Source organism: Streptomyces sp. NPDC043685, assembly GCF_056436585.1.
The window spans coordinates 55,246-103,122 of sequence record NZ_JBWKCH010000016.1 but is presented as its reverse complement, the minus strand read 5'-3'; the positions used below and the strand labels follow the sequence as shown (position 1 = coordinate 103,122).

The following is a 47,877-nucleotide window of genomic DNA, read 5'->3' as shown; positions in this document are numbered from 1 at the left end:
AGCGACCACAGTTCGTCCGAGACGATCCACGGACGCGACTCCCTCTCTCCCACGAGGAGTCCAACGAGCAGCCAAACCGACAGTCACATGATCAACGGCTTCTGTTAGGACCTCTTAGAGAGCATCTGATCAGTGTTCACGCCGATACGAGTGGGATGTCCGTTTCGATTCGCCAGGTTGGTACGGATTCTCCTGTCAGCTCGCGGGACATTTTGTTAGCCATCGCCCAGTGGATCATCGTGCGGGATCTCTGCGGGAGGGCTTCGTAGTCCCGCGCCAGGCGACGGTGCTGCATCAGCCAGCCGAAGGTCCGCTCGACCACCCACCGCTTCGGCAGCGGCTCGAACCCCTTAGCCCGTGGCCGTTGCACTACCTCGACATCGATGCCAAGCCGGGCGCCGTGGTTGAAGATGCTGTTCTGGTAACCGCCGTCGGCCCAGACCTTGGTCACGCTGGGATGTGCCGCGGCCAGGTCGTCGAGCAGAAGTTTGCCGCCGGTGGTGTCGTGCACGTTCGCGGCGGTGACCAGGACGGCCAGCACCAGACCGAGCGAGTCCGTGATCAGGTGCCGCTTGCGTCCTTTGATCTTTTTGCCGGCGTCGATGCCCTGGCTGGCCTCGGCGACGTTTGCCGAGGTCTTCACGCTCTGCGCGTCCACCACGGCCGCGGTGGGCTCCTTGCTGCGGCCGTGAGCCCGCCGGGCCTTGTCGCGTAACAGGTCGTGGACCTGCTGCGTGGTGCCGTCGGCTTCCCACTTCGCATAGTAGTCGTAGACGGTCTTGTACGGCTGGAAGTCGTGCGGCGGGTACTCCCATGGGATGCCGGTGCGGTTGACGTAGAGGATCGCGTTGACGATCTCCCGCAGGTCGTGCACCCGAGCTGCCGTGCCGGGTCCGGTCCGTCTCGCCCGCCAGGCGGCGAAGACCGGTTCGATCAAGGCCCAGCGGGCGTCGGACACGTCACTTCGGTACGGGCGACGAACACTCACGCCTCATGCAACGACGACCAACGACGCCAGTCACAAAAACGTCCCAGAACGCCAACTACCCAGATCAGATGCCCTCTTACGCTGGCAGAGCACCAGTCACGGACGGGTGAGCCGCCACAGTTGAGTTTCAGCCCGCGCTTCCTCCGCCGGCATCTCGCGCACCAGGTGATAGAGGTTCTCGAAGTACTCCTGCCACCGGTTCGGATCGGGCAGGTCGTTCCTCGCGCGCTTGGCGCGCTCTGCCTGCACCAGCGGCTCCATACGCAGCGCCGGCCTTTGGGCCAGTGTCACTCGCCCACCCCAAGAACCCACCGTGTCCGGCCTGCAGGTCTGCCCTGAGGTCGGTGTGCTCGTCCTTCGTGCAGCGGATCAGGACCCGTCGCATTGGGGGGCGTCCTGCGCCGACATGTTCCACGCCTCCGAGCTCACCAGGGTGGGCTGCCCAGACGGTGCCCATGCGTCCATGCGCGCGAGGGCCCCGCCGCTGTTACGGATCCAGGCCTTGCTCATCGGGTCCATGAACTCCAGCCGGAGTTGCCCCAGGTCCCCTTCCGTCAGATGCATCGACGGCTCTTCTACGGCCATGGAGTCGAGCAGCGCCTTGTTCGGGACGGCTATCTGCTTGCAGGGCTGGAGGAGGTCCAGGTCCCATGTCACCTTGCTCGCCGGGAGCGTGAGCCGCATCGCCATGACGCGGGAGCTTCCGTTCACCACGATCACCTCCGAGCCCATTCGGTAGAAGTCGACAAGGTTCGCGTACGCCTTCTCCCGGTCCTCCTTGGACCGGCTCTCCTCCGCGGCCGCCCGCTGCTCCGCCTTCTCGGCGCGCTGATCCTCCCTACCGGCGTACAGCTCGGCCCGAATGCCGAGAATCAGTCCCGCCAGTGCCGCCATCACCGTGACGGCGCCGACCACGAACCGTCCGAGATCCAACATCGTGACCCGGTACGGGCCGGTACTAGATTCCTCGGACGCGTCCGCGTCAACGGCTGGCGCGGACTCCCCCTGTGGGGCCGAAGTCTGTGCTGCGATAGGTCTTGGACCAGGTGGAGACACGGTCTGCGGTGTGCTGCTGCCGTCATCAGTCCCGGAAGCCTGCGCGAAAGCAGCGGGCGGACCGGCAGAGGATCTGGCTCCTGCCTGGGACTCCGACGAACTCGCCGCATCTTCGTTTCGGGCCATGCTGCAAGAATGCCCAGACTCCCCGACTTTGAGGGCCTGTTGTGACATATGGTCCAGATCCGGCGCAGTTTGATCGCCTGGGTTTCGGCCGGCCAGAACGTCCGTCAAGCCGGGCGGGCAACCATCCCAGCGCGGCCCTGTCGGCGGCCGACAAGCCGACGTCCGGGGGCGGCTTGCCCGGCTTTCCCTTGGGGCTGCCCCGGCCACTTCCGGCTCAGCCAGCCACGGGCATCGGTTACAGCGGGCGGTCGAGCCCCGTGCCCTGGATGGCGTGCGTAAAGTCCGGGTACGCGCTGGGCTTCGGGGCCAGCCGCTGCCAGGTTCCGGTGGTGAGGATCGCGGTGGCGAACTGCTCGCGAACACGGGGGCGAGGCCACCGGCGATGGCGGGTTCGTCGTAGATGAGGTGGATGTGGGCCGCCCATGCCGGGTGAGGTGTCCGCATCAAGCAGCGCCTGTGAGGCGGCGAGCCCGCCGACTCGGTGCTGTGTGCTGGCCCGCGCCACGCGCTGCGGGCACAGCCTGCCCGCGTGATCCCTGTCCCAACCCGCCCGGGCCTAGGGCGTGTGTCGGAAGTGCTCTAGGTTGGCTGACGTGAGTACGCAGGGGCGGAGTTACCGATACGTCGGACCGGTCGAGCTGAAGGCTGCGGTCCGGCCTGACAGCGGCGGGTGCCCGATCGGCTCGGCGGCTGACTTCGACAGCTGGATCGCTGAGCTATCGGCAGCAGAACTGGCCGAACCGTTCACCTTCGTGGTCGGCGTGGACGGTGTGCTTCGGCTGGCGCCGCGACGGAGCGAGCACGTGGCCTGTGCCGGCGGAGCCATGGTCTTGAGTGCCGGCGAGATTGGTTTCGTGCGCGAGCGGGACCGGTGGGCTGTGAGCACGGTCAGCAACCAGTCCACCGGATACTGCCCCGACATCGGCTCCTGGTCGGCAGTCGCTCGTGCTCTGGACGACGTAGGAATCGAACGGCCCTCCAGCTTCACCCACGAGGTGGTGTTCCGCCGGTGTCCTGATTGCCAGAAGCACAACATCGTGCGCGAGGACGACTTCGTCTGCGTGTTCTGCGGCAGCGATCTGCCGGAGACGTGGAACGTGGATTCCATCGTGTGATGGCCGAGGGTTATAGCCACTCGTTGATGGCCGCGACGAGGACGGTCGCCTCGTAGCGGACCGCGAGTTTGTCGTATCGCGTGGCGACAGCCCGGTGAATCTTGAGGCGGTTGATCCCGCACTCCACCGCGTGACGCTCGCGGTAGTCGACCGGATCGAAGTGCGGTGGCCGGCCACCGCGGGAACCGAGCTTCCGGCGGTGGCGGGCCTGGCCGTCCTCGTCACGCCGGGCAACGTCAACGACTCCACCGCCTTCGACGCGGTCCTGGACGCGGTGAGAGTGCCCCGGACCGGCGTCGGCCGGCCGCGCCGCAGGCCCGACGCGGTCATCGCCGACAAAGCGTATTCGTCACGGGCGATCCGCCAGACGCTGCGGCGCCGCGGCATCCGGTCGGTGATCCCGGAGAGAGCGGACCAGAAGGCCAACCGGATACGGCGCGGCCCGGCCTTCGACCGCGATCTCTACAAGGCCCGCAACGTCGTCGAACGCTGCTTCAACCGGCTCAAGCAGTTCCACGCCATCGCGACCCGCTTCGACAAACTCGCCGCCCGCTACCGGACCGGACTCCACCTCGCGGCACTCATCCTCTGGCTCCGCGAACCCCAACAAGATCATTTGTCAGCCAGGTCCTAGTAGATGTGATCGTCGGCGCGTTCATCCTCGGGCGTCCGTCGAAGACGCCACACGCCGAAGCCGGCCCCGAGGGCCCCGCCCATGAGAGCTGCCGCTCCTGACCACACGCCGCTGGGCGAGAGCGCCGCAGCGAGCAAGCCGACCAACAGGGCGCCAACCAGCAGGTACATGACGACGATGAAGCACGCAGCGAGGTATCGATTCCTCAGCGGCGTCATGCCACCTTGCATGAGGTCCTCCTGTCCCCTTCGGCTGGTCCCCTTCTCGCCTTTCCCCGAACGTTCACGGCAATCCGGCTCACGGGGCACGCCCTGACGGGTCAGCGCGAGGCCGTGCGGGGCCGGGGCGGTGGAAACGCCTCGCAGAAGTTGAGCCAGAGCCCGTTCTGATGAACAGAGCCACACACCCTGACTGTTTTGGGCACAGGCGCTTCACCTACGGAAGAAGGGGCGCCGACCACTGGTCTTCTGCGCGCTACCTGTGCCATCCAGCTTCTCGCACTCGCGCTCGCCGTGGCGCGCGAACGTCCGACCATGCGGCGCTTGCAGGGGGCCTATGCACTGGAGCGCCAGCCAAATTTGGCGTTGATCCTTCCTTTGGGAGTGGGCAGTGCAGCGGTCGCACCCCTCACCAGCCTGCTGGCACCAGGTGACGCTCGCCGGTGACCTGGTGGCTGCCTGGTGGAAACAGCGAGGCCCGGCGCCGTGGGCCAGCTATAGTCCTGGTGTGGCCGTCGTAGCGATCTCTCGCCGATTTACCGGCCCCCTGGCCCCCGAAGGGCGCCGCAGGGGTCGGACTTCGCCACGTCTCCAGAGCTGAGTCGGCTGATTCCACCGTGCGGCCAGGCCCAGGGGCTGGGGGGTTACGAATCCCCGTCACAGCTCTTGACCAGGAGGCCGACATGCCTGCCCACCTTTCCCCTGAACAGCTCGCCCGTGACCTGTCCATCCGGGACCTCACCGACCCTGCCGCCGGACAGCACGCCCTCCAGTTCGTCCTCAACCACGCCGTCGAGGCGTTGGCGACTCGCTGGGGCTGCGAGGTCCGCTGGTGCCGCGGCGAGCGCACTGTCACCGTCGAGGACAACTACGACAACCTCGGCTACCGCCCCGACGACATTACCCGCGACGCCCGCTACACCCGCTACGTCGACGACCAGCGCATGCTGCGCAGCCACTCCAGCGCGCTGATCCCGGCCGCGCTGCGTGCCTTGGCCGCGGATCCGGTCGACGACGTGCTCCTGGTCTGCCCCGGACTGGTCTACCGCCGCGACAGCATCGACCGCCTGCACACCGGCACGCCCCACCAGCTCGATCTGTGGCGCATCACCCGCCGTCCGGCCCCCATGACCACGGATGACTTGGACGCAATGGTCACGACCCTCGTCGAAGGACTACTCCCCGGGGCGAAGCACCGCCGCGAAGACCGTGTCCACCCTTACACCCTCTCCGGCCGCCAGGTGGACGTGGATCGCGACGGCGAGTGGATCGAGGTGGCGGAGTGCGGCCTGGCGCACCCGAAGGTGCTTGAGCGGGCCGGCCTCGACGCCTCCTGGAGCGGCCTGGCGCTCGGCATGGGGCTCGACCGGATGCTGATGCTGCTCAAAGGCATCCCGGACATCCGCATCTTGCGCTCGGCCGAAGCGTCCGTGGCCGCACAGATGACCGACCTGACCCCTTACCGGGCCGTGTCCGCGATGCCCGCCATCCGCCGGGACCTGTCCGTCGCCGTCGAACGCGACGACCTGGGCGAAGACCTCGGCGACCGGGTCCGTGACGCCCTCGGCCCCGACGCCGACTGCGTGGAAACCGTCGAGATCCTCAGCGAGACGCCATGCGCCGAACTCCCGCCGCAGGCCCTGGAGCGGCTCGGAGCCCATCCGGACCAGAAGAACGTCCTCCTCAAGGTGGTCCTGCGGCACCTGGACCGCACCCTCACCGACCACGATGCCAACCTGTTGCGTGATCGCATCTACGCCGCCGTCCACCAGGGCAGCGCCCACCAGTGGGCGGCGATCAGCTGATATGAGTCGAGGGTCGGCGCCTTCCGGCCTGTGGGGAGGTGTGTGTGGGTTACACCGCCTGCTTGCGCAGCGTCTTCGCGGTGACCGCGAGTCCGGCGAGGACGGCCACCACGAGGGTGCCGAGGACGGCGGTGGTGAGGGTGCCGGTGCTCAGGTGCAGGCTCACGTCGGACGAGGTGGCCTGGGAGAGGCCGGAGGCCATGCCCGCCAGCGGGGGCAGCGTCACCAGGATGCCGAGGGCGGCGCCGATGACGATGACCAGGGACGTCTCACCGACCGAGACCAGGAGCAGCTGGCCGACGGTGCCGCCGGCGGACTTCATGACCCCGAAGTCGCGGCGCCGGCCGTGGGCGGCCATGGCCATGCTGTTGGCGACGGCGATCACGCTGTAGCCGACGGCGATGACGATCAGCATCATGGCGAGGCTGTCGGTGAGCTTGGCGTCGGTCTGGTAGTCGGCCAGGGCGTACTCGGCGGCGTCGTGCAGGGCGGTGCCGGGGACGGCGCCGGAGGCCTTGGCGTTGCCGGGGACGAAGATGTCGTCGGTGAGCGCCGCCGGGTCGTGGGCGCGGACCAGGTCGCGGGGGACCACGAAGTCACCGCGGGCCGGGTCGTCCGGCAGGACCGAGCCGACGCGCAGGGTGACGGCGGTGCCGTCGGCGAACCGGACCGGGACGTCCTCGCCCTTGGCCAGGCCCAGCTTCTTGGCGGTGCGCTCGCCGAGGACGGCCTCGCCCGGCTTGCTCCAGCGCGGGTCCCGGCTGCCCAGGACGTCGAGGACGGTGGCGTTCCCGGCCTGCTCGGTGCCCTTGGCGGCCGACGCGTCCTTGAGGACGAAAGCGCGGGTCGGCAAAGCGGCCTTGCCCACCGGGTTGGCGGCGACGACCTCGTCGGTGTTGCCGGGGGTGCCGTCCGGGGTGACGATCGTCTGTCCCGACACCTTCAGCGCCTCGCCCGCCGGGTACGCCACCCGCATGGTCTCCACCATGCCGCTGAGCAGCACCGCGAAGCCGACGGCGGCGATCACAGGGGCCACCAGGGAGGCGGCACGGCGCGGGTTGGCGATCAGCTCCGCCCGGATCAGGACCGGGCCGGCGGAGCCGCCGCGCTGGGAGGGGGCGGTCAGGAACCGGCCGACGGGCCCGATGAACGCGGGGGTCAACAGGGCGGCCGCGACGATCAGCGTCATGGTGGCGAAGATCGCCATGTTGATGCGGTTGTCGGCGCTGGAGGTGGCGGTGCCGATGGCCAGGAGCACACCGGCCCCGAGGACGGCGAGGCCGGCGATCCAACGGCTGCGCCCCATGCCCTGGTTGGCGGAGCGGCTGTCCAGGAGAGCCTCAATCGGGGCGACCCGGGCCGCCTTGCGGCCGGCGGTCCAGGCACCGACTACGCTGACACCGACACCGATCAAGGAGGCCGTGAGCAGCGGCCAGGCGGCGACCGTGACCTCCATGCCGGGCGGCGCCACGTCGAGGTTGTCGAGGATGGTGCGCAGCACCGGGGCGGCGACCACGCCGGCCACGCAGCCGGCGATCGAGCCGAGCAGGCCGACCACCGCGGCCTCGCCGATGATCATGCGCTTGACCTGCTGGGAGGCGGCGCCGATGGTGCGGAGCAGGCCGATCTCGCGGCGCCGCATCCCGGTCGCCAGGACCAGCATGGAGGCGACCGCGAACACCGTGGTGAACAGGCCGAGGATGGCCATGGCACTGATGAGCTGGACGCCCAGGAAACGCTTGTGCTCGATGTACTGCGGCTGCAGTTCGGACCGGCCGTCGCCGGAGACGACGTCGCCCTTCTCGCCGAGGACCTTCTTCGCGGCGGTGACGATCGCGCCGGTGTCGGCTCCCTTGTCGGCGACCAGCGCGATGGCGCCGACCCCGGGCTGGTGCTGCGCGGCGAACGCCTCGCTGAAGTAGTAGCCGGGGCCGTCCACGGTACCGACGACGGTGAACTGCCTGCGGCCCTCGGTGAGGTTGACGGTCAGTCCGCTGCCCACGGGCGCGCCCAGGGCGCGGTCCACCACGACCTCGTCGGCGGCGCTCGGGGCGCGGCCGGAGACCAGCTTGTTGGGCGCCATCCGGGCGCTGGACCAGCCGTGCCCGGACTCCAGGGCGCCCTCGTCGGTGACGGGCTTGCCGCCCTGGATCGCCTGCGCGTAGAAGGAGCGGTCCACCACGGCGTCGGCCACACCCGGAACCTTGTCGAGTCCGGCCACCAGCGGCTCGGCCTCGGCCTTGCTCCACGGCATCCGGTCCTCGGGGCTGCCGTCGGCGTCGGCGGCCTTGTGGGGCAGGGCCAGGGCGGTGGTGCCGTCGTAGCGGGGCTGGACCCTGGGCCGGGCGGAGTCGTAGATGACCAGGGTGGTCGAGATCAGGGCGACGCCGACCAGGACGGCGACGAAGGCTCCGAGGAAGCCGGACCAGCGTTCGCGTACGTTCGCGAGGATCAGCATCACGCCTCCAACCGGGCCATGTGGGTGGCGATCGCGGCGGCGTTGTTGCCGTCCGAAGGACAGTCGAGCGAGATGCGGTCGGCGATCTGCCCGTCCTTGAGGAAGACGACGACATCGGCCACGGACGCGGCGACCGGGTCGTGCGTGACCATCAGGGTGGTCTGGCCCTCCTGGTCGACCAGCATCCGCATCATCCGGAGCACCTCGCGCGAGGTGGTGGTGTCCAGGGCGCCGGTGGGCTCGTCCGCGAAGAGGACGTCGGGGCGGGTGACAAGCGCCCGGGCGAGGGCGACGCGCTGCTGCTGACCGCCGGAGAGCTCACTGGGGCGGTGCCCGGCGCGCTCGGCGAGACCGACCGCGGCGAGCGCGTTCGCGACCTGCTCGCGGCTGACCCTGCGGCCGGCGAACCGGGACGGCAGCTCGACGTTCTGCGCCGCCGTCAGGGACTCCACCAGGTTGAAGGCCTGGAAGACGAATCCGATGTGGTCACGGCGGAGCTGGGTGCGCTGCTTCTCGTTCTGTTGCCCGATGTCCACGCCGGCGAGGACGATCCGCCCGTCGGTCGGTTGCTCAAGGCCGGCCGCGCACTGCAGCAAGGTCGACTTCCCGGAACCGGAAGGGCCCATGATGGCGGTGAAGGTGCCGCGCGGGAATCCGATGGAGACCCCGTCCAGCGCGGTCACCTGACGACCGCCGGCGCCGTGGACCTTGCGTACACCGTGAAGTTCGACCGTGTCCTGTACCGGGGTTTGCCTCGTTGTCGTCATGCGTCGATTCCACTGCACGGGGGATGGCCGGGGCACTGATCCACCCTCTACTCCTGAGGTAGAGGCAGCTCTACCCCCAAATCCCTTTCCACGCAGTTACGTTGATCGCATGCAACCCACAACAGCCTGGCAGGCCATGGCTCAGCGTCCCCTGAGCTTCCTGACCTCGAGCTGGCCCTGGCGGTCGCTGGCCTATCTGAGCGGAGGCGTCGTGGTCGGCGCCGCCGCGGTGCTGGTCTTGACCCTGGGCCTGGCCGCGGGGCTCGCCCTGCTGGTCGTGCTGATCGGCGTCGCGCCGCTGGTCGGCATGGTGCTGGTGTCCACGCTGGTGGCCCGGGTGGAGCGCCGCCGACTGCGCCTGGTGGACCTGGACCACCTGTCCGACCCGCACCGGGCCCCCGACGGCCCCGGCCTGCGCGCCTGGACGGCCACCCGGCTCAAGGAGCAGGTGACATGGCGGGAGCTGATGTTCACGCTGCTGTCGGCGGCGGCCCTGTGGTGGATGGACCTGATGGTCCTCGCGTTCTCCTTCGGCATCCCCGCCACCACCTTCGCCTCGACCGGCCGCGAGACCTGGCCGTGGACGGTGTTCGGCGCGGTCGTGCTGCTCGCCTCGCCGTACACGGTGACGTCCTGGGCCGGGGCGCGGGCCGCCATGGCCCGCACCTTCCTCGCGCCCCGCGACAAGGAGCTCGGTGAGGAACTGCGCGCGGTGCGCGCCTCGCAGTCGCGGCTGCTCGACGCCTTCGACGCCGAGCGGGTGCGCATCGAGCGCGACCTGCACGACGGGGCGCAGCAGCGGCTCGTCTCGCTCGGGATGACCCTCGGGCTGATGCGCCTGGAGGTCCCGGAGGGCTCCGCGCAGGCAGAGCTGCTGACCCAAGCCGAGGTCCAGCTGTCCACCGCCCACCAGGAGTTGCGGGCTCTGATCCGGGGACTCAACCCGCCCGTTCTCGCCGACCACGGGCTGGTCGCGGCGATCGAGGACTACGCCGGCCGGTTCCCGATCCCGGTGAACGTGGATCTGCGACTGCCCGAACGGCTGCCCAGAAAGCTGGAAACGACGATGTACTACCTGATCAACGAGGCCATGACGAACATCGCCAAACACAGTGGAGCCACCAGCGCCCAGGTACGCGGGCGCTACCATTCCGATCTGTTGATCCTCGATATCACGGACGACGGTCACGGTGGGGTCGATCCCGAAGCGGGCAGCGGCGTGACCGGGCTCGCGGACCGGGTCACGGCGCTCGACGGCCGGATGCGGGTGTCGAGTCCGGCCGGGGGTCCCACCCTGCTGCATGTGGAGGTTCCGTGTCGCTTCGCCTGATCGTGGCCGAGGACGCCGTCCTATTGCGCGAAGGGCTGGTCGGGCTGCTGCAACGGGTTGGCCACGAGGTGGTGGCGGCCGTCGGGGACGCCGACGCCCTGGTGGCGGCGGTGCGGGTCGACCGGCCGGACCTGATCGTCACCGACGTCCGCATGCCGCCGTCGCTCAGCGACGACGGGATGCGCTCGGCGGTCGCGCTGCGCGAGGAGTTCCCGGGCCTGCCCGTGCTCGTCCTCAGCCAGTACGTCGAGCGCTCCTACGCGCTGCGCCTGCTCGACTCGGGCGGCGGGGCCGGGGTGGGTTATCTACTCAAGGAACGGGTGAGCGCGGTCGTGGACTTCGTGTCCGCGATCGAGCGGGTGGCAGCCGGCGGCACCGTGGTGGACCCGGAGGTGATCACCCAGCTGGTGCGGCTGCGCCAGGATCCGCTGGAGCGGCTGAGCCCGCGGGAGCGCGAGGTGCTCGCGCTGATCGCGGAGGGCCGCACCAACGCCAGTCTCGCCAAGCATCTGTTCATCAGCGAGGCCGCCGTGAACAAGCACATCGGCAACATCTTCAACAAGCTGGACCTGCCGGTGGACACAGAGGGCCACCGCCGGGTCCTCGCGGTCCTCGCCTTCCTGCGGGCATGACGGCGCGGCTTCGTCCTCCCGGGTCAGGGGAGGACGCGGCCGCGGTCCGCGACGCGGGAGACGGTCAGTCGGACATGGCGACCAGGATGCGGCGGGTGCCCTCGAAGGGGCGGGGGTCGGTGCACCCGCCACAGCAGCGAAAGCCAGCCGCTGCCCGCCGGGCATGACGCGTTGCCCCGTACCGTCGACTTCAGTGACGCCCAGCCCCGCTCTGCGCCGCAGCGCGGAGACCGCGGCACCGATCACAGCTCCTGGGGCAAGCGCCCACATCACGGCGGCCCAGCCAGCCGACCAGTAGAGCCTTCCCTCGGCTATCGCGCGGGAAAAAGAGGTGGCACCCCCTTGGACGGCGGGCCCACGGGTGCTGGCCTGCGGGAACGGGCGGTGTCCGGTTTGGGGGGCTCCCACCTCCGGTCACACCTTCGGTCCTCCGCTGGAGGCAACCGTCCAGCCAACGGTTCAGCCACCCGTCGGTGCAACCCCCTCCATGCCCTGCGCCGGGCGCGGCAGCCGAGGGACGGCCCAGTCCAGGACGTCCACGAGGCGGCGTCGGCGAAAGGGCCGGAGCGCTCGGCGAGCATCGCGAGGACCTGGTCGCGTGCGGCGTCCACGGCCTAGTGTTCGGTGTCGGTGACGATGCCGAGCCGCCGCACGTGTGCGTACTCGTCTTGGTCCTTCCACTCCCAGCGGGTGAGGTCGGGGTCGACGACCAGGTCCACGGTGCGGTCGAAGGTGTCGAAGCCGTTTGTCATACGGCGGGTGGGGGGCTCGAAGTTCACGTACCAGTTCCGCAGCCCCGCGTTCGTGTAGAAGGCGTTGACGCTGAACCAGGCCGTCGGCGGCTTCCACAGCAGCAGCTCGGTCTCCTGCCACACTGCGTCCGCGAGCTCCCACACGCCGGTCGCCATTACGTCGAACGCCTCCGTGCGCACCGATCGGTCGCCGTCGGTTCGGGCCTTGACGTACAGGGCTGGCCAGCGGGTCTCGGCTCCCGGCGAGCAGGCGGCTACCAGTGCCTCGCTCGTGTCGGCGACGACGCGCAGCGCGTGCTCGCTCCACACCCGGCCCGTACGGTGCACGTCGCGCCGTACGACCGTCTGTCCCGCCTTGAAGCTGTCCACCGGCTCCTCCTTCGCCGCGGCCGGGTCTCAGCGCGCGGTCTCCAGCCCAGCGCCGAGTTGGCGGCCTGGGCAAGCCCTCGTTGGGGGGAGGCTTACCCAGGGTCGCCTACGGCTTGCCCGGGTCAGGTCCGCCGGCGGAACATGCCGCGGCGGGGCTTGCCCGGCTCCTGGCCGTCGGCCTCCGGCTCCGGCGCAGCGGCCTGGCGCCGGGCGGCTTCCTCGGTATCGCTGGTGCCGAAAACACGGCTGCTGTGCTGAAGGACCGCGGCTTCCACCTGGCCGGGTGAGTTGAGGGTGGACCAGGAGTTCGCGCGGAAGGGTGCCCAGGTGATCCACATGAAGTGGTCGCTGAGGTGGTGCTGGGTCTAACGCATAGCTGGAGTTTCTCAACATCAGTGCGCGGCCGTGCGGAGGCCGGGCTTCTCCTGTACTTGGGGTCAGTGGGGAATCCCCAGTGGCGCCTCGTTGGGTGGGGAGGTGACTGGCCTCCATCGTCCCACCGTCGGGTGGTGCGGATCGGGGACACCGTCTGTAGGCCCGCCCAGCCCTGGACGCCCACCGTCCACGCGTTGCTGCGGCACCTGGAGAATGTGGGGTTTGCCTATGCGCCCCGACCGCTGGGAATCGACGAGGAGGGTCGCGAGGTCCTTACCTACATCCACGGTGACTCCGGAGCGTCGGGCTGGGCCAAGGTCGTGGACGACCCCGGCCTGAGCAATTTCGCCCGACTTCTGCGCGACTACCACGATGCCTGCGAGAGCTCTGCGCAGCGCGAACGCCCTGGACTTCTCCCGGGCGGCCGTCGACGGCTCCCACATCCGGGCGCTAAAAGGGGATCCAAGACCGGACGAAGCCCCGTTGACCGGGGCAGGACGGGCGGCAAGCATCATCTGATCACCGACGCCACCGGCATCCCGCTGGCCGCCACCTTGACCGGCGGCAACCGCAACGACGTCACCCAGCTGATTCCACTCCTCCAAGCCGTGCCGCCCGTGCGCGGCAAACGCGGCCGGCCTCGGCGCCGCCCGGACGTGGTGCTGGCCGACTGCGGCTACGATCACGACAAGTACCGGCGCTTGGTCTGGGATCTCGGCGTGAAGCCTCTGATCGCCCGCCGAGGTACCGAGCACGGCTCTGGGCTGGGCATCCAACGCTGGGTCGTCGAGCGCGCCTTTGCCCGTCTGCACTGGTTCCGCCGCCTGCGGATCCGTTGGGAGATCCGCAGGCGGCATCCACGAAGACCTCCTCACCCTCGGGTGCGCACTCATCTGCTGGAGACGTCTGCGCTCACTCTGAGGGGGACTCGGTGGCGGTGCATTCGGCTTCCTGGGCAGCCATGACCTCGTCGCCATGCTCGAAGGCCCATGCTCCGACAGCGTCGATGGGTGCCAGGAAACTCCGCCCCAGGGCAGTGAGTCGGTACTCAACGCGTGGTGGGGCTCCGGGGTGTGCCTGCCGGTCCACCAGTCCGTTGGACTGCAAGCGCCGCAGCGTCTCGGTGAGGACCTTGGAGCTGATCCCCCCGATCTGCTCGCGTAATTCGACCGGGCGTCTGGGGCCGTCGCGCAGCGCCCAGAGCACGACGGCGTTCCAGGTGTTGGACAGGAGGTCGAAAGCCAGGCGGGCACGGCAGTCGGCGAGGAAGGCGTGGGTCGTCACGTACCAAATGGTGCCTGACAGGCCCTCTAGCGTCGCTGGGAACGGTCCAAGCAGGTCGTGGGAGGAAATGCGTGATGAGAATCGGCGTACTGGGCACGGGGAACATGGCGGACGCGCTCGCCGCCCACTGGGTCCGGGCCGGGCACAATGTGGCCATCGGAGGACGGGACATGCACAAGGCGGAGCGGCTCGCGAAGCGTCTCGGGGGCAGCGCGAAGGCGGCCAGTCTGCGTGCGGCGGCCGAGTTCGGTCAGGTGGTACTGGCCGCGCTGCCCTTCGGCGCGGGGGCGAGCGTGGCGCGGGATCTCCGGGCGGTCCTGGACGGCAAGGTACTGATCGACTGCTCGAACCCGGTCGGTCCGGGCTTCCTGCTACTGACACAGGGCGGCCTCTCGGCTGCACAGCAACTGGCCGCGGCGGCACCGAGAACTCATGTAGTCAAGGCGTTCAATCTCTGCCATGAGGACGTGTGGCGCATGTCGCCGCCCGTCTTCGACGGGCGACCACTGGCCGTTCCGGTCTGCGGAGACGACGAAACGGCTCTCGCTTTTGTGCACCAGTTGGTGCGGCATGTCGGCTGCGAGCCTGTGGCCGGCGGCGGTCTCGAACGAGCGGGACTCCTGGAAGCTACCGCCGCGCTCTTCATCGGGCTATGGGTCGGCGAGGGAGCCGATGCCCAAGCCATCGCACCCCCGTTGGCCTATGCCGCCGGACCGAGACACGAGGAACCAGAAGACGCCGAAAAGGCTTTTCGTTAGGAATTCTAAGTGGATCACCCGGGCAGCTTCCTGCACGAGGAACGCCCGCGGGTGCGGCGCACCGGGCGCGCGCGAGAGTGCCAAACATCGTCGGGTGGTGCGCCGCGGGATGCGGTGGCGGACATCGCGGTGCGCACCACGTGGCGTGCATCGTCATCCGGCGCACCGGAGTGGAGTCCACCCGAGTCGTGCGATGGCCCGGAGTTCAGCGGAACTGAACAGCATCAGGCTGAACTTCGGTCGCCTCTGGGGCTGAGCAGGTGGTGAAGGCGGGAGTTCCCACGAGGGCGCTGCGCGGTTCACAGCTCGGGGACAGTCGAAGGGAGCCCGTACTCGGCTCGTGAGCGTCAGAGAAGGGGAGTTGAGATCGTGCAATATGCGCCTTTCTTGAGGATGTCTGGTCAGCGGGGTTGTCTCTGGTGGCTGTGTACGCAAGAACGGGCTCTGGCCGACTTCACGTGCCGGGTACGCAGCGCGACTGTTGATCTTTGTGTGAGTGTGTGAGGCCGCTTGAAAACCGTCCCAAGCCGTGTGGTGTGGGTCTCTTGCAAGGGGGCCGGGACGTGACCCAGCCTGCATACGCACACGGCGATGGGTCCTGATCCCATCTGGCACAGTGCCCGGTCCGTAGGGGTGCGGTTTTCCGCAGGGTGAGTAGTGCGGAAAACACCACCGGACCGGACGGCAATCCGCATACCGCCGCTGAGCTGCGATTTCTAGCTTGGAGGGCAGTCGGGGTGCCTGCCCCTGCCGACCCGCCAGCTGGGAGACTCGCATGCACTTCATGTCCTTGGCTCTGCCGAATGAACCCGCCGACGGCATCGCGGGCTGGGCCGCCAATCTCGTCGACACCCTGGGCGGTCCCGGAGCCGGCCTGGCCATCGCGCTGGAAAACCTCTTCCCACCGCTGCCGAGCGAGGTGATCCTGCCGCTAACCGGGTTCGCCGCCGGGCAGGGAGTTCTCACCCTGGCTTCAGCGCTGTTCTGGACCACGCTCGGCTCGGTGGCAGGAGCCGTGGTCCTCTACTGGATCGGCATGCTCTTCGGCCGTGAACGCATGCACGCGATCTGGGCGAAGCTGCCACTGGTGAAGGCTTCCGACCTGGAGCGCACGGAGCAGTGGTTCGTGGAGCACGGAACCAAGGCGGTCTTCCTCGGCCGCATGGTGCCGATCTTCCGCAGCCTCATCTCCGTCCCCGCCGGGGTGGAGCGCATGCCCCTGCCCGTGTTCGTCATGCTGACCACGCTCGGCAGCCTGATCTGGAACTCCGTCCTGGTGATGGCCGGTTACTGGCTGGGCGAGCAGTGGGAGGTGGTGGAGACCTACGTCGGGATCCTCTCCAAGGCGGTGCTGGTCCTGGTGGTCGTCGCCTTTGCGGGCTACGTGGCCGTACGGCTGCGCGGCCGCAACCAGGCCCAGCACCGCCGCACTTCCTGACCTACCGCAGGCAGGCTCGCACAGTGGCCCCGCCCAGCGCACAGCCGGAGCGATCTTGCTCCGGCTGTGCAGCCCCACTAGGCTCTCCCCTCGTGCAGGGGGATTCCGCAGGCGGCACCGCCGATCACCTGCCGCGCTTATCGGTCCAGGACGACTCCGGCGAGGGCAACGATGCAGCGGTCCTGCCAGCATCCTGGTCGCGTCGGAGCGTCGGTACGTTCCTCGGCTGCGTCACGGCCTTGCTCGGCTTCCTCTACTTCCTCGTCGTAGGCACCGCCCTCGGCCCCTTCCTGCTGTGGCCACTCACCCGGGCCAGTGCCCTCGGCATCCTCATGACCGGAGCCCGTCGGCTGACGACCCTGGAGCGGATCCGCCGGGCCGTCTTCTTCGGCGACCGCTTCCTCGAGCATTACAAGGCATCCGACCAGAAGATGCTTCGCTATCTCGCGGTCCGCAGCTACACGGGACTGCTGGGCGGCGTCGTGCTAGGGCTGCTGGGCTTCGGCTTCGTCCTGGCGGGGCTGCTCGTGAGGGGAATAGCCCAGGGAACCGTCCTTTGGGACGAGTTGTTGATGCAGGTGCTCCTCGGCAGTGTGCTGCTCTTCCTCGACGTCCAGGGGCTTCACTCACTTGCAACCCTGGACGCGCGCATCGCCCGAGAGTGTTTCGGCCCCTCCGAACGGGAACTGCTGGAGCGGCGAATCCATGAACTGGCCGCCAGCCGGGCAGCGGTCGTGCAGGCGGTAGATGCCGAACGCCGCCGCATCGAGCGGGACCTCCACGACGGAATCCAGCAGCGGCTGGTGGCGCTGGGCATGCTGCTCGGCCGGGCACGCAGGGGACGCAGTCCTGAGCAAGCAGACGCCCTGCTGCGCCAGGCGCACGAGGAGTCCCGGGACATCCTCGCGGAACTGCGCCAAGTGACCTGGCGGGTCTATCCCTCGGCGTTGGACAGTTTGGGGCTCAAGGAAGCGCTGGGCGGAGTGTCCGATCGGTGCAGCATCCCCGTCCGTACGGAGTTCGACGTTGGTGAGCCACTCCCGCAACCGGTGGAAACCGCAGCGTACTTCGTGGTGTCGGAATCCGTGACCAACGCGGCCAAGCACTCCAGTGCCACGGCCGTCTCCGTGCGGGTGGTGCTCCGCAGCAGAGTGCTCACGGTGCAGGTCCAGGACAACGGCAAGGGCGGCGCGAACCCTGCGGGCAGCGGGCTGAGCGGACTGCGCAGCAGGACTGCCGCGCTCGATGGCATCCTGCGCATCGACAGCCCTGAAGGGGGACCCACCACCATTACCGCGGAGCTGCCATGCACCTGATGATCGCCGAGGACTCGACACTGCTGCGCGAGGGGCTGGTCCGGCTTCTCGTCGAGGAGGGACACGAGGTCCTGGGCGCATTCGGCGACGCCGAGCCCCTGCTGGAGGAGATGGCCTTGCGGCAACCCGACATCGTCGTTCTCGACATCCGGATGCCTCCGGCGCACACCGACGAGGGACTGCGCGCAGCGCTGGAGATCCGCGAGCGGTGGCCAGAGGTCGGCGTGCTGGTGCTGTCTCAGCACATCGAGCGCAACTATGCAGTGCAACTGCTGGCCTCAAATGCAGAACGGGTGGGCTACCTCCTCAAGGACCGCGTTGCTCAGGTGGAGGAGTTCCTGGACGCGTTGGAACGCATCCAGGCGGGGGGCGCTGCCATCGACCCCGAGGTGGTGCGGCAGCTGGTCATCCGCACGACGCACGCAGATCCGCTGACCCGTCTCACGCCCCGCGAACGCAGCGTTCTCGAGACTCTGGCCCAGGGGCATACCAACACGGCGATCGCGCAGAAGCTGCACATCTCGCTGAGCTCGGTGGAGAAGAACCTCAACGCAATTTTCGACAAGCTGGAGTTGTCCCATACCACCGGTTACAGCCGGCGGATCCTGGCGGTCCTGAGGTATCTGAAGTCGTAGGGACGGCCGATCGCAGGTCACGCGCACTCCTCGCCTGGACCGCCTCCTGCTCCCTGGTTCAGCCTTCGCGCGGCAATTGCCGTGGTGACGCCTGTTGAAGCGACAGACGGAGCATTCGGCACCCAGAACCTTCACCACACATGCTTGATCGTTTGTCCTGGGCAGTGACCAGCCCTGGGGATTGAGCCAGGGGCGCTACTCGCGTCCATGGCCATTCTGGTCCTGTTCGAGGAGGGAGCGCGCCGCGTCCGCGTAGCGGATGGCGGAGCCAGCGCTGATACCGAAGACGGCGGCCAGGTGAAGCGGGTCGGGCCCGCGGCTGAGGGCTTCTTCCAGCCAGCGGTCCGCGCGGAGACGGTCAAGGGTGGCGTTGTGTCCGCGGAACAGGTTGGAAAGGAAGTAGCGCTTCAAGCGGCGCTGTCACGTTGTTGGGCGCGCCTGACAGGGTGTTGCGGCGTGGTGGGGCCCGGTTCCGGGCTGTGCTCAGGCCGTGGTGGGCAGGCCGGCGACGCCGGTGATCTGCTACCAGATGGTGAAGCGGACGGTCATCTCGGCTCGGTAGTCGTGGGCGGGCATCAGGCGGCGTCGGGGCAACGTGACAGGGCCCGGCCCAACAGCCCAGCCACACGCGCCACTTAACCCGCGCGAGCGGCCTCCGCGCGCCTCGTAGTCACCCCGACCACCACCCCCATGCGCAGGCACCTGGAGGCAGGCCGGGATGGATCCGGCTGCTCCAGCCCCGGCACTCTAGGGCGCGTCATCCTCACGTGGGAGGCGAAACGATCAACCCTTGCTGTATTCGTTCTCCGCCGGGTGGGGCAGCCGGGAGACGCTGACCGTCACGCTGGTAGAACCCGAACTGGTGGTGGAAGTCCGCGTCGACGTCGCCCGCGACGCCTCCGGCCGGTGGCGCCACCCCGCACGCTGGCACCGAGCCCGCCCCAACCTCTCCCCCGCCGACGTCCCCCGCCTGACGTCACCGCCGCACTGACGACGGCCGGGCGCGGCGGCCCCGCCGACGCGCAACCGGCTGAGCGCGCCCCGATCCCCGGCTGCGTCCGCGCCGCCCATCCCGCCCTCCCTCATCCTCAACTCCAGCCAGGGCATGGTCGAAGGGGGTCGCAACGGGGATGTCAGCGGCCCGACCACGCCGTACGCACGTGGTGACCTGGGCAGACTCCGGGGCGCTGTGGAGGCCGAGCCCAGACCGACCAGCGCTACTCCGGCCACAACGCATCCGATACCTGTCGAGCAGACCGCGGCCGTGGCTGCCACGCCGAGAACACCCCCAGCAAACGATCCGAGACCTTCGCCGATGTCAGGCCATCCGAACAGTCCGGACGGGTCGGTGTTGTTGATGGGTCGCCGCTGGCGTAGAGGTAGGGGTTCGCCTCTTGCCCCGACGGGTCCGGTTGGGTGAAGCGGCCGAGGGACGGGTCGTAGTAGCGGTGGCCATCTTGTAGAGGCCTGTGGGGTCGAGGTAGGCGCCGGTGTAGCGGTGGGGCTGGGGGGGCTGCCTCGGTGGTGGTGCCGCGGGGCAGGCCGGTGGGGCCGTAGGCGTAGGTGTGGGTGCGCTTGCCCGTGTCGTCGACCAGGCCGAGGACGTTGCCGGTGGCGTCGGTGAGGTAGTAGTAGGAGTTCCCCCCAGTCGTCATGGAGTTCAAGGTGCCCGCCGGTTCGCGGATGAATCCGGTGTCGACGCCGTTGGTGGTCGTAGAGGCCAGACCGAGCGCGGTGTGGTGGAACCAGGTCGAACCTGGTCTGGGAATGCGATGTGGTGTCGTTCATAGGAGTTGGCCTTCACGGAAGCCGACCCTCGGTTTTGCAGGGGAAATGGGGGATGGCCTCTGTGCAGACTGAAGCCCTTGGCCGGGACGGCGGCCCAGAGGTTGTATGAGCCTCCGCGTTGTCGCGGCGAGAGATCGACGTCATCGCGGATGCGCGGTAGTGGTGGCGGTCTTACCTGAGTGCCGGCTCGCGGGCTTGGGTAGCGGAGATGAGCCCGGCCAGAGAGGTGCGGGTTTCCGACAGTGCGCAGATCCGTTCGTCCAGACTTTGAAGGTGTTCTTGAAGGGTCTCCAGCTTGCATCCGGCGACCGTGCCGTCCTGGCGAACGCACGGCAGCAGGTCGCGGATGACCCGCGTTGGCAGGCCGGCGTCCAACAGCGCGCGAATACGACGAACCACGGCAGGGGCGCTGTCGTTGTAGCGGCGGTGGCCGCTGTCGAGGCGGTAGGACTCCAGGAGGCCTTGCTCCTCGTAGTAGCGCAGCAGTCGGACTGAGGTGTCCGTCGCGGCGGCGAGCTCACCGATCTTCATGTGGTGCTCCTCACAACCCCTTGAACCTCACATTAATGTGAGATCTTAGCTTGAGGGGCATGACGAACAGAGATCGCCCCATCGCCCTCTACGGTTTCCTGCGGCCCAGGCCGGAGCGCGCGGACGAGGTCCGGCGCACCCTCTCCTCTTTCGTGGAACCGACCCGGAAAGAGCCTGGCAACCTGCAGTACCACCTTCACGAGCACGAGGACGGCCGCTTCTTCCTATACGAGGTCTGGCGTTCGCAGGAAGACCTGGACCGGCACAACGCGACGCCCCCGCTGCGCGCCTTCCTGGAAAACCTGTCGACTTTTCTGGAAGAAGCCCCTGAGGGCTACTTCGACACCATGCTCAGTCCGTACCCCGACACCGAACCGGCTCCCGCCTGAGGGGATGCCAGCGGCCCCCGCCCGGCCGAGCGCTCCTCCCTCGCCAGCGACGCCGGGCCGGGGCGTTCGTCTGACTTTCCCGCCCCTGCGGGTGAACCCCGCCCTGACGACGGCGTGTCCATGCTCTACCCCCCCACTACGAAGATCCCCGTGTGTCGGATCTCCCCGTAGAGGTGACCGTGCGTATTCTCGCCGCCTTCGCCGCCAGCGCAGCCCTGGCCACATTCATCGGCCCCGCCCACGCCGCTGACCCCGGCACCACCAGCACCCTGCCCGTACGGTCGCTGCTCCCGATGCGGCCGTCATCGCCCCCGAGCGGACCGGCCGCTGCACCCTGACCGGCGGCACCTGGTACAGCCCCTACGACCACGTCCATGTCGACGGCGCCCGCGGCCTGGACATCGACCACCTGGTCCCCTCGCCGAAGCCTGGGACTCCGGCGCCGGGCGATGGACCGCCGATGAGCGCCAGGCGTACGCCAACGACTTGGAGGACACGCGCGCTCTCATCGCCGTCACCGCGAAGTCGAACCGGTGCAAGGCTGGCCAAGACCTGCCACCTGGCAGCCTCCCGCCGAGGCCTACCGCTGCCGGTACTTCACCGACTGGGTGGAGGTATGGGGCGGCATGCCAGGCCGGCGCGCGCACCCGCACCGCCAAGCAGCCATGGCGCCCCCAGGTGACACGGTCAGGCAGAGGGGCGCCGCCTGGTGCCGCCGCCGCTGCCGTTAGACCGCCGCCGACGCCGTCTATCTCACCGACAGCCTCGTCGATCTCTCCGACGACCTGGACCGCGACCACGTACCGCTGCCACAGGAAGCCCTGGACGAGGCCGGGGTGCGCCGCGGGGACCTGCTGGCCCGGCGTGCCACCCCTGCGTTCGAGGACATGGTGCGCCGCCTGGCCGAGCGGGCCCGTACATGGCTGGACGCGACCCCGCTGCCGCGCGGGTTGCACCCAGCGGTCAGCATCGCGTTCGACACCTACACCGACCTGTACCGGCTGCGCCTGAAGGCGGCGGCCGACGCCCGGCCGCACTGCTGCACCGCCGCCCGGCACTGCCACGCGGCGCTCGGCTGCGCCTGCTGCTGCCCGCCCGCGCGAAGGCCGCGCTGGCCTGGGGCCTGTTCCCCTTCCCCATCCAGCCGGGGCCGCTGCCGCACCCCGTACCGGCCGGCGCGCCCGAACAGCCTGGCCTGGCCGGGGAAGTCCGCCGGCTCGCCGCCCAGCGCAGCCCGATCGTCCCTCCGACACCCCATCCGTCCGGCGCCCGCCCGCCCAAGCTGCCCCCCGAGGCCATGCCCCGTCACGTTGCGATCGTCATGGACGGCACGGCCGCTGGGCCACCAGCCGCGGCCTGCCGCGCAGCGACGGTCATCGGGCCGGTGGCGAGGCACTGGTCGACGTCGTCCACGGTGCTCTGGAGATCGGTCTGACTCACCTGACTGTGTACGCCTTCTCCACCGAGAACTGGAAACGCCCGGCCGACGAACTGAGCGCGTTGATGGACGGGATTCCCGAGGGCCTGCGCCGCTTGGCGAACACCGCGCCACTGGACGTCCGCGTGCGCTGGGCCGGAGTGCGCGGGCGTCTGCCGGCCGGCGTCATCGAGGCTCTCACCGACGCCGAGCGCGCCACCCGCGATCACACCGGACTGACCCTAACCCTGTGCGTCAACTACGGCGGCCGCGCCGAGATCGCGACAGCGGCAGCGAAACTCGCCCGGGACGCGGTCGGCGGGCGGGTCGACCCGGGCTCGGTCTCCGAGCACGCCTTCGCTCGCTACCTGCACGTCCCGGAACTGCCCGACGTCGACCTGCTGCTGCGCACCGGAGGCGACCAGCGCACCTCCAACTTCCTTCCCTGGCAAGCCACCTACGCCGAGTTGCTGTTCCTCGTCACGCCCTGGCCCGACGTGGACCGCCGCGACCTGTGGCACGCGATGGAACAGTACGCCCGCCGCACCCGCCGCTACGGCTCACTCCCCCGCATCCCCGCCCAGCCCACCAGCTGGACCGGCCCGCGCTGACCTCCGGACGGTCACGCGGTACCCCGCGGAGCTCCCCCAACCACCGGTGATCAGCAACGGTTTGCTCACTACGAGCAGGCCCGTTCGCTCCCGCTCCCGCGGGCGTCGTTCGAGTGGTAGGCCTTTCCCTGTCCGTCCAGCGCCACCGCAGAGGTGGAGGTTCCCAATCCCCCGGAAATGATGTCGCGTTGCGTCTTCGTCTGCAGGTCGACCTCGCGCAGCTTCCCGTCGAAGGACGTGACGTACGCCCGGTCTCGGACCGGGCGGTGTGGCAGTCCACGCCCAGCGCTCTGCGAGCGAACCGGTGTGCTGATGGCCGCCCGGAGGATCCGTACGGGCCTCAGGACATGGTGCCCCGGCACACCGTTCCCGTGGCTGGGGTGCGGCCCGTGCGGAGGTACTGGTTGACGGCCTCCGTGACGCAGCGGTTCTGCGGGTATGTGCCGTGGCCCTCCTCCTGGGCCGTCAGGAGCACGCCGACACCGTCGCCCAGGGCGCGGGCCATGTTGCGGGCGCCGGGATACGGGGTGGTCGGGTCGCCGGTGCCGCCGACCACCAGGACGGGGGCAGCGCCGTCGGCGTTCACCTCAGGCGTGAGGCGCTCGCCGTCGAACGGCCAGTCGTAACAGAGGTAGACGCCGGTGGACCAGGCCGCACCGAAGACGGGCGAGGCGGCCTTGACGCGGTTCTCGTCCCGGTCGAGGCGTTCGAGGTCGGGGCGCAGGCTGGAGTCCGCGCAGGTGATCGCGGTCTGGGCGACGCGGCTGTTGTCGGGCGGGGTCGCCGCGCGGTCGGCGGAACCCATGTCGGCCGCGCCGCGGCTCAGCGGACCGCCGTCGTTGTGGTCGATCAGCGCGGTGAGGGCCTTGGCGAGCGGCGGCCAGCCGTCCGTGCCGAGGACGAGATGGTCGCTGATGCTGTGCGCGAGGTCGTCGGCGTCCAGGTTCCTTCCGCCGCCGGCCGGGGCGGGCTTTTTCTCCAGGCGGTCGGCCAGGCGCGCCATGCGTCGCGCGGCCTCCTCGGGCCCGTCGCCGGTCGGGCAGTGGCGGATACGGGCCGCGCAGTGCGCAGCGAACCGGTCGAACGCCGCCTGGACTGCCTTGACCTGCGACACCTGCTCCTCGCTGAGGTCCTCGGTCGGATCGACGGGCGCCTCGAGGACGAGCCGCCCGACGTGCGACGGGTACAGGTGGGCGTAGACCGCGCCGAGCGCCGTTCCGTACGAGACCCCGAAGTAGTGCAGCCGCTCGTCGCCGAGGAGGTAGCGCATCAGGTCGAGGTCGCGCGCGGTGTGCGAGGTGCCGATGTACGGGAGGAGCGCCCCGGAGTGCTCGGCGCAGGCGTCGGTCCCGTCGTAACCGGTGTCGTCCGCGGTCTTTCCGCAGCGCACGGGGATGGTCGCGCCAACGCCACGCGGGTCGAAGGAGACCAGGTCGTAGCGGTCGAGGAGCGGCTTGTACTGGTTGAGCCGTTCGGGCAATCCGCTCACGCCGGACACGCCGGGGCCACCGAAGTTGAGGACGAGCGAGCCGATGCGCCGGGCGTTCGGGCCGGTGGCCTTGCGCCGGATCAGGGCGACGTCGATCGTCCTGCCATCTGGTTTTCGGTAGTCGAGGGGGGTCTTCATGACGGCGCAGTCGTAGCCGGTGCGCGCGGTGGGCGGCGAGGTGCAGCGGGACCAGTTCAGGTGCTGGCCGGTGGTGAGTGCGGTGGGCAGACCGGCGGGCGGGTTGTGTGCGGTGAACTCCGTACGCGGCTCCGTACTCCGGCCGGGAGCGTCGTGCTGGAGCCAGGCGCCGACGGCCCCGATCGCGACGAGGACGACCCCGGCGATGATCAGCGCACCGGCCGAAAGGCCCGGTCTGTGGCTTCGTATCGGATGTGCGTCACTCATCGAAATCCCCGCGCTCCCGCCCCCGGACGCCCGCCCCGTGCTCGCCTGCCGTGTTCGTGATCGTCCGATCGTCGAATGAGTGCAGAGTACAAGCCGTCCCGCCGCAGGCGCGGCGCGGGCGTACTCGAGGAGGGAGTTGATGACGTCGGCGGCCACCTTGGAGGTGAGGATCGCGCTCGCCTTCCATCACGCGGCGCAGTTGCACGAGGTCGGTCTTCTGTTTGGCGGGCGGGGCTGGTGGATGCCGTCCTTGCGGTACCGGATCACCGCCACGTTGTCCTCGCTCCACTCCAGCGCCCGCTCGGTCGCCTGCTCGTTCGTGGCCTCGGTCACCCGCCGGGTCTCCTTCATCCCCCAGCGCCCATAACAGGTCGATCGTCGGCTGCGGCCGGAAGGTGAAGTCGACGCCCGTGACCGTCACCTGGCGTCCGAGGGCGCCGGCTTTGAACGTCTTCTTCGGGGGGGCGGCCTTGGCGAGTGGTCGGCCTCGATCTGGTCCGCGTGCGGGTGCCGGCTGCGCTCGCCGAACAGGTTGTGCAGCTGTGCCTCGGTGACCTCCTGCCTCGGCGTCAGTCCGAGCACGGCAAGTCCCCGCCCATCCATCGCCCGGCCGGGACCCGGCTTGCTCTCGGGCCTCGCGCAGTGGCGTGCGGGCCGGGCGGCGGCCGTCGCCGACGACGGTCTGGCTCAGGTGGTAGCGGTACATCTGACCAGCTCGGAGGACCCTGATTTCCACTGTCATGCAGACCATGCCACACGGCTCTGACCTGCGGGAAAAGGGCCGGTCAGCGGGACGTCCCGCCAGGCGGGAGCAGCGGCCGAACTTCCTTCTCAGGTGCCCGCCGGGCGGGAAGCGGCCCCGAGCCGGAAGCGAATGTCATCGCTCTCCGGCAGCCCTCGCATCACGCCCCGGACGGCACCGACCAGCACCGACGAAGCAGGAAGCCACGGATTCCCGTCCGTTGCTGTGTCATGTAGCGGCACGGCAACGGACGGGAAGGCCGGAACTCTCGGGCTTCAGCCCGAGGAGCAACTCAACGCGGAGCGGTTACGCGGCGCGGGTGAACTGCCACCAGTTGACATTGAACAAGAAGCCGCTGCCGCCGCTGAACGTCAGGTAGAGGTCGTGGGTTCCCGTCACGCCGCTGACTGGGCAGGTCACCGTCCTCCAGGCCTGCCAGCCACCGGTGTTCGGCACACCGCACCGGCCCGCGATCGGCCCGCTCGGACTGTCCAGGCGCACTTCGAGGGTGCCGCCGCTGGTGGCCGAGGCGACGCGCGCGGCGAAGGAGGAGGCGCCGGCCCCGAAGGCCACTCCCTTGACCTTGGTGTAGTCGCCGTTCTCGATCCAGCCGACGTTCATTCCGCCGTCACTGGACCATTCGGTCTCGATCCCGGAACCCCAGGCGATCGTCTCGGCCTCCTGGCGGACGTACGGATCGAGTGTGCCGGCCTGCGGGGCACCCGTGCTCGTCATGTTGATCGTCGGAATGGTGCCGTCGGCGTTGTAGGAGAACTTCTCCACCGCGACCGAGCGGGTGAAGCCGCCGCCGCCCGGGAGGGCGCCGTTGTGGTAGAAGAAGTACGAACCGCCCTTGAAGTCCACGATGCCCGGGTGGTTGGTGAAGCTGCTGCCCTGGGCGGGCATGACTGTTCCACGGTAGGTCCAGGGTCCGGTCGGGCTGGGTGCCGTGGAGTAGGCGATGAACTCCTGGCAGCATCTGGCCGCGTACACCATGTAGTACAGACCGTTCCGCTTGTAGGCCCACGGCCCTTCTTCGTACAGCGTGGGACGGTTGGCGTCACCGGTGCGGGTGCCGAATCCCGCGGTGGTGAGCGGAATCTTGGTGGGGCTGCCCGAGTAGGAGGTCATGTCGGCGTTCAGCTTGACATACCACAGGTTGGGGTTGCCCCAGTAGAGGTAGGCCTGGCCGTCGTCGTCGATGAAGACGGTCGGGTCGAACTCGGTGTTCTCCAGCAGCGGGTGGCCGAGGGCGTCCCGGAACGGTCCGGTGGGGCTGTCCGCCACCGCCACGCCGATGGCGAATGCGCCGGTCGCCCGGACCGTCACCGGCACGTACCAGTAGAACTTGCCGTTCCGTTCGATGGCCTGGCCCGCCCACGCGTTGGCGCCCGCCCAGCTGAAGGTGTTCAGGCTGAGCGGTGAGCCGTGGTCGGTCCAGTTGACCATGTCGGCGGAGGAATACACCCGCCAGTCTTTCATCACGAAGGAGGAAGTGGAGCCGTCCTCGTCGTGCCCGGTGTAGAGGTAGACCCGCCCGTTGTGCACCAGCGGGGCCGGGTCGGCGGTGTAGATGTTCTGCACGATCGGGTTGTCGGCCCTGGCCGGCGTGGGATGCACCGCGGCAGGAAGGACGGCGAACGCCAACATGAGGATCAGCACCCAGGTTGCCCGGGCGAGCCTCGTACCGGTGGCGGGCGATCTCACTGCGGTCGTGGGAGCCGTTGGCCTGTGGACGTCGGTACTGGACATGGTGTGGTCCTTCCTGGCGCTGCGGGTCGGGGACTGAGCAGCCGGTCAGATGCGGGGGGGGGGAGGGATGTTGCTGCGCTCGGGGTGTGGTCAGCGGCGTACCGTGCGTTGCGGACAAAGCCGCCGCGTGTCTGCGTGGCGTAGTTGCAAAGCAAAGGGCGAAGCGGTAGCCCATGACGAGCTACCTGGTGCCGCCCATGGTGAACTCGGGCTCCAGGCGGGTGAAGTGGGTGCCGTCGGTGCTGTGGAGAAGGTTCACGGACGGGAGGCGCCCGGGGCGGATGTCGGCGGCCGCGCGCAGCCGGATGCGACCGTCCGTGACGTTGGCGCTCGCGACTTCGGCGCCGGTGCGGGTGCCGGTGATGTTCCAATTGCTCTCCATGGTCCGGCCGTTGACCATCACTACCGTGTTGTGCCGCCGTCTCGTTCGATGCCGACCCACGCGCAGAGGTCGCGCAGCAGGGCGAGTGCGGCCCGGTCGCCGTCGGGCATCGTCGCGTGGTCCAGGTGGGTGGTGGCGGTGGGGGTGCGCCTCTGATTCCGGTCGGTGGGGGTGTTGCGGGCCCAGTACAGGTCGTTGGCGATCGTCGCGGTGCGCAGGGTCAGGCCGTTGCTGCCGGACCACTTGCCGTTGTGCGAATGGTGGTTCCATTCCCACTCGGTTTCAGGGTCGTTCCGTCGAAGGTGGCGACGCCGGCCAGGGGGCTGACCTGGCGAGGTGGGGGCGGCAGGACGGGGCTGGGATTCGGCGTGTCCCTGGCACTGTCTGCGAGTTGGGCGACGGGCCGGCCGCGCCAGGCCTGACAGCCGGAGCACGGTCGGGCGGCACAGGCGGGGGCGTGGGCATGGTGCGGGTGACGTCACACGAAGCTCCAGGAGGCGATCGGGGCTTGCCGCACTCATGCCGGGTGCACCCTTCCGAGTCCGGCATTCGGCGTGTGGGAGCGAGTCTTACTGGGACGGATGATGCGGGTGCCGTCATGCCCGGCGTATACACCATGCGCAAGCCGCTTCGGCCCGGTCATGTTCGATACTGCGGACGTGAACCGAACTTTCGAACGTCAGGGATCCTAGGAGTTGAGAGCGGACAGCACAAGATTTCTACAAGCCGCACCTCAACCGAACGCGATCGCCCATGTCTTGGGTCGGGGATGGTTTCGCCCGGGGTGAGAATCGATGGATCTCCTGCTCCGCCGTCGCCTTTTCGTCGATCGTGCACGCCACCAGGAACGGCGCACCATCTCCCCCGCATCGACAGCGAACCCCTCTTCGACAGTGCTGAACTCGGTGCATCCCGCACGCCGCAGAGCCTGCCGGACCACTTCGGATTGCCGCGCCACCCCTCAGAGGACGAGCGTGGCCTGCGCCCGGACCGGCTGCGGCGTCGGGCGGCGTGATGAGCACCTGTCGTTCTCGGCAGTGCCACGACGGGAGTGGCCGCGGGCGTGACCGTCGGCGCCGCCACCACTGTGATGGATGGCGGCGAGCACCGAGAGAGGCAGGCAGTTCTCCCACCCCCTGAAGCGCGTCCTCGCAGCGCCGTCCGCGCGGACCTGCAACCCGGGCACCGGATCCAGGTCGGGTTTCGGGCGGATCGCACTTCCGTGCCCGTCTCCTCGGCGGGATCCACTGGTCGGCGCAGTGGGCCGCAACGTGACGTCCCGGTTCAGCGAGCAGCGTCTTCAGATCTGTGTCCTCGAAGGAGCCGCCGTAGGTTTTGGGGCCGAGAGGCTCCGCATCACCGGTGGTGTCGAACCGGTTCGCAGGAACTTAGCAGCGAGGAAAGCTCTCAGCGACACCTCTGACGCGAGCGGATTCCGCAGAACACACGGGTTACGGGATAGTTTCGAGAAGTTTCGCCGCAGGCGTTGACAGCCCTCTGCCTCGTTCTTATCTTCGCTTCACCGAACTGGTTCGACGACCGGTGATCGGTTGACTCGGCATCGAAGTGCCAGAGCGCCGGAGTGCCCACTCCACCACCTACACGATTCGAGGATTCCGTTGCACGGATCGTCGAACCGGTTCGATCAAGGAGTCGCCGTGAACATTGGTGAGATCGCCAAGCGGGCCGGTGTCTCGCGCTCCACCGTCTCGTACGCGCTGAGCGGCAAACGCCCGGTGTCGGACGACACGCGCCGGAGGATCCAGGAGGTCATCGACGAGCTGGGCTACCGCCCGAACGCCAGCGCCCGCGCCCTGGCCAACGGCCGGACCAGCACGATCGGCCTGGTCTTCCCGCCGGCCGGGAACCAATACACCGGCATGCAGCTGGACTTCATCGGCAGCGTGGTGGAGGCCGCCGCGGCCTACGACTACGACGTACTGCTGTCACCCAGCGGCGTGGACAGCGACCGCTCGTTCCAGCGGCTGCTGGGCGAGCGGCGGGTCGACGGCGCCATCCTGATGGAGATCAGGCTGGAGGACGACCGGGTCGACCACCTGGACGCCCTGGACTTCCCCTCCGTCGCCATCGGCCGCACCGCCCACCCGGAAGGCGGCTGGTGGGTCGGCCTGGACCACACCGCACTCGCGGCGGCGTGCGTCCACCACCTCGCGGACCTCGGCCACAGCCGGATCGCCCTCGTCAACCGGCCCGAACAGCTTCTGCGGGCCGGTTACGAGTCCGCCCACCGGGGGCTGGAGGGCTTCACCAAGGCCGCGGCCGAGCGCGGGCTGACCGTCCGCACGTACTGCTGCGGGGACGACGCCGCCCCCGGCCAGGCATGCCTGGAGCGGATCCTGCACGACGATCCGGCCACCACAGCCCTGGTCACACTGAACGAGGCCGCGCTCGGCGGCCTCTACCGGGGGCTCGCCCAGGCCGGCCGCCATGTACCGCGTGACTTCTCCGTCACCGGAGTCGTGGCCGGCCGGTGGGCGCAGACGGTGACCCCGCAGCTCACCGCGGCCGACGTACCGGCGGAGGAGATGGGACGGCGCGCCGTCGAACTGCTGGTGGAGCGGATCGACCATCCCGGCGCACCGCCCCGCCACCATCTCCTCGCACCGCCGATCTCCCTGCGGACGAGCACAGGGCCCGCGCATGCCACGCCCACCGCGGGCAAGCCGCGCGCCACCACCCTCTGGCCCCTTCCACGCAACACCACCCCCTGACCACCCCACGCCCGAACTGCTCGGCGGCGCCGTTCTGCGCGCCTGCCTGCCCTCCCCACCCGCGCCCTCGGCACTCGCATGTCCAGAACAAGGGAACCCTCAATGAACCGCTTCTCCAGACACCGCCGTCTGACCGCCGCAGCCCTGACCGTCCTGACCGTGGCCGCCGGTGCCACCGCCTGCGGCTCCGGCTCGGGCAGCACCGGCGCCGCCAAGGACGCAGACAGCGACACGTACACCATCTGGGACCCGTACCCGCAGTTCGACAAGACCTCGGCCTGGGAGAAGCTGCTGGACCACTGCGGTACCAAGGCCGGCGTGAAGATCAAGCGGACCGCCTTCGACACCAGCGACCTGGCAAACAAGGCCCTGCTGGCGGCGCAGCAGGACAACTCCGCCGACGTCCTCATCGTCGACAACCCCGTGGTGTCGACCCTGGCCGAGGCCGGCGTGCTCACCAGCACCGACGACAACGAGCTGGACACCTCGAAGGTGGACCCGAACCTGCTCGCGGCCGGCCAGTCGGGCGGGAAGACGTACGGCACGCCGATCGGTGCCAACACCCTCGCCCTCTACTACAACAAGAAGGTCCTGAAGGCGGCCGGGGTCGACGTCGCCTCGATCAAGGACTGGAAGTCGCTGACGGCGGCCCTGGCGAAGGTCAAGAAGGCCGGCAAGAAGGGCATCACCTTCTCCGCGATCGGGACCGAGGAGGGCAGCTTCCAGTTCCTGCCCTGGTTCTGGGGCGCGGGCGCCAAGCTGACCCAGCTCGACTCGCCCGAGGGCGTCTCGGCGCTGAAGCTGTGGACCGACTGGCTGAAGAAGGTGTACGCCCCCAACTCGGTCATCAACAACACCCAGACCACCAGCTGGCAGGAGTTCGCCGGCGGCGACTACGCCTTCGCCGAGAACGGCACCTGGCAGCTCGCAGGCGTCAAGAAGGCCGGCTTCGACTACGGCGTCCTGCCCATCCCCGGCGCCGACGCAGACAACGCCGCGGCCCCGACCGGCGGCGAGTTCGTCACCCTCCCCGTCCAGGGCGACACCGGCCGCTACACCACCGCCCACAAGCTCGTGTCCTGTCTGACCAGCACCCAGAACCTGTACGACACCGACACCACCCTGTCCTACGTGGCCCCAACCAGTGAGGTTCAGGCCAAGCAGGTGGCGGCCAACGCCGAGCTGAAGCCCTGGGTGGAGGCGGTCAAGGCCGCCAAGGGGCGCACCAGTGACGACCTGGGCACCAAGTACCCCAAGATCTCCGAGCAGATGTGGAAGGCGGCCCAGTCCGCCCTCAGCGGTGCCGCCTCGCCCAAGGACGCGCTCGCCAAGGCGCAGTCCGCCGCCCAGTAGCCATGATCCCCGGTCCGCAGATGAACGACACGAAACAGCGGACGGACCGCAGCTCCGCGCACGCCCGGAACGGGGCGGCCACCGCCGCCCCGCCCCCGGCCCACGCGCGAGCACGGCGCCGTCCGGCCTCCCAGCAGTGGGCCGCCTGGGCCTTCCTCGCCCCGGTGACCCTCTACCTCGTCCTCTTCTACGCCTATCCGCTCTACCGCAACCTCGACCTGAGCCTGCGCGACTACACCGTCCGCTCCTTCGTGCAGGGCGATGCGCCGTTCACCGGCCTCGCGAACTACCAGAAGGTCTTCGACGACCCGACCTTCGCCCCGGCCCTGCTGCACACCGTGGTGTTCACCGCCGTGTGCCTGGCCTTCCAGTACGCCATCGGGCTGGCCCTCGCGGTCTTCTTCAACCAGCACTTCAAACTCTCCGCGACCCTGCGGGCGCTGTTCCTGGTGCCGTGGCTGCTGCCGCTGATCGTGTCGGCCTCGACCTGGTCGTGGATGCTCAACAGCGACTCCGGCATCGTCAACGCGGCACTGCACGCGCTCGGCCTCGGCCCCGTCAACTGGCTGACCTCGCCCTCCTGGTCGCTCACCTCGGTGATCATCGCCAACATCTGGATCGGCGTCCCGTTCAACCTGGTCGTGCTCTACAGCGGCCTGCAATCCATCCCTGGCTCGCTGTACGAGGCGGCGGCCCTGGACGGGGCGAGCGCCTGGCGGCGCTTTTGGAGCATCACCTTCCCGCTGCTGCGCCCCGTGTCCGCGATCACCCTGCTGCTGGGGCTGGTCTACACGCTCAAGGTCTTCGACATCATCTGGATCATGACCAAGGGCGGCCCGGCGGACGCGTCCACCACCTTCGCCACCTGGTCCTACCGGCTCGGCTTCGGCAACCTGCTGCCCGCCTTCGGCCCCGGAGCGGCCGTCGGCAACCTGCTCGTGGTCGCCGCCCTGGTCTTCGGCCTGGTGTACCTGAGGGTCCAGAGAAAGCAGGCACTGGCATGAACGACCTGCCGCGCCGGTTGGGCGGTACAGGGTGGAAGAGCGCCGTCGGGCTGGCACTCACCGCCGTCATGCTCTTCCCGGTCTACTGGATGCTGAACGTGTCCTTCACCCGCGACCAGGACATGCGCAAGTCCCCACCCGACCTGTTCCCCGTCCACGGCACGCTGGCCGGCTACCGCGCCGTGTTCGACCAGCAGCTGCCCTACCTGGGCACCAGCCTCGTCGTCGGTCTCGGCACGGTCGCGCTGACCGTGGCGCTGGCGGCGCCCGCCGGATACGCGCTGGCGAAACTCCGCCCCCGCCGCGGGGGCGTCCTCAGCTTCCTCTTCCTGGTGGCCCAGATGATTCCCGGCATCATCATGGCGATGGGCTTCTACGCCATCTACCTCCAGCTCGGGCTGCTGCAGTCCGTGCCCGGTCTGATCGTCGCGGACTCCACTCTCGCCGTGCCCTTCGCGGTACTGATCTTCACCGCGTTCATGTCCGGCATCCCCGGCGAACTGCTCCAGGCCGCGCAGATGGACGGAGCCGGCCCGCTGCGTACCTTCCGCTCCGTGGTGCTGCCGATGAGCCGCAACTCGGTCGTCACCGTGTCGCTGTTCACGTTCCTGTGGTCGTGGTCCGACTTCGTCTTCGCCAGCACCCTCGTCAACGGCGGGGCCCACGAGCCCATCACCCTCGGCATCTACCACTACATCGGCAACAACAACCAGGAGTGGAACGCCATCATGGCCACCGCCGTCGTGGCCTCGCTGCCCGCCGCGGTCATCCTCGTCCTGGCCCAGCGCTACGTCGCCGCCGGCGTGACGGCCGGAGCCGTCAAGGACTGACCCCCACGCGACCCCCGTCGGTCACCCCTGCTGAAGAAACGAGTCACACCACATGACCGCCGCCCGATCCGGCCCGGCCTTCTCCATCCACGACATCCCGTTCAGCACGCACGGCTCCTGGTTCGGCATCTCTCCCGTGCTCGCGGAGAAGACGTACGCCGAAGACCTCCACCTCGTCTCGCACCAAAACGGCATGCACGCGGTCCTGCGCTTCACGCCCCTCGACACGACGACGGGCGAGCGCGCGGGGACCCGCGTCGAGGCGACCGCGGGCCTGCTCAGCTGGAGCGGTGAGCAAGGGCGCATAGCCCTCGCCTACGCCTCGCCGGACACCGTCCGCCTACGCGGCGAAGGACTCGGCCTGCGCGTCGACGCGGCGGCGGACACCCTGACCCCCTTCACGGGCACCTACTTCTACCGCGACCCGGTCGACAGGGCGTACGTGTTCACCTCCTACGAGACCGGGCGCCGTTACCGGATCACCGTGCTGTCGGGCTGCGTCGCCGAGGTGTCGGGCAGTCAGGCCCTCGGCACCGGCGCACGAGGCGTCACCCTCACCGCGGATCCTGGCGAAGCCTGGGAAGCGGCGATCGAGGAAGTGGACAGCGCACGCCTGCCCTACACGCCCTCGGAAACGTTCGACACCGTCGTGGCGGCCGCGGAGCAGGCTTTCGCCGCGTTCGTCGACGCGGTGGCCCCCTGGCGCTCGCCGGCCACACCGGCCGTAGAACTCGCCGCGTACGTGGTGTGGTCGGCCACCGTCCGCCCGGCGGGGCTGGTCACCCGGCCCGCGGTGCTGATGTCCAAGCACTGGATGGACAAGGTCTGGAGCTGGGACCATTGCTTCAACGCCCTCGCCCTGGCCCCCGGTGCCCCCGACCTGGCCTGGGACCAGTTCTCCCTCCCGTTCGACCACCAGGACGCCGGCGGTGCCCTGCCCGACTCGGTGACCCACTCCGAGGTCCTGTACAACTTCGTCAAACCGCCCATCCACGGCTGGGCCCTGTCCCACCTGCGCAGACGCCTTGCCGAGCCCCTCAGCCAGGCTGAACTCGCCGAAATCTACCGCAGGTTGACGCGGTGGACGGACTTCTGGCTCACCGCCCGCCGCGCGCCCGGCGCCGCCCTGCCCCACTACCAGCACGGCAACGACAGCGGCTGGGACAACGCCACCACCTTCGACCCCGAACGCGTGATCGTCACCGCCGACCTGGCCGCCTTCCTCACCCTCCAGCTGCACGAACTCGCCCGGCTGGCCGGCGAACTGGACCTGCCCGACCAGGCCCGCCACTGGACCCGTACCGCCGACGCGACCCAGGCCGCGATGCTCGACGAGCTGTGGACGGGCGAGCACTTCGTGGCCCGCGGCGTCGACACCGCCGCGACCTGGAGCACCCCCAGCCTGCTGGACCTGATGCCGATGGCCCTGGGCGAGCACCTGCCCGAGCACATCGGCAAAACCCTGGCCGCCCGGATCGAGACCCACCTGACCTCCTACGGCCTGGCCACCGAACTGCCCACCTCACCCCACTACCTCGCCGACGGCTACTGGCGCGGCCCGATCTGGGCCCCCGCCACCGTCCTCATCGAGGACGGCCTGCGCCGCGCCGGCCACCACCGCCTCGCGGACGAGATCAGCGCCCGCTTCCGCGCCCTGTGCGAAACCCACGGCTTCGCCGAGAACTTCGACGCCCTCACCGGAACCGGCCTGCGCGACCGCGCCTACACCTGGACCGCCAGCAGCTACCTCCTCCTCGCCGAAGCCCACACACGGCGCCACACCGCACCCGCACCCGCACCGGCCGCGCACACCGGCGGCTGAACGCCCCCCCGGGACACCCCGCCTGCGCCCAGGCAGCACCCACCCCTATTCCAGGAGACCCGCCATGCACGACGTCCCCCCCTGCCTTCCCCGATCCGCACGCACGAGCAGACTCGCCCGCACGGCAGCCCACCCCCGCACGGTCACCGCGCTCGCAGCCCTGCTGGCGTCGCTCGCCGCCCTCGCCCTGCCCGGGACATCGGCACAGGCCGCCGACACGACCGTGGCCGTGGACTTCGCCACCGTGGGGGCCGCCCCCACCTACCGCGCCTCCGGCACCATCTACGGAATGTCCGAGAACGGCTCACTGCCCCAGGAGCACTGCTACAAGGACATCAAGTGGAAGTTCATGCGGGCCGGCGGCGCCCAGCTCGACAACCCCGGCGGCTGGGTCGCCGGCAAGTACGACCGCCGCTGGAACTCCACCCGCGCCCAGTACCAGCGCACCAAGACGCTCGGCGGCACCTTCGTCATCCTGCCCCACGACCTGTGGGGCGCCGACGGCACCACCAACCCCACCTAACCCGGCGACAACGGCGACTGGTCCCGCTTCGACGCCTTCTACGACCGTCTGCTCGCCGACGCGCAGGCAGCCGGCATGAGCGACATCCAATGGGACATCTGGAACGAACCCGACTGGACCCCCTTCTGGGACCGGACCCAGGCCCAGTACCTGGAAATGTGGAAGCGCGCCTACCACAGGATCCGCGCGGTCTTCCCGAACGCGGTCGTCGTCGGCCCCAGCAGCGCCTTCAAGCCCGGGTCGACCCGGTTTCGTGTGCGCCTTCAAGCGGAGACGGCTGATCGCCGACATCTCCGGCCGGGTCGGCCGCGATGCCCCGCGCGTGTCCGGGGACCGGTACGCCAGGTGTCAACCCTCGGTGGGGCGATTACCCCCGATGGGAGAAAGTGGGCAGGCCACGTTCTGCCGTTAAGGCAGAGGGGTTCGCGGGCCGCTGTGTTCCGCCCACTGCTGGGAGCTGTTGCCGTGACCGGACTCGCTACAGTGGCCTGGTGACTTTCGCGTACGACTCGGCGGGCAGCGCTGTCAGCTGCGCCGGTTGCCGTCTCTGTCGGGCTGTCCGTTGATCCTCCCCACCTGAAAGTGCTCGCGGCACGCGCCGGTACGGCCTCCGAGCCGAGTGAAGTACGCGGTCTCCGGGACAGCTTGGGGACTGCGCAGCCGTCACTCGTGCTCAGCCGGAATCTCCGAACAGTGTTGGGCATCCTCCCCTCGTTACCAGCCGAGCGGGGTGGGCCGCGCCTGGTGCAACCTCGAACCGCAATTCTGGTCGTCCACCGGCCGAAGGTTGGGGGTGCGTTCTCAGGCCGATCGACAGGCATTCGCGGATCGGTGTCAGTGGCCACGGCTAGGCTCAAGTACCACCGCTATGGGGGAGGTTGTATGACATATGGTCTGCTGACGCCTGATGTGCCGCTCGGTCCGTTCGAGGGCGTCGCCGTCACCGTGTGGTCCGCGCGGGGCAAGCAATCGAAGCTGCACACCAAATCCTCATGCTCCTATCTGCGTTCGGCGCGTGTCACCGAGCGGGAGGTGCGACTGGACGCTACGACGGTCGGCCGGCTCTGTCCCCAGTGCACGGCGTATGGCTCCTGGGCACGTCCCGGCACGGCTCTGGCCATTTTCATGGATGCGGTGACCGGTCTGGGGCTGCTGTATGAACTGGACCGCTGTCACGAGGCGGACGAGGACTCGTACAGCGACGAAGAAGTAGGCCAGGCGGCATCCGTGCTCTTCCGGACCGCTTCGGGCAGCGAGGAGAATGCCCCTGCCGACGGTGAGGAGGAAGTTGAAGACGAGGCGGAGGGCGGACGCTGGGAGGAAGTGCAGGAAGCCCGCCACGTGCGTGAGACCGTCTTCACTGAATGGCTCGACGCCCTGACCAGTCTGACCCGCGTGTACCAGGTCTTGGACCTGTTCCCCTGGCTGAGGTCCTGGGCCGAGGCAGGAATTCAGCGCAAGGCCGACCATCTGGAGGCGCTGCGTGCACAGGCCGCACGGCTGGTCGCCCCGGATTCGCTCGTGCTGGCAGCAGCGGTATCGGCCATGGAGGAGCCTGGCGTCCCGGCCGATGACCCGGCATTTGCCCCGCTGGGGACCCCTGCCGAGGCGGCAGCGAAGGTGACGTCCTTGTGGCGGCGGTGGCACAGCGAGGTGGAGGACAGCTGGGATTATCCGCGCGAGCAGGAGTACCTCGTCCACGAGCTGGCGAGCGGAATGAGCAGCCGGCGCAAGGGATATCAGCCGATGCTGGAGCGAGCCCGGGTGCTGCTGAGCACGTGGGAGGAGGCTGCGCGGTCGATCATGGCCGGCCAGGGCGGCGAGCGTGTACTCGTCGGGCGCGTTCCCGGTGCTGCTCTGACGGAGCGCGGCAGCCGTGGGTCGTTGACGGACCGGCTGAGTGAGTGGGAGCAGGGAGTGCTCGCCTCGTTCACGGTCGCCGTGGACTGGGGGGCGCGGCTGGCGGTCACGGTGCGGGTCCCAGAGCCGGTGGCCGCGTGCCTGCTGTCGCGGCAGTCCGTGTTCGACTACGAAGTGCTTGACCAGGACACGTCGACATGCGTGGCCATGGCGGAGCCGTCGCCTGGGGCGGACGAGGGTCTGTTGCCAGGGGTGTTCGACGACACGCCGGTCCATGGCCGCCGCTTGGTGACCGCGGAGCATCTGCGCGCACTGCGCAGCACGATGCCCGACGCGGAACAGTTGTATGCGGTGGTCGGTGTCGGCACCGGCGTAGAGGTGGTGGCGCTGAGTGTTCTGGAACAGCGGTGCGCCGCTGGATGGCAGGGCGTCATCCTCGCCGGTGCAAGGGACCTGCCCGAAGCTCTGCTCGAGACCCGCCTACAGGCCATGGCCGCAGGCGAGCCGGATAGCGCAAGTGTGTGGACTGCCCGTGTGTACGACCCGCACGATGAGGCATTCGGCCGCAGCCTGAGCGCGGCAGAGGGCGAACGGGTGCTCGTGCGGTTGTGCGAAGGGCGCCGGGACGCCGGCCAGGCGCTGAGGTCCCTGGCCCTGGCCCGCTCGGTGCCAGACCTGCGCGATCTTGAGGCTGGCGGATACGACGACCGGGGACATCCGCTCAGTCCTTTCACGCCGGACGTCTGGAACGGTCTGTTGGCGATGGAGCAGTTGGACCTGGAACCCTTTGAATCCGACTCGGACAACGACTGGCCCGGCTCGGGCCTTCCCCTGGGTGTCCTGGCTTCCGTACAGGCCTACACCACGGACGCGGCCGGTCGCTACCAGGGCCGGGCCCACTCCCCCGGCTGCGCGCACCGGCGCCCCTATGGCGGGGTCGACCGCCACGACGAGATGGTGATCATCGAGGAACTGCTGGACAACAAGGAGTTCGACCCGTGCAGCAGGTGCGGAGGGTACGCGGTGCGCCGCCTCACCGACCCCCAGGTCGCCTACTACCGGGCCGCGCATCAGCTGCACTACCTCGCGCAGCGTGTCCGTGCCAGGGTGCGGCACCGGTCAACGAACCGCGAACACCTCGCCACCACGCTGGAGAGGCTCAGCGATCTCGATACGCGAAGTGTCCAGGCGTGGTTCTCATCCCGGGCCCAGGCTCGCCAGTGGCGGCGGACCGTGGCCAGTCTCTCCCGCGAGCTGCGTGACTGCTCGGCCGGGTGACTGACCTCGCGTCTCGTCACCACTGATCATTGCCGTCTTCAGGTGATCTCCATGGGGTAGGGCCGCAGAGGGCTGGTCATCGCCCGGGCTGCGGTCGTGCCCTGTGCTGTGAAAGGGGTGAACCGCACGATGCGGGCATGCGCCGTGTGTGGCGAGGACATCAGCCACCGGCACGGACTGGCGAAGTACTGCTCGGAGGCCTGCGTTCGAGAGGCCCGCCGACCGACCCTGCTGGTATGCCAGGAATGCGATGCTCAGTTCACTCGTCCAAGCCGTGTTGGGGCTCCGCCCCGCTTCTGCTGCGAGGAACATCGCGTCGCCGCCAAGACCCGCACAGCCGCTGTCTACCATTCAGCGCAGCGCGAGAAGCTGCGCGTGGTCCGCGGCGACAGACGGTGCCTGGAGTGCGGCGCTGATATCGCTCAACGCAATGCCAACGCCCGCTACTGCAGTAGGAAATGCAGCTATGCGTCTCTCGGTCATGTCCCTCGCCAGCTGGACGGCATACCGCATGAGGAGCGGCTGCGCAGGCGTCGAGCGCGTCGAGCAGCCCTCAGGCCTGCCTCGATAACGCTGTGGTGCGACGCCTGCGGGGGCAACTTCGACGTTGCCGGCAACAAGTCTGGACGCAAGCCGACGCGCTGTCAGAACTGCCGAAAGCCCTCGCGCCGCCCAGGGACGGTGTCCTGCAAGGGCTGCGAACGCCCTGTCCCGTCGCACAGAGGTGTCCTTGCGCTCTACTGCTCGATCGAGTGCCAGGTCGACACCAATAACCAGGCTCAGGCGGAACATCGCAAACTTCAACGCGCCGAGGCCAAACAGGGACGGGAGTGCGCCGTCTGCGGCGCGGCACTCGAAGCCGGTGCCCACGCTCTGCGCAAGTACTGCGGTCACGGCTGTTGGTATCGCGCCAACTACACGCCGGTCTCGAGGGACCAGGCTTGCGGATGGTGCGGCGGTCATCTGTCGCATCGTCGAGCCACCGCCAAGTACTGCGGGCAGGAGTGTTATCTGAAAGCCCAGTACAAACGAAAAGTCGGGACGGCCCTGCGGTCACGTCCATGCGTGCAGTGCGGCACGCGGATGCCGCTCAGTACGGCGCACAGGATGTTCTGCTCAGGCCGGTGTTCGCGGCGTGCCTACTTCGAAGCCGATCCGGAAAGGGTGCGCGCTGCGAAGCGACGAGGGAATCATCAGCGGCGGGCGATGCTGGCCGCCGTCCGCCGGCACCTCGTGAATGAACGTGATCTGGCCCGGCTGTGGGGCCGGTATGCGGATGCGTGCGCCTACTGCGGCGAGTCCTCGGCGTCCCTGCACCAGGAGCACGTCCTGCCCATTTCCCGGGGCGGGGCGGACGGGATCGGCAACCTGGTGCCCGCGTGTCCGGAGTGCAACTTGGCCAAGGGGGACCGGACCGTCATGGAATGGCGGCTCGGAAAGAAGGCACCGCGCTACCGCAAGCCGTCTGCCGCGCGCACTGGCCTGTGATCTCAGGGGTTCCAACCCGTGCGCGACGGATACGCGGTGCCGCCGCCTTACCGGCCCCCAGGCCGCCGCTTGCCATGCCAGGCACCGGATGCATGACCTCGTCCAGCGCGGCCGTAGGACTTCTCGACGTCAGACAGCCGAAGCGCAAGAGACCTGCGCGAGCAGCGAAGGCAGGCTCGGTAGATCGCCTGGTCACCCTGCCTCTATCCAATCCGCATGGGTACGGGTGCTTGTGTCAAACAGCCCAACACACCGCGCTGGCGTCGGATGCGGGGAGCCGCTCCGCCGTGCCCGCGCATCCGGCGCGGCCGCTTCCGCCGCGGGGCCGGGGGGCGGTGAGGCCGAATGCGGCGGGCGCCGGGGGCGGGCGCAGCAAGCACACCACCCTGGAGGTGACCATGGGGTTGCGCCCGACACACCTCGGTTACGCCTACCAGGCTCTGCTCACCGCGCTGCGTCTGGTGCACCTGGCGGTGGGACATGTGAGGTCGGTGACCGTGGACACGAAGATGTTCGCCGGGGACCGGTTCGATGACTTCACGTGCGTGTGGGGCACCGGCAGCCGCGAGCGACTGCAGATCAGGCACACGCATCACGACCGCGCGTTGTCTGCGGAGAGTTTCATCAAGGACAGCCGGGGCCTGCGCCTGGATCTCCTTTTCTCATCCATCGCCGGTGGTGACCTCACCTCCCAGCCCGCTACCTCGCACCGTCTCGTGGTCCGCGACACGGAGCCGGACGAACCTGATCTGATGCGCGTGCTGCGGCCGGTCGGTACGGGCATCGACCCGGGGCCGGCGCGGAGTCCCGTCGGCGGGTGCTGGGCAGTGGCCGCCTGCCGTCGGCGTGGGATGCGGGTGGTTCTGGGTGGCGGTTGTGGTCGGTGCTCGGGTGGTGGGGCGGTCAGGGAATTGGGTGTGGATTGCCGTGTCGGAGCCAGTCGATGAGGGCGACGAAGAGGAAGAGGTTGGGGATGTTCTTGACCGGGATCCTGGCCCAGGGCAGTTTCTTACCGGCCTTGCGCAGGACCAGTACTCCCTGCGAGAACTCGACCTTCTCGATCTCCGGCCAGGTCAGGCTGCCCTTTGTGGTGGCCACCCCGCCCGGGTTGACCGAGAGTTCCCCGCAGGTCAGGGTTTCGCCCTGTCCCAGCCTGGCGAGGAGTGCGGGCAGTTGGGCTCGGGTGATCTCCTGCTGCAACGCTGGGCCCCAGCATTCGGGCTGGTCGTAGAAGCCGGTCACCTTGAGTGTCGTGCCGTCCTGGCGGTGGAGGGTGTAGACGTAGGTGGTTCCGACGTAGACGCCGTTGGCATACCGTTCGGTGATCTCCTGGAGCACCGTCAGGGAGTCCCAGCGGAAAGTGGAGATGTCACCGTTCTTTCCCACTTCGGCCAGGCCGTGCTCGAACAGGTGCAGTCGACGGGCGGCCTGTTTGCGGGAGAGATTGGGCGTCTGGGCGGCGAGCCAGAGGAAGTAGGCGCCCAGGGGAGGAAGGATCAGGGAGACGGTGCCCATGAGCAACAGGGCGGCGAGCCGCACGGTGCCGACGCGCTTGGGCAGGAACGTCTGGCGCAGTTGTCCGAGGCTTTCGGTTCCCGGGGGTGCCGTCTGAGAGGCCGTTGTCTGTCCGGGGTCCTGCTGGGCGGTTGATTCCGCCATGGGTCGTGCTCCTTGCTGTGGTGGTGGAGGAAAACGGCGACCGTTCCACGAGCCGCCCCGGTGCCTTCATGGACTGGGGCGGCTCGCACAGGTGAAGTCCCGCCGGTGTCGTCGCGGGGACACCGGGGCGCCTGCGCCGTCCGTGCGCTGGGTGAGCCGGCGCACGGTGGACGGCGGGTGAAGGTGGGTCAGCCTGCCAGCATGCGGCCGAAGTTGGGGGCTCCGGTGGTGGAGACGCCGGTGCCTGCAGGGGTGATGCCGGGAGTGCCGCTGGGGGCGATGCCCCCGTCCGAGCGGAGGTAGGCGACGGTGCCATCGCCGGAGTTCTCGCCGGGGGCGCCGACGACCAGGTCTTCGTTGCGGTCGTTGTCGGTGTCGGCGATGTGGAGGGCACCGCCGAAGCGGTCGCCGGTCTCGTCGTTGCCCGCGACCCCCGGGCTGTTCTGTGAGAAGAACTGGGGGTCCGTCCCGGCCATGGGCCTGGCGCCGATGAGCCCTTCGGGCCCGCCGTAGAGGAAGGTGACGGCACCGGTTGCGGTGGCGTCGCCCAGGCTCTCACCGGGGGCGCCGATGGCGAGGTTCTGGTAACCGTAGCCGGCGCGGCTGACCGCCAGTGAGGCGCCGAAGCGGTCTCCTGCCTCGCTGGCCCCAGGGATGCCGGCTGTGTCCTGCGTGATGGTGTACGAGGGGGTGGCCGAGGGTGCGCTCTCGGTCCCGTTGTACACACGGACCACTCCCCCGTCCTGGTCGGGTGAACCGATGGCGACGTCCTGACGCCCGTTGTTGTCGAAGTCGCCGATCGCAGCGGAACCGCCCGAGGGCAGCCTGGTGGCGCCGGCGCTGTTGAGGCCGAGGGAGGAGCCGAGGACGTAGTACGTGGTGGGCCCGGTGACGACCAGATCGGCGATCACGTCGCCGCCGCCGATATTGCCTGCGGTCATCGAGACCGGAGCCGTCGTGACCCAGGACGGCGGGACGAAGCGGTAGCTGCCGCCCGTCCCCCCCGACTCGCTGAAACCTCCCCGGTAGACGTCGATGGTGGGGGTGGTCGAGCCGATGGCCAGGTCCGGCTTCCCGTCGCTGTCGGCGAGCGCGCTGAGCACGCGCCCGAACCTGTCGTGCGACGAGGGGGCCGGGTCGCTGATCGTCGTGCCGCTGGTGAGGCCGGTCTCGGAACCCCACAAGATGGCGACGGTCCCGCCGTCGGTGTCGGTGCCGACGTCTTCGCCGGGGGCCCCGACGGCGAGGTCACCGTAGCCGTCGCCGTTGAAGTCCTCGACCACGATCGCCTCGCCGAAGCCGTCCCCGCTCTCGGCGGTGCCGGGGACACCGGGGCTGTTCTGGCTGATGGTGACACTCCTGGCAGACGACAGGTCTCCGACACCGCCGTAGACGATGACGACCTGGCCGGCGCCCGAGCGCTCACCCACGCGGGCGCCGGCAGCGGCGACGGCGATGTCGCGGTAACCGTCACCGTTGAAGTCGCCGTGTGCTCCCGGGACGAGCGCTGTGGCGCTGCCCGCCGTGATGGTGAGAAGCCCGCCGGCCAGCGCCGCTGCCGCGGCACTGGCCAGGAAGGTACGAATGTGCTGGTGCACGCAGAGTCTCCTGCTGCTGGTCGATCACCCGCATGCTTCGGAGTCGCCTCCCTGGCATGCGGTTTTGGCGAAAAGGAGACAACCGAGCGAGATCAATGGTTGTAGGGGCGGGCGGGGGCGACGCAGCCAGGAGGTGGCGCGCGTGGGTGCCGTGGGTCTGCTGGAGCAGGTCGGGCATCAGCTGGCCAGCGCGACGGCCCGGGCCCGGTTCGTGCGGATCATCGCCGAGCTGGGCAACAGCAAGGGCGCTGACGGTCCGCGGGCGGGCCGAACTGCTGGACACGGTGCGGGAGGTGATGGAGCCGGAGTCGGCGTTCGCCGCCAGTGCTCTCGCCCGCACGCTCGGGCGCGCGCAGGCACCCATGACCGTCGAGGCGGTCGTGAAGCCCGGACAAACGGATCTCGCTACTCCGAGGCGTCTGCCAGGTCGGCGGAGGGCTCTTGTGCACGCTGGAAGGCACGGTCGAGGTGTTGGCCGGAGCTGCCGATGGACAGGAGCTCCGGGCGTTTGGCCACGCGGCCGTCTCCGGAGGAACGCCCACGCGCACGCCTGCCGATCCACGGACCTAGGAATCCGGCGACCCAGCGCACCTCGGCTGACGCGGCACGCAAGAAGCGTGCCCGGCCAACAGGCAGGACGGGCAACGGGTGCGTCCAGGAGTCGTCGGTGTCCGGAAGGTTGAGCGAGTGAGCGAGCGCCGCCGCGATCCGCTCATGGCCGAGTGGGCTCGAGTGGAGGCGGTCATGACTCCACAGGCGTGGATCCGTGGCCACCGGATACAGAGTGACGTCGGCGACGACGACACCATGCCGGTGCGCCGCCGCGCGGACGCGGTGGTTCAGTGCCTCAAGACGCGGCCGGAGCGGACGGGCCAGTGGAGTGAGGCGCGTGATGTCGGGAATGGTGAGTGTCGCCACGCGCGCCCCCTGGCTGGTGAGCGCGGCGAACATCGCCTCCAGATGCGCGGCCACCTCATCGGGATCGAAGCGGGGGCGCAGCATGTCGTTGACTCCGGCCACGACCGTGGCGAAGTCCGGCCGCAGCGCGAGCGCCGCGGGCAGCTGCTCCGCGTGGACCTGCCCGGCCAGACGGCCTCGTACTGCGAGATTGGCGTACTGGAGCTGCGGGCTGTGGCGGGCCAGGTGCTCGGCGAGCCGGTCGGCCCACCCGCGCAGGCCTGTCAGATCGTCGCCGTCGCCGACCCCTTCGGTGTGACTGTCACCCAGGGCCACGAAGCGCAGATAGCGGGTCTCAGTGCCTGACATGAGCGGCTGACTCCTTGTTGCGATCACCGGAAGAGGCCACCACTCTAGTCAATTTTTTGAGTAATCATCTTGGCGCGCTGGTCGAGCCTGCGCAACGCCATGTCGCCCCACTGGAGGTTCTCCCGCTCGAACGACATCCCGCGCAGCAGAGTGAGGTACGGGCCGATACGCTCGGCTTCGGCGAAGTACGCCTCCTCCGAGCGGCCGCCCAGCAGTCGTTGCCGGATTCTCTCGTAGCGGGCCAGCTTGGCCGTGGCCCATTCCATGCGTTCGACGACGGCGGCGCGCACCGCCTCGACGTCGCCGGCGTCCGCGCACTGCACCTTGACCAGCAGTTCGTCCCTGATGACCGCTGGCCGACCCGGCGGCTCGGCCGTGTATGCGCGCACCGCCTCCCGCCCGGCCTCCGTCAGGGAGAACAGCCGTTTGTTGGGACGATGCCGCTGCTCGACGAGGCGAGCGGTGACCAGCCCCTCGGCCTCCATACGCTCCAGCTCTCGATAGAGCTGCTGAGGTGTCGCCGTCCAGAAGTTCGCGACCGTCGCGTCGAAGCCTTTCGCAAGGTCGTAACCGGACGCCTCGCCCTCCAGCAGCGCGGCCATCACCGCGTTCCGCAATCCCATGGGAGCAAGGTACGGCCCAGCGAGTGTTCGGTGATGAGCACTCCCGAAGCGCCGCACCCTCGACAAGCAACGGAGTCGCCTCTAGTCTCCTCTGCACATATGCAACTTGTTGAATATCGAGGTGGATCATGCACCCCTTCCGCAAGGCCGTCGAGAACGGTGACCTGGACGCCGTGGCCGCCCTTCTGGCCGACGACGTCGTCTTCACCAGCCCGGTCGCCTTCAAGCCGTACCCGGGCAAGGCGATCACCACCGCGATCCTGCGCGCCGTGACACAGGTCTTCGAAGACTTCACCTACGTCCGGGAGATCGCGAACCCCGACGGCCGCGACCACGCGTTCGTCTTCACCGCGAGCGTCGCCGGAAAGAAGCTCCAGGGCTGCGACCTCCTGCACTTCGACGAGGACGGCAAGATCGACGACTTCACGGTGATGGTGCGCCCTCTGTCGGCCGCCCACGCGCTGTCCGAGGCCATGGGCGCCCAGTTCGAGAAGATCGCCCGAGAGGCCGCCGAGCAGTGAGCCCGGCGACCGACGCCGTGGTCATCGGCGCGGGAACGCCTGACTGACCGCCGCCACCCTCCAGCATGCGGGGTGACGCACTTCCTTAAGCGTCACAACATCCCCGGGGCGCCTGTGCCACGTCCTTCGGCGCGGGCGCTTCGAGTTCGAGGCGGCGCTGCGCCAGTTGTCCGTAGTCGAGCCGTCCTGCACACGCTCACGGCATCGGGGAAAGCCGAAGACCGCGAGTGAGTCAGCATGGGCAGGGACCGGCGGGCGCTCGGTGCACCTTTCGGCGACGAACAGGGCTTACGGGTGGGAGCCTGCGAAGACTGGGCGTTGTGCTGGATCCGTGAGCGGTCCAGGCCGGGTGGGGCGTGGAGGCGTCCCACCCGGCCAGGTGTCATCGGATGTGCTTCGCCGGCTTGGTGGCGGCGTTGAGCAGGTACTCCAGGGGGCCGCGGCGGAAGAAGCGGGACCAGATCGTGGCGAACACGATCGCCCCGAGGACGTACATGATCAGCGGCAACCATGACTGCTGAGTGCTGGTCCCGGCGGGCGTGGACAGCACGGACTGTGCGACGAAGTGGCCGACGTAGGCGGTCAGGGACATGGTGCCCACGGCGATGACCGGCTTCGCCAGACGGCGCAGTCGCGGCAGGCGGTCCATCAGCACCGTCGCGCCCACGATCACGAGGATCGCGACTCCGGCGCTGCCGATGATGTCGAACGTGGTGCCGCTGTGCGGCCCGGCCGACAGGAGCGACGACGCCGGCATGTCGGGGAACGACCCGCCGTCGGGGGGCATCGACCCGCTGCCGGAGGGCATCGAACCGGAGCCGGAGGACGACGACCCGTCTTCCGCCGTGCTCCTCAGCGCGTTCTTGCCGGCGAGCAGCAAGGACATGCCGTACGCGGCCACGGTGAGGGAGGCACCGAGCGCGGCCAGGCGCCGCCGGACCGTGCCCAAGGACAGGTCGAGGCGGCCCAGCGCCATACCCGCGATCACGTACGACATCCAGGTGAGCGCCGGGTAGAAGCCGGTGAGCAGCAGATCGAGCACTCCCACCTCGCTGAGGTGGCGGAGCGGGTCGTAGGCGTTGATGCTCTCCTGGACCGACGGAGTCAGCAGCGAGGTCAGGGCGAACGCCAGCTGCGGTGCGACGAGGGCGAACGCGGCCGCGATGATCGCGAGCGTCTTGGCGCTCAGCCGCACCAGGGGCAGGGCGAGGAGGAAGTAGACCCCGTAGAAGCCGAGGATGATCACTCCCCCGTACTCCATCGCCATCACGGTGCCCAGCGCCAGCAGGACCACGGCGCGGATCGCGATCCGGGCCTTCGCCTGTCGGCCCGCCAGGCCGGTCTTGGGCTCGCGGCGGCCGGCGAGCAGCATCAGTGAGAACCCGGCGAGGGTGGCGAACAGGACCGAGGAGTGACCGTCCGCCATGTACCGGATCCAGCTGCCGACACCGGTCGTGGCGGACAGCGGGGGGCCGATGTGCACGATGTACATGCCGAACACCGCCAGCGCGCGGGCCAGGTCCACCCCGACGAGGCGTCCCATCGAGGTACCGGGCGAGGCCGGCACAGCGGGCTCGGGGGATGTCCGGGGCGGCGGAGGCGAGTTCTCCTGCGGGGCTGACGTGCCCTGCGGTGTCGTTGGTGTCTGTGGCATGTGGAGACTCTCGCGTCGCCGCCGGGCGGGAGGCCATCCGGCAGGCTTCGGTAACGGCCCCGCCGGTCGGCGGGTACCGCCCCGCCGACCGGCGGAGTCCTACG

General features: G+C 69.1%; 45 protein-coding genes and 4 pseudogenes. 27 read left to right on the top strand and 22 right to left on the bottom strand.

Features of this window, described 5'->3' with window-relative positions:
• Nucleotides 1–136: 136 nt before the first annotated feature.
• From AC0665_RS36955 to AC0665_RS36945, 3 genes are all read right to left on the bottom strand, one after another.
• Nucleotides 137–988: an IS5 family transposase gene (locus tag AC0665_RS36955; protein WP_478706731.1), complete on the bottom strand. Its 852-nt coding sequence runs from the start codon at nt 986–988 to the stop codon at nt 137–139.
• A gap of 96 nt (nt 989–1,084) precedes the next feature.
• Complete coding sequence (locus tag AC0665_RS36950) at nt 1,085–1,279, bottom strand: hypothetical protein (protein ID WP_478706730.1); 195 nt, start codon at nt 1,277–1,279, stop codon at nt 1,085–1,087.
• 78 nt (nt 1,280–1,357) lie between these two features.
• Nucleotides 1,358–1,924 carry a hypothetical protein gene (locus AC0665_RS36945; RefSeq protein WP_478610916.1) on the bottom strand — a complete coding sequence of 189 codons (567 nt, stop codon included), beginning with the start codon at nt 1,922–1,924 and terminating at the stop codon, nt 1,358–1,360.
• Between the two features lie 839 nt (nt 1,925–2,763).
• Between AC0665_RS36945 and AC0665_RS36940 the strand changes: the two genes are divergently transcribed.
• Both AC0665_RS36940 and AC0665_RS36935 read left to right on the top strand, forming a co-directional pair.
• Complete coding sequence (locus AC0665_RS36940) at nt 2,764–3,285, top strand: hypothetical protein (protein ID WP_478610913.1); 522 nt, start codon at nt 2,764–2,766, stop codon at nt 3,283–3,285.
• A gap of 208 nt (nt 3,286–3,493) precedes the next feature.
• A pseudogene (locus tag AC0665_RS36935) lies at nt 3,494–3,919 on the top strand (IS5 family transposase); the annotation flags it as partial.
• Here AC0665_RS36935 and AC0665_RS36930 read toward each other — a convergent pair.
• Nucleotides 3,916–4,149 carry a hypothetical protein gene (locus AC0665_RS36930; protein ID WP_381207806.1) on the bottom strand — a complete coding sequence of 78 codons (234 nt, stop codon included), beginning with the start codon at nt 4,147–4,149 and terminating at the stop codon, nt 3,916–3,918. The pseudogene AC0665_RS36935 and the gene AC0665_RS36930 overlap by 4 nt on opposite strands.
• Before the next feature lie 671 nt (nt 4,150–4,820).
• Between AC0665_RS36930 and srmL the strand changes: the two genes are divergently transcribed.
• A complete protein-coding gene (gene srmL, locus AC0665_RS36925; protein ID WP_478610909.1) occupies nt 4,821–5,942 on the top strand; it encodes a PheS-related mystery ligase SrmL in 1,122 nt (373 codons plus the stop codon).
• Between the two features lie 49 nt (nt 5,943–5,991).
• Here srmL and AC0665_RS36920 read toward each other — a convergent pair whose 3' ends face one another.
• Together AC0665_RS36920 and AC0665_RS36915 are read right to left on the bottom strand one after the other, a co-directional pair.
• On the bottom strand, nt 5,992–8,400 hold the full coding sequence (locus AC0665_RS36920) for an ABC transporter permease (protein ID WP_478706729.1): 2,409 nt from the start codon (nt 8,398–8,400) through the stop codon (nt 5,992–5,994).
• A complete protein-coding gene (locus tag AC0665_RS36915; protein ID WP_478610904.1) occupies nt 8,400–9,167 on the bottom strand; it encodes an ABC transporter ATP-binding protein in 768 nt (255 codons plus the stop codon). Before AC0665_RS36915 ends, AC0665_RS36920 begins: the two co-directional genes overlap by 1 nt.
• A 109-nt stretch (nt 9,168–9,276) precedes the next feature.
• On the opposite strand from AC0665_RS36915, the gene AC0665_RS36910 reads away from it, so the two are divergent.
• Entirely contained in the window at nt 9,277–10,497 is a 1,221-nt protein-coding gene (locus AC0665_RS36910; protein ID WP_478610902.1) for a sensor histidine kinase, read from the top strand.
• Nucleotides 10,497–11,129: a LuxR C-terminal-related transcriptional regulator gene (locus tag AC0665_RS36905; RefSeq protein ID WP_478610996.1), complete on the top strand. Its 633-nt coding sequence runs from the start codon at nt 10,497–10,499 to the stop codon at nt 11,127–11,129. Before AC0665_RS36910 ends, AC0665_RS36905 begins: the two co-directional genes overlap by 1 nt.
• A 614-nt stretch (nt 11,130–11,743) precedes the next feature.
• Here the strand turns inward: AC0665_RS36905 and AC0665_RS36900 are convergent.
• Nucleotides 11,744–12,250: a ribonuclease FAU-1 family protein gene (locus AC0665_RS36900; RefSeq protein ID WP_478706728.1), complete on the bottom strand. Its 507-nt coding sequence runs from the start codon at nt 12,248–12,250 to the stop codon at nt 11,744–11,746.
• A gap of 122 nt (nt 12,251–12,372) precedes the next feature.
• The gene (locus AC0665_RS36895) at nt 12,373–12,588 is read right to left on the bottom strand and encodes a hypothetical protein (protein ID WP_478610896.1); all 216 of its coding nucleotides are present in this window, start codon (nt 12,586–12,588) and stop codon (nt 12,373–12,375) included.
• Between the two features lie 424 nt (nt 12,589–13,012).
• Here AC0665_RS36895 and AC0665_RS36890 point away from each other — a divergent pair.
• Nucleotides 13,013–13,546: pseudogene (locus tag AC0665_RS36890) on the top strand (IS5 family transposase); the annotation flags it as partial.
• Here the strand turns inward: AC0665_RS36890 and AC0665_RS36885 are convergent.
• Nucleotides 13,538–13,909, bottom strand: a complete 372-nt coding sequence (locus AC0665_RS36885) for a winged helix-turn-helix transcriptional regulator (RefSeq protein ID WP_478706727.1) — start codon at nt 13,907–13,909, stop codon at nt 13,538–13,540. The pseudogene AC0665_RS36890 and the gene AC0665_RS36885 overlap by 9 nt on opposite strands.
• A gap of 74 nt (nt 13,910–13,983) precedes the next feature.
• On the opposite strand from AC0665_RS36885, the gene AC0665_RS36880 reads away from it, so the two are divergent.
• The 4 genes from AC0665_RS36880 to AC0665_RS36865 all read left to right on the top strand — a co-directional run bounded on the left by AC0665_RS36880 (nt 13,984) and on the right by AC0665_RS36865 (nt 18,056).
• Nucleotides 13,984–14,667: an NADPH-dependent F420 reductase gene (locus tag AC0665_RS36880; protein WP_478610890.1), complete on the top strand. Its 684-nt coding sequence runs from the start codon at nt 13,984–13,986 to the stop codon at nt 14,665–14,667.
• Between the two features lie 775 nt (nt 14,668–15,442).
• Nucleotides 15,443–16,105: a DedA family protein gene (locus tag AC0665_RS36875; RefSeq protein ID WP_478610887.1), complete on the top strand. Its 663-nt coding sequence runs from the start codon at nt 15,443–15,445 to the stop codon at nt 16,103–16,105.
• 92 nt (nt 16,106–16,197) lie between these two features.
• Nucleotides 16,198–17,421: a sensor histidine kinase gene (locus tag AC0665_RS36870; protein ID WP_478706726.1), complete on the top strand. Its 1,224-nt coding sequence runs from the start codon at nt 16,198–16,200 to the stop codon at nt 17,419–17,421.
• The gene (locus AC0665_RS36865) at nt 17,412–18,056 is read left to right on the top strand and encodes a response regulator (RefSeq protein WP_478610881.1); all 645 of its coding nucleotides are present in this window, start codon (nt 17,412–17,414) and stop codon (nt 18,054–18,056) included. Before AC0665_RS36870 ends, AC0665_RS36865 begins: the two co-directional genes overlap by 10 nt.
• Before the next feature lie 195 nt (nt 18,057–18,251).
• On the opposite strand, the gene AC0665_RS36860 is transcribed toward AC0665_RS36865, so the two are convergent.
• Nucleotides 18,252–18,467: a hypothetical protein gene (locus AC0665_RS36860; RefSeq protein WP_478706725.1), complete on the bottom strand. Its 216-nt coding sequence runs from the start codon at nt 18,465–18,467 to the stop codon at nt 18,252–18,254.
• Between the two features lie 379 nt (nt 18,468–18,846).
• Here AC0665_RS36860 and AC0665_RS36855 point away from each other — a divergent pair, with 379 nt between their 5' ends.
• Nucleotides 18,847–19,047 carry an ATP-dependent DNA ligase gene (locus tag AC0665_RS36855; protein ID WP_478706724.1) on the top strand — a complete coding sequence of 67 codons (201 nt, stop codon included), beginning with the start codon at nt 18,847–18,849 and terminating at the stop codon, nt 19,045–19,047.
• 226 nt (nt 19,048–19,273) lie between these two features.
• Here AC0665_RS36855 and AC0665_RS36850 read toward each other — a convergent pair whose 3' ends face one another.
• Nucleotides 19,274–19,711 (bottom strand): RHS repeat-associated core domain-containing protein, encoded by a 438-nt coding sequence (locus AC0665_RS36850; protein WP_478706723.1) that lies wholly within the window; start codon nt 19,709–19,711, stop codon nt 19,274–19,276.
• A 304-nt stretch (nt 19,712–20,015) separates the two neighbouring features.
• A complete protein-coding gene (locus tag AC0665_RS36845) occupies nt 20,016–20,375 on the bottom strand; it encodes a MerR family transcriptional regulator (RefSeq protein WP_478706722.1) in 360 nt (119 codons plus the stop codon).
• A 59-nt stretch (nt 20,376–20,434) separates the two neighbouring features.
• Between AC0665_RS36845 and AC0665_RS36840 the strand changes: the two genes are divergently transcribed.
• The 4 genes and pseudogenes from AC0665_RS36840 (at nt 20,435) to uppS (ending at nt 22,792) form a co-directional block, all read left to right on the top strand.
• Nucleotides 20,435–20,764, top strand: coding sequence for a putative quinol monooxygenase (locus AC0665_RS36840; protein WP_478610871.1), 330 nt, complete (start codon nt 20,435–20,437; stop codon nt 20,762–20,764).
• Between the two features lie 292 nt (nt 20,765–21,056).
• A pseudogene (locus AC0665_RS36835) lies at nt 21,057–21,381 on the top strand (GmrSD restriction endonuclease domain-containing protein); the annotation flags it as partial.
• Nucleotides 21,382–21,525: 144 nt separating this feature from the next.
• Nucleotides 21,526–21,768 (top strand): annotated as a pseudogene (locus tag AC0665_RS36830) (squalene/phytoene synthase family protein); the annotation flags it as partial.
• 112 nt (nt 21,769–21,880) lie between these two features.
• Nucleotides 21,881–22,792: a polyprenyl diphosphate synthase gene (gene uppS / locus AC0665_RS36825; protein WP_478706733.1), complete on the top strand. Its 912-nt coding sequence runs from the start codon at nt 21,881–21,883 to the stop codon at nt 22,790–22,792.
• Between the two features lie 340 nt (nt 22,793–23,132).
• Here uppS and AC0665_RS36820 read toward each other — a convergent pair whose 3' ends face one another.
• From AC0665_RS36820 to AC0665_RS36810, 3 genes are all read right to left on the bottom strand, one after another.
• Nucleotides 23,133–24,686, bottom strand: a complete 1,554-nt coding sequence (locus AC0665_RS36820) for an alpha/beta hydrolase (protein WP_478706721.1) — start codon at nt 24,684–24,686, stop codon at nt 23,133–23,135.
• 186 nt (nt 24,687–24,872) lie between these two features.
• Nucleotides 24,873–25,019 (bottom strand): hypothetical protein, encoded by a 147-nt coding sequence (locus AC0665_RS36815; RefSeq protein WP_478610862.1) that lies wholly within the window; start codon nt 25,017–25,019, stop codon nt 24,873–24,875.
• A 715-nt stretch (nt 25,020–25,734) separates the two neighbouring features.
• Nucleotides 25,735–27,048, bottom strand: coding sequence for a glycoside hydrolase family 43 protein (locus AC0665_RS36810; protein WP_478610859.1), 1,314 nt, complete (start codon nt 27,046–27,048; stop codon nt 25,735–25,737).
• Nucleotides 27,049–27,076: 28 nt separating this feature from the next.
• Here AC0665_RS36810 and AC0665_RS36805 point away from each other — a divergent pair, with 28 nt between their 5' ends.
• Nucleotides 27,077–27,217, top strand: coding sequence for a hypothetical protein (locus AC0665_RS36805; protein WP_478610856.1), 141 nt, complete (start codon nt 27,077–27,079; stop codon nt 27,215–27,217).
• 144 nt (nt 27,218–27,361) lie between these two features.
• Here AC0665_RS36805 and AC0665_RS36800 read toward each other — a convergent pair whose 3' ends face one another.
• On the bottom strand, nt 27,362–27,562 hold the full coding sequence (locus tag AC0665_RS36800; RefSeq protein WP_478610853.1) for a hypothetical protein: 201 nt from the start codon (nt 27,560–27,562) through the stop codon (nt 27,362–27,364).
• 20 nt (nt 27,563–27,582) lie between these two features.
• Nucleotides 27,583–27,996: a hypothetical protein gene (locus tag AC0665_RS36795; RefSeq protein ID WP_478706720.1), complete on the bottom strand. Its 414-nt coding sequence runs from the start codon at nt 27,994–27,996 to the stop codon at nt 27,583–27,585.
• Nucleotides 27,997–29,220: 1,224 nt separating this feature from the next.
• Between AC0665_RS36795 and AC0665_RS36790 the strand changes: the two genes are divergently transcribed.
• From AC0665_RS36790 to AC0665_RS36745, 10 genes are all read left to right on the top strand, one after another.
• A complete protein-coding gene (locus AC0665_RS36790) occupies nt 29,221–30,294 on the top strand; it encodes a LacI family DNA-binding transcriptional regulator (RefSeq protein ID WP_478610851.1) in 1,074 nt (357 codons plus the stop codon).
• 102 nt (nt 30,295–30,396) lie between these two features.
• The gene (locus tag AC0665_RS36785; protein WP_478610848.1) at nt 30,397–31,647 is read left to right on the top strand and encodes a sugar ABC transporter substrate-binding protein; all 1,251 of its coding nucleotides are present in this window, start codon (nt 30,397–30,399) and stop codon (nt 31,645–31,647) included.
• 20 nt (nt 31,648–31,667) lie between these two features.
• Nucleotides 31,668–32,651: a carbohydrate ABC transporter permease gene (locus tag AC0665_RS36780; RefSeq protein ID WP_478610845.1), complete on the top strand. Its 984-nt coding sequence runs from the start codon at nt 31,668–31,670 to the stop codon at nt 32,649–32,651.
• Complete coding sequence (locus AC0665_RS36775) at nt 32,648–33,481, top strand: carbohydrate ABC transporter permease (RefSeq protein WP_478706719.1); 834 nt, start codon at nt 32,648–32,650, stop codon at nt 33,479–33,481. Before AC0665_RS36780 ends, AC0665_RS36775 begins: the two co-directional genes overlap by 4 nt.
• Before the next feature lie 52 nt (nt 33,482–33,533).
• The gene (locus AC0665_RS36770) at nt 33,534–35,303 is read left to right on the top strand and encodes an amylo-alpha-1,6-glucosidase (protein WP_478610840.1); all 1,770 of its coding nucleotides are present in this window, start codon (nt 33,534–33,536) and stop codon (nt 35,301–35,303) included.
• Nucleotides 35,304–35,367: 64 nt separating this feature from the next.
• The gene (locus AC0665_RS36765) at nt 35,368–35,826 is read left to right on the top strand and encodes a hypothetical protein (protein ID WP_478610837.1); all 459 of its coding nucleotides are present in this window, start codon (nt 35,368–35,370) and stop codon (nt 35,824–35,826) included.
• A gap of 75 nt (nt 35,827–35,901) precedes the next feature.
• A complete protein-coding gene (locus AC0665_RS36760) occupies nt 35,902–36,321 on the top strand; it encodes a GH39 family glycosyl hydrolase (RefSeq protein ID WP_478610834.1) in 420 nt (139 codons plus the stop codon).
• A gap of 387 nt (nt 36,322–36,708) precedes the next feature.
• Nucleotides 36,709–38,964: a hypothetical protein gene (locus AC0665_RS36755; RefSeq protein WP_478610832.1), complete on the top strand. Its 2,256-nt coding sequence runs from the start codon at nt 36,709–36,711 to the stop codon at nt 38,962–38,964.
• Nucleotides 38,965–40,170: 1,206 nt separating this feature from the next.
• Nucleotides 40,171–40,452 (top strand): HNH endonuclease, encoded by a 282-nt coding sequence (locus AC0665_RS36750; protein WP_478610830.1) that lies wholly within the window; start codon nt 40,171–40,173, stop codon nt 40,450–40,452.
• A 398-nt stretch (nt 40,453–40,850) separates the two neighbouring features.
• A complete protein-coding gene (locus AC0665_RS36745) occupies nt 40,851–41,399 on the top strand; it encodes a hypothetical protein (protein ID WP_478610827.1) in 549 nt (182 codons plus the stop codon).
• On the opposite strand, the gene AC0665_RS36740 is transcribed toward AC0665_RS36745, so the two are convergent.
• The 4 genes from AC0665_RS36740 to AC0665_RS36725 form a co-directional block, all read right to left on the bottom strand.
• Entirely contained in the window at nt 41,356–42,111 is a 756-nt protein-coding gene (locus AC0665_RS36740; RefSeq protein WP_478610824.1) for a DUF6585 family protein, read from the bottom strand. The two genes, AC0665_RS36745 and AC0665_RS36740, sit on opposite strands and share 44 nt — an antisense overlap.
• Nucleotides 42,112–42,299: 188 nt before the next feature.
• Nucleotides 42,300–43,709, bottom strand: coding sequence for an FG-GAP repeat protein (locus AC0665_RS36735; RefSeq protein WP_478610821.1), 1,410 nt, complete (start codon nt 43,707–43,709; stop codon nt 42,300–42,302).
• A 405-nt stretch (nt 43,710–44,114) separates the two neighbouring features.
• Complete coding sequence (locus AC0665_RS36730; protein WP_478610818.1) at nt 44,115–44,975, bottom strand: SGNH/GDSL hydrolase family protein; 861 nt, start codon at nt 44,973–44,975, stop codon at nt 44,115–44,117.
• A gap of 44 nt (nt 44,976–45,019) precedes the next feature.
• A complete protein-coding gene (locus AC0665_RS36725) occupies nt 45,020–45,598 on the bottom strand; it encodes a PadR family transcriptional regulator (RefSeq protein ID WP_478610816.1) in 579 nt (192 codons plus the stop codon).
• A 128-nt stretch (nt 45,599–45,726) separates the two neighbouring features.
• Here AC0665_RS36725 and AC0665_RS36720 point away from each other — a divergent pair, with 128 nt between their 5' ends.
• Complete coding sequence (locus tag AC0665_RS36720; RefSeq protein WP_478610813.1) at nt 45,727–46,119, top strand: nuclear transport factor 2 family protein; 393 nt, start codon at nt 45,727–45,729, stop codon at nt 46,117–46,119.
• A 382-nt stretch (nt 46,120–46,501) separates the two neighbouring features.
• On the opposite strand, the gene AC0665_RS36715 is transcribed toward AC0665_RS36720, so the two are convergent.
• Nucleotides 46,502–47,662, bottom strand: coding sequence for a DUF418 domain-containing protein (locus AC0665_RS36715; RefSeq protein ID WP_478610810.1), 1,161 nt, complete (start codon nt 47,660–47,662; stop codon nt 46,502–46,504).
• Nucleotides 47,663–47,877: the final 215 nt, after the last annotated feature.

Bases quoted from the DNA above. Each gene is read 5' to 3' on its own strand.
- AC0665_RS36945 (WP_478610916.1), bottom strand. From the start codon at position 1,924: ATGTTGGATCTCGGACGGTTCGTGGTCGGCGCCGTCACGGTGATGGCG.
- AC0665_RS36930 (WP_381207806.1), bottom strand. From the start codon at position 4,149: ATGCAAGGTGGCATGACGCCGCTGAGGAATCGATACCTCGCTGCGTGC.
- srmL (WP_478610909.1), top strand. From the start codon at position 4,821: ATGCCTGCCCACCTTTCCCCTGAACAGCTCGCCCGTGACCTGTCCATC.
- AC0665_RS36920 (WP_478706729.1), bottom strand. From the start codon at position 8,400: ATGCTGATCCTCGCGAACGTACGCGAACGCTGGTCCGGCTTCCTCGGA.
- AC0665_RS36915 (WP_478610904.1), bottom strand. From the start codon at position 9,167: ATGACGACAACGAGGCAAACCCCGGTACAGGACACGGTCGAACTTCAC.
- AC0665_RS36910 (WP_478610902.1), top strand. From the start codon at position 9,277: ATGCAACCCACAACAGCCTGGCAGGCCATGGCTCAGCGTCCCCTGAGC.
- AC0665_RS36895 (WP_478610896.1), bottom strand. From the start codon at position 12,588: ATGTGGATCACCTGGGCACCCTTCCGCGCGAACTCCTGGTCCACCCTC.
- AC0665_RS36880 (WP_478610890.1), top strand. From the start codon at position 13,984: ATGAGAATCGGCGTACTGGGCACGGGGAACATGGCGGACGCGCTCGCC.
- AC0665_RS36875 (WP_478610887.1), top strand. From the start codon at position 15,443: ATGCACTTCATGTCCTTGGCTCTGCCGAATGAACCCGCCGACGGCATC.
- AC0665_RS36865 (WP_478610881.1), top strand. From the start codon at position 17,412: ATGCACCTGATGATCGCCGAGGACTCGACACTGCTGCGCGAGGGGCTG.
- AC0665_RS36850 (WP_478706723.1), bottom strand. From the start codon at position 19,711: ATGACGACTGGGGGGAACTCCTACTACTACCTCACCGACGCCACCGGC.
- AC0665_RS36845 (WP_478706722.1), bottom strand. From the start codon at position 20,375: ATGAAGATCGGTGAGCTCGCCGCCGCGACGGACACCTCAGTCCGACTG.
- AC0665_RS36840 (WP_478610871.1), top strand. From the start codon at position 20,435: ATGACGAACAGAGATCGCCCCATCGCCCTCTACGGTTTCCTGCGGCCC.
- AC0665_RS36820 (WP_478706721.1), bottom strand. From the start codon at position 24,686: ATGAGTGACGCACATCCGATACGAAGCCACAGACCGGGCCTTTCGGCC.
- AC0665_RS36805 (WP_478610856.1), top strand. From the start codon at position 27,077: ATGAGGATCAGCACCCAGGTTGCCCGGGCGAGCCTCGTACCGGTGGCG.
- AC0665_RS36800 (WP_478610853.1), bottom strand. From the start codon at position 27,562: ATGGAGAGCAATTGGAACATCACCGGCACCCGCACCGGCGCCGAAGTC.
- AC0665_RS36785 (WP_478610848.1), top strand. From the start codon at position 30,397: ATGAACCGCTTCTCCAGACACCGCCGTCTGACCGCCGCAGCCCTGACC.
- AC0665_RS36780 (WP_478610845.1), top strand. From the start codon at position 31,668: ATGAACGACACGAAACAGCGGACGGACCGCAGCTCCGCGCACGCCCGG.
- AC0665_RS36775 (WP_478706719.1), top strand. From the start codon at position 32,648: ATGAACGACCTGCCGCGCCGGTTGGGCGGTACAGGGTGGAAGAGCGCC.
- AC0665_RS36770 (WP_478610840.1), top strand. From the start codon at position 33,534: ATGACCGCCGCCCGATCCGGCCCGGCCTTCTCCATCCACGACATCCCG.
- AC0665_RS36765 (WP_478610837.1), top strand. From the start codon at position 35,368: ATGCACGACGTCCCCCCCTGCCTTCCCCGATCCGCACGCACGAGCAGA.
- AC0665_RS36760 (WP_478610834.1), top strand. From the start codon at position 35,902: ATGAGCGACATCCAATGGGACATCTGGAACGAACCCGACTGGACCCCC.
- AC0665_RS36755 (WP_478610832.1), top strand. From the start codon at position 36,709: ATGACATATGGTCTGCTGACGCCTGATGTGCCGCTCGGTCCGTTCGAG.
- AC0665_RS36750 (WP_478610830.1), top strand. From the start codon at position 40,171: ATGCTGGCCGCCGTCCGCCGGCACCTCGTGAATGAACGTGATCTGGCC.
- AC0665_RS36745 (WP_478610827.1), top strand. From the start codon at position 40,851: ATGGGGTTGCGCCCGACACACCTCGGTTACGCCTACCAGGCTCTGCTC.
- AC0665_RS36740 (WP_478610824.1), bottom strand. From the start codon at position 42,111: ATGGCGGAATCAACCGCCCAGCAGGACCCCGGACAGACAACGGCCTCT.
- AC0665_RS36730 (WP_478610818.1), bottom strand. From the start codon at position 44,975: ATGTCAGGCACTGAGACCCGCTATCTGCGCTTCGTGGCCCTGGGTGAC.
- AC0665_RS36725 (WP_478610816.1), bottom strand. From the start codon at position 45,598: ATGGGATTGCGGAACGCGGTGATGGCCGCGCTGCTGGAGGGCGAGGCG.
- AC0665_RS36720 (WP_478610813.1), top strand. From the start codon at position 45,727: ATGCACCCCTTCCGCAAGGCCGTCGAGAACGGTGACCTGGACGCCGTG.
- AC0665_RS36715 (WP_478610810.1), bottom strand. From the start codon at position 47,662: ATGGGACGCCTCGTCGGGGTGGACCTGGCCCGCGCGCTGGCGGTGTTC.